The sequence below is a fragment of the Pseudomonas sp. AK-TSAG1-1 genome, assembly GCF_056821665.1.
The window spans coordinates 3710131-3767606 of the sequence record NZ_CM165965.1; the positions used below are offsets into that span (position 1 = coordinate 3710131).

The 57476-nt window shown below is 61.2% G+C and carries 50 protein-coding genes (2 of these 50 only partly in view); 30 read left to right on the plus strand and 20 right to left on the minus strand.

All coding sequences use genetic code 11. From position 1 onward, the window contains the following. The 7 genes from tssF to AC1UK9_RS16360 all read left to right on the plus strand — a co-directional run. Window positions 1–664: the end of a type VI secretion system baseplate subunit TssF gene (gene tssF, locus AC1UK9_RS16330; RefSeq protein WP_482577990.1), read on the plus strand. It extends 1130 nt beyond the left edge of the window; the window shows 664 of its 1794 coding nt (coding positions 1131–1794); its start codon lies beyond the left edge, outside the window; it ends in the stop codon at window positions 662–664. Further along, the gene (gene tssG, locus AC1UK9_RS16335; RefSeq protein WP_473012817.1) at window positions 628–1653 is read left to right on the plus strand and encodes a type VI secretion system baseplate subunit TssG; all 1026 of its coding nucleotides are present in this window, start codon (window positions 628–630) and stop codon (window positions 1651–1653) included. Before tssF ends, tssG begins: the two co-directional genes overlap by 37 nt. Window position 1654: 1 nt before the next feature. Next, a complete protein-coding gene (gene tssH, locus AC1UK9_RS16340) occupies window positions 1655–4195 on the plus strand; it encodes a type VI secretion system ATPase TssH (protein WP_482577991.1) in 2541 nt (846 codons plus the stop codon). Window positions 4196–4225: 30 nt separating this feature from the next. Beyond that, the gene (locus tag AC1UK9_RS16345; RefSeq protein WP_482577992.1) at window positions 4226–5188 is read left to right on the plus strand and encodes a hypothetical protein; all 963 of its coding nucleotides are present in this window, start codon (window positions 4226–4228) and stop codon (window positions 5186–5188) included. A gap of 57 nt (window positions 5189–5245) precedes the next feature. Then, window positions 5246–6127, plus strand: coding sequence for an F-box protein (locus tag AC1UK9_RS16350; RefSeq protein WP_473012820.1), 882 nt, complete (start codon window positions 5246–5248; stop codon window positions 6125–6127). 83 nt (window positions 6128–6210) lie between these two features. After that, window positions 6211–8220 carry a type VI secretion system Vgr family protein gene (locus AC1UK9_RS16355; RefSeq protein WP_482577994.1) on the plus strand — a complete coding sequence of 670 codons (2010 nt, stop codon included), beginning with the start codon at window positions 6211–6213 and terminating at the stop codon, window positions 8218–8220. Window positions 8221–8232: 12 nt separating this feature from the next. Beyond that, complete coding sequence (locus AC1UK9_RS16360) at window positions 8233–8775, plus strand: toxin-antitoxin system YwqK family antitoxin (RefSeq protein ID WP_473012822.1); 543 nt, start codon at window positions 8233–8235, stop codon at window positions 8773–8775. A 114-nt stretch (window positions 8776–8889) separates the two neighbouring features. On the opposite strand, the gene AC1UK9_RS16365 is transcribed toward AC1UK9_RS16360, so the two are convergent. Continuing rightward, window positions 8890–9285 carry a DUF4280 domain-containing protein gene (locus AC1UK9_RS16365; RefSeq protein WP_025111444.1) on the minus strand — a complete coding sequence of 132 codons (396 nt, stop codon included), beginning with the start codon at window positions 9283–9285 and terminating at the stop codon, window positions 8890–8892. Window positions 9286–9475: 190 nt separating this feature from the next. Here AC1UK9_RS16365 and AC1UK9_RS16370 point away from each other — a divergent pair, with 190 nt between their 5' ends. Then, window positions 9476–10543, plus strand: coding sequence for a phosphotransferase family protein (locus AC1UK9_RS16370; RefSeq protein WP_473012823.1), 1068 nt, complete (start codon window positions 9476–9478; stop codon window positions 10541–10543). Between the two features lie 22 nt (window positions 10544–10565). Then, window positions 10566–11333 carry an SDR family oxidoreductase gene (locus AC1UK9_RS16375; RefSeq protein ID WP_025111442.1) on the plus strand — a complete coding sequence of 256 codons (768 nt, stop codon included), beginning with the start codon at window positions 10566–10568 and terminating at the stop codon, window positions 11331–11333. 977 nt (window positions 11334–12310) lie between these two features. Here the strand turns inward: AC1UK9_RS16375 and AC1UK9_RS16380 are convergent. The 5 genes from AC1UK9_RS16380 to AC1UK9_RS16400 form a co-directional block, all read right to left on the minus strand. Beyond that, window positions 12311–12568, minus strand: coding sequence for a DUF1652 domain-containing protein (locus AC1UK9_RS16380; protein WP_482577996.1), 258 nt, complete (start codon window positions 12566–12568; stop codon window positions 12311–12313). Between the two features lie 135 nt (window positions 12569–12703). Continuing rightward, window positions 12704–14200, minus strand: coding sequence for a helix-turn-helix transcriptional regulator (locus tag AC1UK9_RS16385; protein WP_482577997.1), 1497 nt, complete (start codon window positions 14198–14200; stop codon window positions 12704–12706). A gap of 180 nt (window positions 14201–14380) precedes the next feature. Continuing rightward, window positions 14381–15274 carry a LysR substrate-binding domain-containing protein gene (locus tag AC1UK9_RS16390; RefSeq protein ID WP_025111439.1) on the minus strand — a complete coding sequence of 298 codons (894 nt, stop codon included), beginning with the start codon at window positions 15272–15274 and terminating at the stop codon, window positions 14381–14383. A 6-nt stretch (window positions 15275–15280) separates the two neighbouring features. Then, a complete protein-coding gene (locus tag AC1UK9_RS16395; protein WP_482577998.1) occupies window positions 15281–17494 on the minus strand; it encodes a xanthine dehydrogenase family protein molybdopterin-binding subunit in 2214 nt (737 codons plus the stop codon). After that, window positions 17494–17958, minus strand: coding sequence for a (2Fe-2S)-binding protein (locus tag AC1UK9_RS16400; protein WP_473012826.1), 465 nt, complete (start codon window positions 17956–17958; stop codon window positions 17494–17496). The genes AC1UK9_RS16395 and AC1UK9_RS16400 overlap by 1 nt, the downstream gene beginning before the upstream one ends. Window positions 17959–18076: 118 nt before the next feature. On the opposite strand from AC1UK9_RS16400, the gene AC1UK9_RS16405 reads away from it, so the two are divergent. The 9 genes from AC1UK9_RS16405 (at window position 18077) to AC1UK9_RS16445 (ending at window position 28472) form a co-directional block, all read left to right on the plus strand. After that, entirely contained in the window at window positions 18077–18967 is an 891-nt protein-coding gene (locus AC1UK9_RS16405) for a LysR substrate-binding domain-containing protein (protein WP_482577999.1), read from the plus strand. An 829-nt stretch (window positions 18968–19796) separates the two neighbouring features. Continuing rightward, window positions 19797–20726, plus strand: a complete 930-nt coding sequence (locus tag AC1UK9_RS16410; RefSeq protein WP_064587109.1) for an amidohydrolase family protein — start codon at window positions 19797–19799, stop codon at window positions 20724–20726. Window positions 20727–20730: 4 nt separating this feature from the next. Next, a complete protein-coding gene (locus AC1UK9_RS16415; RefSeq protein ID WP_007952854.1) occupies window positions 20731–21636 on the plus strand; it encodes an amidohydrolase family protein in 906 nt (301 codons plus the stop codon). Between the two features lie 260 nt (window positions 21637–21896). Beyond that, on the plus strand, window positions 21897–23282 hold the full coding sequence (locus AC1UK9_RS16420) for a UbiD family decarboxylase (protein WP_025111434.1): 1386 nt from the start codon (window positions 21897–21899) through the stop codon (window positions 23280–23282). Between the two features lie 11 nt (window positions 23283–23293). Further along, complete coding sequence (locus AC1UK9_RS16425) at window positions 23294–23932, plus strand: UbiX family flavin prenyltransferase (protein WP_029977696.1); 639 nt, start codon at window positions 23294–23296, stop codon at window positions 23930–23932. Window positions 23933–23978: 46 nt separating this feature from the next. Next, window positions 23979–25019, plus strand: a complete 1041-nt coding sequence (locus AC1UK9_RS16430) for a CobW family GTP-binding protein (protein ID WP_025111432.1) — start codon at window positions 23979–23981, stop codon at window positions 25017–25019. Between the two features lie 255 nt (window positions 25020–25274). Continuing rightward, window positions 25275–26630 (plus strand): nucleobase:cation symporter-2 family protein, encoded by a 1356-nt coding sequence (locus AC1UK9_RS16435; RefSeq protein WP_482578000.1) that lies wholly within the window; start codon window positions 25275–25277, stop codon window positions 26628–26630. Window positions 26631–26643: 13 nt separating this feature from the next. Continuing rightward, window positions 26644–28032 (plus strand): amidohydrolase family protein, encoded by a 1389-nt coding sequence (locus AC1UK9_RS16440; RefSeq protein ID WP_482578001.1) that lies wholly within the window; start codon window positions 26644–26646, stop codon window positions 28030–28032. A gap of 230 nt (window positions 28033–28262) precedes the next feature. Continuing rightward, window positions 28263–28472: a hypothetical protein gene (locus AC1UK9_RS16445; protein WP_473012832.1), complete on the plus strand. Its 210-nt coding sequence runs from the start codon at window positions 28263–28265 to the stop codon at window positions 28470–28472. 8 nt (window positions 28473–28480) lie between these two features. Here AC1UK9_RS16445 and AC1UK9_RS16450 read toward each other — a convergent pair whose 3' ends face one another. The 3 genes from AC1UK9_RS16450 to AC1UK9_RS16460 form a co-directional block, all read right to left on the minus strand. Further along, window positions 28481–29398, minus strand: coding sequence for a DHH family phosphoesterase (locus tag AC1UK9_RS16450; RefSeq protein ID WP_482580482.1), 918 nt, complete (start codon window positions 29396–29398; stop codon window positions 28481–28483). A gap of 71 nt (window positions 29399–29469) precedes the next feature. Next, a complete protein-coding gene (locus AC1UK9_RS16455) occupies window positions 29470–30753 on the minus strand; it encodes a Zn-dependent hydrolase (protein ID WP_482578002.1) in 1284 nt (427 codons plus the stop codon). Between the two features lie 132 nt (window positions 30754–30885). After that, window positions 30886–32370, minus strand: coding sequence for an NCS1 family nucleobase:cation symporter-1 (locus AC1UK9_RS16460; RefSeq protein ID WP_482578003.1), 1485 nt, complete (start codon window positions 32368–32370; stop codon window positions 30886–30888). Between the two features lie 624 nt (window positions 32371–32994). On the opposite strand from AC1UK9_RS16460, the gene hydA reads away from it, so the two are divergent. The 3 genes from hydA to preA all read left to right on the plus strand — a co-directional run bounded on the left by hydA (window position 32995) and on the right by preA (window position 37234). Further along, the gene (hydA, locus tag AC1UK9_RS16465; protein ID WP_473012835.1) at window positions 32995–34434 is read left to right on the plus strand and encodes a dihydropyrimidinase; all 1440 of its coding nucleotides are present in this window, start codon (window positions 32995–32997) and stop codon (window positions 34432–34434) included. A gap of 157 nt (window positions 34435–34591) precedes the next feature. Beyond that, window positions 34592–35959, plus strand: a complete 1368-nt coding sequence (locus tag AC1UK9_RS16470; protein ID WP_025111424.1) for an NAD(P)-dependent oxidoreductase — start codon at window positions 34592–34594, stop codon at window positions 35957–35959. Next, window positions 35960–37234: an NAD-dependent dihydropyrimidine dehydrogenase subunit PreA gene (gene preA / locus AC1UK9_RS16475; protein WP_482578004.1), complete on the plus strand. Its 1275-nt coding sequence runs from the start codon at window positions 35960–35962 to the stop codon at window positions 37232–37234. A gap of 116 nt (window positions 37235–37350) precedes the next feature. Here the strand turns inward: preA and AC1UK9_RS16480 are convergent, their stop codons facing one another. Further along, window positions 37351–37971 (minus strand): TetR/AcrR family transcriptional regulator, encoded by a 621-nt coding sequence (locus AC1UK9_RS16480; RefSeq protein WP_025111422.1) that lies wholly within the window; start codon window positions 37969–37971, stop codon window positions 37351–37353. Window positions 37972–38111: 140 nt separating this feature from the next. On the opposite strand from AC1UK9_RS16480, the gene copC reads away from it, so the two are divergent. Together copC and copD are read left to right on the plus strand one after the other, a co-directional pair. Then, window positions 38112–38474: a copper homeostasis periplasmic binding protein CopC gene (copC, locus tag AC1UK9_RS16485; protein WP_473012838.1), complete on the plus strand. Its 363-nt coding sequence runs from the start codon at window positions 38112–38114 to the stop codon at window positions 38472–38474. Between the two features lie 3 nt (window positions 38475–38477). After that, the gene (copD, locus tag AC1UK9_RS16490; RefSeq protein ID WP_482578005.1) at window positions 38478–39335 is read left to right on the plus strand and encodes a copper homeostasis membrane protein CopD; all 858 of its coding nucleotides are present in this window, start codon (window positions 38478–38480) and stop codon (window positions 39333–39335) included. A gap of 116 nt (window positions 39336–39451) precedes the next feature. On the opposite strand, the gene AC1UK9_RS16495 is transcribed toward copD, so the two are convergent. From AC1UK9_RS16495 to AC1UK9_RS16515, 5 genes are all read right to left on the minus strand, one after another. Continuing rightward, window positions 39452–40594: an HlyD family secretion protein gene (locus tag AC1UK9_RS16495; RefSeq protein ID WP_473012840.1), complete on the minus strand. Its 1143-nt coding sequence runs from the start codon at window positions 40592–40594 to the stop codon at window positions 39452–39454. Beyond that, a complete protein-coding gene (locus AC1UK9_RS16500) occupies window positions 40591–42246 on the minus strand; it encodes an MFS transporter (RefSeq protein ID WP_025111418.1) in 1656 nt (551 codons plus the stop codon). Before AC1UK9_RS16500 ends, AC1UK9_RS16495 begins: the two co-directional genes overlap by 4 nt. Before the next feature lie 324 nt (window positions 42247–42570). After that, complete coding sequence (locus tag AC1UK9_RS16505; protein ID WP_025111417.1) at window positions 42571–43371, minus strand: sulfite exporter TauE/SafE family protein; 801 nt, start codon at window positions 43369–43371, stop codon at window positions 42571–42573. 9 nt (window positions 43372–43380) lie between these two features. Continuing rightward, window positions 43381–44625: an NAD(P)/FAD-dependent oxidoreductase gene (locus AC1UK9_RS16510; protein ID WP_482578006.1), complete on the minus strand. Its 1245-nt coding sequence runs from the start codon at window positions 44623–44625 to the stop codon at window positions 43381–43383. A 168-nt stretch (window positions 44626–44793) separates the two neighbouring features. Next, window positions 44794–45135 (minus strand): ArsR/SmtB family transcription factor, encoded by a 342-nt coding sequence (locus AC1UK9_RS16515; RefSeq protein ID WP_003224002.1) that lies wholly within the window; start codon window positions 45133–45135, stop codon window positions 44794–44796. Between the two features lie 91 nt (window positions 45136–45226). Here AC1UK9_RS16515 and AC1UK9_RS16520 point away from each other — a divergent pair, with 91 nt between their 5' ends. Continuing rightward, complete coding sequence (locus AC1UK9_RS16520; protein WP_482578008.1) at window positions 45227–46090, plus strand: MBL fold metallo-hydrolase; 864 nt, start codon at window positions 45227–45229, stop codon at window positions 46088–46090. A gap of 13 nt (window positions 46091–46103) precedes the next feature. Here AC1UK9_RS16520 and bkdR read toward each other — a convergent pair whose 3' ends face one another. Beyond that, entirely contained in the window at window positions 46104–46592 is a 489-nt protein-coding gene (gene bkdR, locus AC1UK9_RS16525) for a Bkd operon transcriptional regulator BkdR (protein WP_025111414.1), read from the minus strand. 185 nt (window positions 46593–46777) lie between these two features. On the opposite strand from bkdR, the gene AC1UK9_RS16530 reads away from it, so the two are divergent. The 5 genes from AC1UK9_RS16530 to AC1UK9_RS16550 all read left to right on the plus strand — a co-directional run bounded on the left by AC1UK9_RS16530 (window position 46778) and on the right by AC1UK9_RS16550 (window position 52982). Continuing rightward, window positions 46778–48013: a 3-methyl-2-oxobutanoate dehydrogenase (2-methylpropanoyl-transferring) subunit alpha gene (locus AC1UK9_RS16530; protein WP_003224001.1), complete on the plus strand. Its 1236-nt coding sequence runs from the start codon at window positions 46778–46780 to the stop codon at window positions 48011–48013. A gap of 1 nt (window position 48014) precedes the next feature. Next, window positions 48015–49073 carry an alpha-ketoacid dehydrogenase subunit beta gene (locus AC1UK9_RS16535; RefSeq protein ID WP_003224000.1) on the plus strand — a complete coding sequence of 353 codons (1059 nt, stop codon included), beginning with the start codon at window positions 48015–48017 and terminating at the stop codon, window positions 49071–49073. Then, a complete protein-coding gene (locus AC1UK9_RS16540) occupies window positions 49074–50348 on the plus strand; it encodes a dihydrolipoamide acetyltransferase family protein (protein ID WP_473012843.1) in 1275 nt (424 codons plus the stop codon). Window positions 50349–50355: 7 nt separating this feature from the next. Beyond that, entirely contained in the window at window positions 50356–51729 is a 1374-nt protein-coding gene (lpdA, locus tag AC1UK9_RS16545) for a dihydrolipoyl dehydrogenase (protein WP_473012844.1), read from the plus strand. 233 nt (window positions 51730–51962) lie between these two features. Then, complete coding sequence (locus AC1UK9_RS16550) at window positions 51963–52982, plus strand: branched-chain amino acid aminotransferase (RefSeq protein WP_473012845.1); 1020 nt, start codon at window positions 51963–51965, stop codon at window positions 52980–52982. Between the two features lie 54 nt (window positions 52983–53036). Here AC1UK9_RS16550 and AC1UK9_RS16555 read toward each other — a convergent pair whose 3' ends face one another. Continuing rightward, a complete protein-coding gene (locus AC1UK9_RS16555; protein WP_482578010.1) occupies window positions 53037–53915 on the minus strand; it encodes a LysR substrate-binding domain-containing protein in 879 nt (292 codons plus the stop codon). A 105-nt stretch (window positions 53916–54020) separates the two neighbouring features. Between AC1UK9_RS16555 and AC1UK9_RS16560 the strand changes: the two genes are divergently transcribed. Further along, a complete protein-coding gene (locus AC1UK9_RS16560) occupies window positions 54021–54629 on the plus strand; it encodes a LysE family translocator (protein ID WP_025111409.1) in 609 nt (202 codons plus the stop codon). Window positions 54630–54649: 20 nt separating this feature from the next. Here AC1UK9_RS16560 and AC1UK9_RS16565 read toward each other — a convergent pair whose 3' ends face one another. From AC1UK9_RS16565 to AC1UK9_RS16575, 3 genes are all read right to left on the minus strand, one after another. Then, on the minus strand, window positions 54650–55471 hold the full coding sequence (locus AC1UK9_RS16565) for a TIGR03915 family putative DNA repair protein (RefSeq protein ID WP_482578011.1): 822 nt from the start codon (window positions 55469–55471) through the stop codon (window positions 54650–54652). Next, complete coding sequence (locus AC1UK9_RS16570) at window positions 55468–56688, minus strand: putative DNA modification/repair radical SAM protein (RefSeq protein ID WP_025111407.1); 1221 nt, start codon at window positions 56686–56688, stop codon at window positions 55468–55470. The genes AC1UK9_RS16565 and AC1UK9_RS16570 overlap by 4 nt, the downstream gene beginning before the upstream one ends. 73 nt (window positions 56689–56761) lie before the next feature. Next, window positions 56762–57476 carry the 3' portion of an ArsR/SmtB family transcription factor gene (locus AC1UK9_RS16575; protein WP_482578012.1) on the minus strand. 44 nt of this gene lie beyond the right edge of the window, so only the last 715 of its 759 coding nucleotides appear in the window; its start codon lies beyond the right edge, outside the window — the gene reads right to left on this strand; it ends in the stop codon at window positions 56762–56764.

Below are 57476 nucleotides of genomic sequence, written 5' to 3' on the forward strand. Positions count from 1 at the left end.
CTGGCACGCACGCAGGGTCAGCGGCATGACCCCGAACCGGCTCGGCAGTGACCTGTTGGTGAGTGTGGTCGACACCCGTTTCGAACCGCAGACCGACCTGCCCGACTACAGCCTCACCGCCGAGCTGCTGTGCACCAATCGACATTTGGCGCAAAGCCTGTTGGCCGGCACGCCGCTGGGTTTTGAACGGCCCGGGCCGGTGGCCTGGGCGCGGCTGCGCAATCCTCCGAGCCCGCAAAGTCTGCCGCGCCTGGACGGTGACTCACGCTGGCGGCTGGTATCGCAACTGACCCTCAATCACTTGTCGCTGGTCGAAGGCCCGCAGGCACTCGATGCTTTGAAAGAGATTCTGCACCTGCACAATCTGCGCGACGAGGCCAGCGCCCTGCGGCAGATCGAAGGACTGTTGAGCCTGAACTGCGAACGGGTAATCGGCCATGTCGGCGCCGACGCCTGGCGCGGATGGCGCAATGGCCTGCAAGTGCAGTTGCAGCTTGATCCGCAGCACTTTGTCGGCAGCAGCGCGGTGTTGTTTTCTGCAGTGCTGGCGCAATTCTTTTCGGTGTACGCCACGGCTAATCGCTTTGTGCGCACGGTGCTCATGCAGGCCGACAAGGAGATCAAGGCATGGCAACCCCAAGCCGGCATGCCCCTGTCGCTCTGACGCTGGGCGAGCGACTGCGCCGCGATCCGCAGGCGTTCGAGTGGTTGCAGGCGTTGCTGTTGCTGGAGCGCGAACAGCCGCAGGCCGATTCCCTGGGTTCAGGCACATCCCCGCAGGCCGAAGCCTTAAAGCTGCGCGGACCATTGACGCCGGTGTTCGCCGCCAGCCAGATCGAAAGCCTTGAGGAAAAACCGGGGGAACCGCTGACCCTGAATACACCGATGTTCGGCCTCGGCGGACCCGACGGCCCGCTGCCCTACGCCTATCAGGAATGGCTGCAACAACGCGCGCGGGCCAAGGATCACGCGCCCGCCGAGTTCCTCGATCTGTTCCAGCATCGGCTGCTCAGCCTGCTCTACAAAGTGATGCGCAAGCACCGCATCGCCCTTGGCTTTGTCACACCGGGCGCCTCGCCGGTACAAGCGCAATTGCGTGCCCTTACCGGCCTGTTACCCAAGGCCTTGCAGGAGCGCCAGGCGATTCCCGATTGCGCGGTGCTGGCCTGCACCGCCTTGTTCGCCGATGGCCGGCGCTCACTGGCCGGGTTCGCGGCAATTGTCCGTGAGCAGTTCGCCGTGCCGGTGGAGCTGAGCGCCTATGAAGGCGCATGGCGTGAGATTCCGGCTGCCAGCCGCAGCGTCATGAAGGCTGGCGGGCGCAATCTGCAACTCGGTCGCACTGCGGTCGCCGGCACTCGGGTCTGGGATGAGCACGCCGGAATTCGCCTGACACTAGGGCCATTGTCCTCGGCGCAGGCCGGGCGCTTTTTGCCGGACGGCGAAGCGCACCCGGCACTGGCGAGCCTGGCCGCGCTGTATTTCGGCCCGGATCTGGACGTGAAACTGGTGATGTTGGTGCGTGGTGCCGGGCCGATGAAACTCGGTCGCCAGGCCCCGGCCCTGCTGAGCTGGAACGGCGGATTGCAACGGCAGGCCAGCCTCACCGTGCAGCGCATTGAAACCCGCCTTCGTCAGCTGGAGATCACCTGACATGGAACTGGCCAGCCTGATCGGACGCCTCAACCCGGACAACCGTCGCGCCCTCGAACGCGCCGCGCAACGCTGTTTGCAGCGCGGGCATCACTTTGTCGAGATCGAGCATTTGTTGCTGGAACTGCTCGATATCGAGGGCGGTGATTTTGCTTTTCTGCTGCCGCGTTTTGGATTGGAACGGGATGCACTGACGGCTGAAATCAACAAGGCGCTGGACTTGTTCAAGGCTGGCAGCACGCGTACGCCTGCACTGTCTTCGCACACGTTGGGATTGCTTGAAGATGCGGTGGTGCAAGCGAGTGTGCTGGGGATCGACAGCATTCGCTCCGGGCTTCTGCTGTTGGCATTGATCGACCGTGACGAGCGCCGCAGTCTGTTGCTCAACAGTGCTTCGTCCCTGCTGCGAATTCCCAAGGAGGCCCTGCGGGCGAATCTGCTGGAGTGGACGGAGAACTCCCGCGAACACGTTGGTGCCCGAACCGCCACGTCTAAAGGTCCGGCACCGAGACAGGATTCAGTACTCGACCAATACACCCTGGATCTGACCGCCGACGCCCACGCCGGGCGCATCGACCCGATCGTTGGTCGCGACGGCGAGATTCGCCAGTGCATCGATATTCTTTTGCGGCGCCGGCAGAACAACCCGATTCTGGTTGGCGCACCCGGCGTCGGCAAAACCGCTGTGGTCGAAGGCTTGGCTTTGCGCATCGCCGCCGGGGACGTGCCGCCGTCGTTGCAAGAGGTCAGTCTGCGCGTGCTCGACCTCGGTCTGTTGCAGGCTGGCGCCGGGGTCAAAGGTGAGTTCGAACAGCGTTTGAAAGGCGTGATCGACGCGGTACGCAGCGCTGACAAACCGATCATCTTGTTCATCGACGAGGCCCACACGCTGATCGGGGCCGGCGGGGCCGAGGGCGGCAGCGATGCGGCGAATCTTTTGAAACCAGCGCTGGCCCGGGGCGAACTGCGTACTCTCGCCGCCACGACTTGGCTGGAATATAAAAAATACTTCGAGAAAGACCCGGCCCTCGCCCGCCGCTTCCAACTGGTGCAGGTCGAAGAGCCGGACGAAATCACCGCCGTGGAAATGCTCCGTGGCGTCGCCGCCAAACTCGAACAGCACCATGGCGTGCAGGTGCTCGACGCGGCGATCCATGAAGCGGTGAAACTCTCGCACCGTTATATTTCCGGCCGTCAGCTACCGGACAAAGCCATCAGCGTCCTCGATACCGCGTGCGCCCGGGTCGCCCTCGGCCAGCACGACGTGCCACCGCCGCTGGAAAGCCTGCGCCACCGGCAGAACAGCCTCAAGGATGAAGTCGAACGTTTGCGGCGTGAACAGGCTACCGGCCTGGATCACAGGGAACGCATCACCCTGCTGGAAGATGAATCGAAAACCAATGTGCAGGCCATCCGCGAACTGGAAACCCGCTGGAGCGAAGAACGCGTCGCCGTGCGCGAGCTACTTGAAACACGACGCGAATTACTGGCGTTGAGCGAAAGTGCCGACAGCGACAAACCGGATGAAGCCACTGACAGCCGCATCGACCATTTGGCTGCAGAATTGCTGCGTCTTGAGGCCGGGCTGGATGCGATTCGCCAGGACGACCCGCTGGTGCCGGAACAGGTCGACAGCAAAACCGTCGCTGCCGTCATTGCCGGATGGACCGGCATCCCCGTCGGCAAAATGCTCGCCGACGAAGCCCATGCCGTGCGCACCCTCGGCACCCGCATGGGCCAGCGTGTGATGGGCCAGAGCACCGCGCTCAACACCATCGCACAACGCTTGCAGGCCTACCGCGCCGGGCTCACTGATCCACAGAAACCGGTCGGCGTGTTCCTGCTGGTCGGCCCCACGGGGGTCGGCAAAACCGAAACCGCTTACGCCTTGGCCGATGCGTTGTACGGCGGCGAGCGCAACCTGATCAGCATCAACCTCTCCGAATACCAGGAAGCCCATACCGTCAGCCAGCTCAAAGGTGCGCCGCCCGGTTATGTCGGCTACGGCAGCGGTGGCGTGCTCACCGAAGCCGTCCGCCGCAAGCCCTACTCGGTGGTGCTACTGGACGAAATCGAGAAGGCGCACCCGGATGTGCTGGAAGCGTTCTACAACGTCTTCGACAAAGGCTTGATGGAGGACGGCACCGGGTTGGTGGTGGACTTCAAAAACACCGTGATGCTGGCCACCAGCAACGTCGGCGCGGAGCTTTTACTGGATACGCCCGTGGCGCAACTCGGCTCGGAAGCCTTCAACGAGGCCCTGCACAAAGTCCTCCTGCAAACCTTCCGCCCGGCGTTTCTGGCGCGCATGACCGTGGTCGCCTATCGGCCGCTGGATGAAGCGACGCTGGAAGGAATTGTGCTGGCGAAGCTGGAGAAATTGCGCGGGCGCTATAAGGCTGCAACCGGCAAGCAGTTCGAGTTTGATTCGGGCATCGTCAAGGCGGTGCTCGCCAAGTGCAGCGCGGCGGGTGCGCGGGATGTCGAGAATGTGTTGATGACGCAGGTGACGGGGAAGTTGGCGGAGTGGGTATTGGAATAACGCATCAACTTTAATACAAGGAGTTTTCAAATGGCAGACGTAAACCTTATTTGGAAAAATGAAACCTACAAAGTCTATCCACCGCCAGCAGCCACTTGTTTCACCTACATTGCAAAAACGACTATTGACGGAAAAATAGAATGTGAAACGTGCAAAGTAAACCATACCGTAGCGGCACCTTCAGCGCTTGCTGAAGGCAGTTACCTGAGAGCGCCCGAAATAATAAAAACCGCCGAACTCGCAACCGCAGGCAGCGCCTGTAAAGAAATCGTGTTTGCCGCCTGGAATAAAAAAGCGCTATTAAATACGAAGCACGCAACTACCACTGGCATCGCCGCACCACAATCGATAATTAACGAATACGCACTCGCTCTAGCAAACGAAAAGCAGACCAGAACAAACATTCTCAGCCTGTTTGACAAAGAAACATTTGATGACGTGTGCAACAAAGGCCTAAGCGACTCAACCATCCCACTGACTACTTTTTGCCCTGCTCCAAATGACCAAACACTTTACTTCGCCCGCGCATTCTTTCACCTCATCAAAGACATAGAGTTGCCATCAGGCTGCTTCGCAGTAGGAAAGCTAAAAGGCGAGAACACCATAAAAATCGCTTTCTCCGGAAAAAAAGAAAACGCCGAGAGCTCGATTGACCAAACTACAGCCGCGAAAAATACCCTGCAACTATTTAGCGGTGGCGAGATATCACTATTACCGGCCGAAAATGACTTATGGTCAACTTTCGTCAACGAATTCAAAACACCCTCAGGCAAACCAGCGAAGCTGACCGTTAAAAACTGCGCCGAATCAAAACTGTTCGCGGACCGGGCATTTCAATATGACAGCGTTGTTGTCGTATGGTTGGGTTCTGATCTCATGCCGGAACACTACGCACTCAATAACAAAAGAAGCAAAGGCGATTTAATGCTCCCTTGCGACTCATGCAGAGGCTTTCTTGCACATCACCTCACTGATCGGGGACTCCATCACTGAGCCATATACATTTGTCTGACGGACCATAAGCACAGTTGTTTTTAGCAGGAAAGGACCATGGACATAACGGATCTTCATCAAAGTTTGATCATCGCAATCCTTGATTACCTGTCTGACATGGATCTGGCCAGAATAGCCCAGACAAGCAAGCGTTTCTACGCACTACGTTCAATAACGCTACTGTCCAACATCCAGTATATTTCCGACGCCACGCCGGTCACTCCTCGCGGAAAAACAGTAACCCCCATTACCGCATTACAGCACTCTGTGGCAGCCCACCTTACGCTTGAGCAATGTTTCGGAATCAGAGTGTCACCCAGAACTTTCCAGCAAATTTTCTTATACCGAAACTCGGACAAAGACAATCTAACTACAAAAGAGAAAAAATCCACCGTACCCTCAACAGCACAGGGCCGATCAAGATTCAATCTTGAACACAACCAGATCACCCCATTTTGGACCGTGGAAAAAACAGCTGCCTGGATACTGGGCGGCATTTACTCCCGACTGCCATTCTTTCTAGTATCGCTCCCTACGAAGCAATCAAATTTTATCGAAGGCAATGTAAACCATCGAGCCTTGATTACCAGACCCGCCATTTACGCAAGAGAAATACTGCAAATCCTTTCCGCTGGATATACCGTAGACTTAGCAGCCCCCGAAGAAACACCGCACAAATTAAGAAACGCTGAAAACCATCAACTGATTATATTAAGACCTCCAAGACCCCCCTATACAAACATTAGAAGCCGACTCATCCCAGACCTGTGGAACAGAAACAACAACACACTCGACAGCTTACTAATCACGTACAACGGCCAAGCATTAACTGCCGAAAACCTGAATCTTGTAATGCAGGAGCAGATTGACATGATCCTGGACACCATTGATGAAGCAGCCATGCTGCTTGGCTCATTGAAGTATGGGCGCTGGGAGTGAATACGGTAGTCTTTAAGCATTCAATACCCCCCCTATTATTCAAAAGATGAATTAACGCAGTATCTCCACTCAAGGATCGATCCATGCCCCGTGCCACCGACAGCAGCACCACGCTTGCCCTCACCGCCACCTCGCTGTCGGCGCTGTTCCCTGAGTCGCTCTGCGGCGACGAAGCCCTTAACGTGCTCGCTTCGCAAACCCTCAACGGCCTCAACGACGGTACCTCGCTCACCCTCACCAGCGCCGTCGCCAGCCACGTCACGACAACTTTTCACAACGACTCTGTGATGCGTCCGCTCGATGCCTTGGTCGCCGAGATCCGCCAACTCCCCGCCGACGCCACCGCCGAGCGCTATCAGTTGTTGCTAAGACCCTGGCTCTGGTGGCTGACGCTGGCCAGCAACAACCGCGTATTCCAGAACTTCGCCACGTCGGACATCGTCACGACGATCTTCAAGGCCCACGGTTTTACCGATTTCAAACTCTCGCTGACCGGCAGCTACACCCCGCGTGAATACTGCGTGCAGTATGGCGAAACCGATTTTGCTTTTGTCTCGCGGCTGCTGGAAGAGGAAGGCATCTTCTGGTTTTTCACCCACGAGGACGGCAAGCACACGCTGGTGCTGGGTGACAGCAACGACGCTTTCGTACCGATCCCCAACGGGCCGAAGGTCAAATATCTGGGCCAGCAAATGGGCGAGCGTGAGTTGCATGGCATCCGCTCAGGCCAGGTGTGTGTGCAAGCCGTGGCCGGCGTGTACAAGGCGACGGATTACGAATTCACCACGCCGACCACCTCGCTCTATGGCCAGGCCGAAGCCGTGGCCGGGCCGCGTTCGATCTATGAGCATCCCGGCGGTTACAACGCCAAGGCTCGCGGCGATACGTTGACCAAGCAACGCGTCGACGGTTTGCGCAGTGAGGAAAAACGATTTGTCGGCGAGAGCGACTGCCGCTGGCTGATTCCCGGACACTGGTTCACCCTCGCCGGCCATGACGATGCGAGCCTGAATATCGATTGGGTGGTGACGCGGGTCACCCATGACGCCAGCCATGAGAGCTATCGCAACCGCTTCGAGGCGATCCCCAAAGCCACACCGTTTCGCCCGCAACGCAGTACACCAAAACCGCGCATGCACCCGCAAACCGCGATTGTGGTGGGCAAGTCCGGCGAGGAAATCTGGACTGACGAATACGGGCGGATCAAGTTGCAATTTCCCTGGGATCGCGACGGCAAGAATGACGAAACCAGTTCCTGCTGGGTGCGCGTGGTGCTGCCGTGGAGTGGCAAGGGTTTCGGCATGCAGTTCATTCCGCGCATCGGTCAGGAAGTCATCGTGACCTTTATCGACGGTGATCCGGATCGGCCGCTGGTGACCGGTTGCGTCTATAACGGCGACAACGCCCTGCCCTATGCGCTGCCGGCCAACCAGACGCAATCGGGGATCAAGACCCAGTCGTCCAAGGGGGGTGGCGGATTCAATGAATTGCGCTTTGAGGACAAGAAAGACGCGGAAGAGGTGTTCTTGCAGGCGCAGAAAGACCTGAAAATCAACGTGCTCAACGACACCACCGCCACCGTCGGCCACGACGAAACACTCACCGTACAAAACGCCCGCACCCGCACGGTCAAGGACGGCGACGAGACCGTGACCCTGAAAAAAGGCAAACGCAGCGTGACGATTCAGACCGGCAGCGACAGCCTCGATGTGAAGGACAGCCGCACGGTAAAAGTCGGCGCCGACCAGAACCACAGCACCGGCGGCAACTACACCGACAAGGTCACCGGCGATTACAGCCTGACGGTGGATGGCAACCTGACAATCAAAGTCAGCGGCACCCTCACCCTGCAAAGCGGCGGCAGTTTCACGATCAAGAGCGGTGCGGATCTGGCGACGTCGGCCAGCACCTCGATCACCCACAAGGCTGGAACTGCCTTGACCAATCAGGCCGGCACCTCGCTGGACAACAAGGCCGGAACTACGCTGACCAACGACGCTGGCATCAGCCTGACCAACAAGGGCGCGGCCTCGCAGACTGTGGACGGCGGCGGCATGCTGACCATCAAGGGCGGGCTGGTGCAGGTCAACTGACAGGGAGCAGGCATGGCAATCACACCGCTGGATTTGCAGCAGGATGACAAACAACTCAAGGGTCGTTTGCAGGACGGTCAGCTCGACGGCGCGTTGCAGATCAAGGATGACGGGCGCAAACAGGCGGATCTGAATTACAGCCAAGGTGAATTGCAGGGCATGTCGCTGCTCTATCACCCTAACGGCAAGGTCTCGGCGCAGATGCCGTTTGTGCGCGACAAACTGCAAGGCGTGGCGGGTTTTTATTCGGCCGAGGGTTGGTTGCAGCGCAAGGCCACGTATCGGCGTGGCTTGTTGCATGGCGAGGCGTTCAATTACTTTCCGGATGGGCAAGTGGCGGAAGCGGAGCTTTACCGCGATGGTGTGCGTGAGGGGCGTTATCAACGCTTTCACCCCAACGGCAAGCCAGCGGCGGAGGCACGGTATCTGAACGGCCAGTTGATGGAGCCAGAGCAAGGGTTTGCCGAGGACGGGCGGCCGCTGGGGGCGGACGGCAAGCCGATTTCCCGGGTGCGCTGGTGGTATCAGCGGTGGGCGGATCCGCAGCAGGCCTGAGGTTCTCTATGGCAGCACTGGCCTCTTCGCGAGCAGGCTCGCTCCCACATTTGATCGCATTCCAGGGTGGGAGCGGGCTTGCTCGCGAAGAGGCCAGACTCGGCAACACAAGCCTCAGGGAATAAGCATCTGCATCTGCCCCGGCATGACGATCTTGATCACCCCCGCCCAGTTGCACATCAACGTGCTGTTGGCATCAATCGCCGGCATACCGCCCAACAACAACGTCGGCGCGCCGCCGGGAATCCACGGCGTGGCGGTCGCCGGTATGCACGGCATCGGCGTCAATACGCCGAGTGCCGCAGCCGTCGCCGCTGCCACCATCGGATTGGCCATGCTCATGCACACCCCGAACGGCAGGATATTGACCAGTGGTATGTGATCCATGATGTTCGCCGCCGGCATCCCGCCGGTCAGCGTGCGGTTGACCGGCAACACGTTGAGCACCGCCGGGGCGGCGCCGAAACTGCATTGCAGGGTGGCGCTGGCACAGACTTGCGGGCAGCCCATTTCATAGCTCCTTGCTGGACACGGCATACCCGCTAAACCTTAGTCTGCCGCGGCCCGTCGCGCACATTCCCAAAGGTGATTATCCGGCAACACGCTAACCTATAAGACCGACCCGCGCTTGTGACCATCCGAGCGCACCATTAGATTAGCCAATGATGTCTGGCCTCCAAAATAAGCAGAAGGGATAAGCATGGCGCTTACTGACCAGTCCACCCGGATCCGCTCTGGCGAAGAACTCGATGCCAGCCTGATCGATCCGTACCTCAAGGCGCACATTCCGGGCCTGACCGGCTTGCCGGCGATCAGCCAGTTTCCCGGCGGTGCGTCTAACCTGACCTACCTTCTGGAATACCCGCAGCAGGAGTTTGTCCTGCGCCGGCCGCCGTTCGGTCACAAGGCCAAATCCGCCCACGACATGGGCCGCGAATTTCGCATCCTCAATCAACTGCGCGACGGTTTCCCGTACTGCCCCAAGGCCTACGTGCACTGCACCGACGAATCGGTGATCGGCGCCGAGTTCTACGTGATGGAACGGGTCAAGGGCATCATTCTGCGCTCCGACCTGCCGCCGGAACTGGGCCTCGATGCGGTGAAAACCGAAGCGCTGTGCAAGAGTTTCATCGACCGTTTCGTCGAGCTGCACCGTGTCGATTACAACGCCTGCGGTCTTGGTGATCTGGGCAAGCCGGAGGGCTACGTCGCCCGCCAGATCAAGGGCTGGAGTGAACGCTACGAAAAAGCCCTGACCCCGGATGCGCCACATTGGGAACAGGTCAAAGCCTGGCTCAACGACAAGATGCCGGCCGACCACCCGACTTCGAGTATCGTCCACAACGACTACCGTTTCGACAACGTGATCCTCGACCCGGACAACCCGATGCAGATCATCGGCGTGCTCGACTGGGAACTGACCACCCTCGGCGACCCGCTGATGGATCTGGGCAACACCCTCGCCTACTGGATCGAAGCCGGCGACCCGGCACCGGTGCAACTGATGCGCCGCCAGCCGAGCCACGCCCCGGGCATGCTGACCCGCCGCGAGTTCGTCGATTATTACGCCGAGCGCTCGGGCATCCAGATCGACAACTTCGACTTCTACTACACCTACGGCCTGTTCCGCCTGGCCGGCATCGTGCAGCAGATCTACTACCGCTTCTACCACGGCCAGACCCAGGACAAACGCTTCGCGCAGTTCATTCACATGAACAAACTGCTGGAGCACATGAGCCTGCAGGTCATTGCGAAATCGAGCCTCTGACGGCCCACACCAAGGAACCCCTATGTCCAAGACTCAGTTGTTCGACCTCGACGGCAAAATCGCTTTCGTCTCCGGCGCCAGCCGCGGCATCGGTGAAGCCATCGCCAAACTGCTGGCCCAGCAAGGCGCCCACGTGATCGTTTCGAGCCGCAAGCTCGAAGGCTGCCAGCACGTCGCCGACGCAATCGTCGCCGCCGGCGGCAAAGCCACCGCCGTGGCCTGCCACATCGGTGAAATGGAGCAGATCAGCCAGGTCTTCGCCGGCATCAAGGAACAATTCGGGCGTCTGGATATCCTGGTCAACAACGCCGCGACCAACCCGCAGTTCTGCAATGTGCTGGACACCGATCTGGGTGCGTTCCAGAAGACGGTCGACGTGAACATCCGGGGCTACTTCTTCATGTCGGTGGAAGCCGGCAAGCTGATGCGCGAAAACGGTGGTGGCAGCATCATCAACGTCGCGTCGATCAACGGTATTTCACCGGGCGTGTTCCAGGGCATCTATTCGGTGACCAAGGCCGCCGTGATCAACATGACCAAGGTCTTCGCCAAGGAATGCGCGCAGTTCGGCATCCGTTGCAACGCCCTGTTGCCCGGCCTGACCGACACCAAATTTGCTTCGGCACTGGTGAAGAATGACGCAATCCTCAAGCAGGCGCTGACGCAGATCCCGCTCAAGCGCGTGGCCGACCCGAGTGAAATGGCCGGGGCGGTGTTGTACTTGGCAAGCGATGCGTCGAGCTACACCACCGGGGTTTCGCTGAATGTGGACGGTGGGTTCCTGTCCTGATTCGGCTGACAATCAATAACCCTGTGGGAGCGCGAAGGCGTCGAGTCAGTCAACGTTGATGCTGGATGGGCCGGCCCCTTCGTGAGCAAGCCCACTCCCACCCTTGATCGCGGCCGGGCCCTGAACCGCCATCTATCGCCTATCCTCTGTGGGAGCGGGCTTGCTCGCGAATGCGGTGTGTCAGCCGACCGGTTTATTGACTGACACACCGCTTTCGCGAGCAAGCCCGCTCCCACATGGGTTGTATTTCAGGCATCGATGATCTTGGGCAACTGCCACCCAAAGTCCACCCGCCGCAATCGCGCCGTCAACGGCAAACACTGCGTGTCGACCCGAGCCCTCAACGCAAACGCCGCCCCACGCTACTGCGTGACACAGCGAGTGGTGGTGATGTGCCGAGTGACCTGCTCGTCAACGTACATATCGCCAGACACCTGGGTATTTTCCAGGGTTTGACACGTACGAACCGGCGGCGGCGGAGGTGCAGCAGGCGGCGGTGGCGGAGGACTGGCGCAACCGCCGAGCAGCGCGACGCAAAGGGCCAGCGACAAGAGTGGATACACGCGTTTCCCAGGATTATTCATAGGATGACCCGCGATAAATGGAAGAGCCACTTCCGCAATCACGCCCGACTGCAGCGGATGACAGAAGACCTGACTACTCATTCTTTATAGCCGACCACCTTGTAAGCGCCAGTTAAAGGGAGGGGGATGGGGAAATGGGCTGTCGATTTTGCGGGGAAGGATCGGGGGAGTGAATTCAGGGGGGAACGGGGGATCGTGAGGCCGCCTTCGCGAGCAGGCTCGCTCCCACAGTGGGAATGGGGGCGTCCTGATGGAGATTGATCGGCTGTCGGGCCGCCTTCGCCAGCGGGCGAAGGCCTGCAGTGAAGCAAAGCGGCGCGCCCGCTGTGCTCCTGACCATTCAAACCCAGGCAGTCGTTGCCGCAGCAACGGATCTACCCCCAAAACCCCGGCCTAAGCCGAATCCGGATCCCGCGAGGATCGCAACGAATTGCTCTCCAACTCATACCGCAACTCATCCACCAACGCCGCCACTGACTCTGGCGTACGCAACGCATCGAGCTTCAACCCGCTGATCACCAGATCCACCTGCCCCGTCTCCGGGTGATACAACTTCACCGTCAGCGAATGATCACCATCCACCAGACACTCACACGCCAACGGCGAAAAACTCTGCTCCAGGCGCGCGCGCAACTGCGCAAGATTCATCATGGAGGCTGTTCCTTTAGCTGCTTCGAAGGGAGCACGATCCCAAGCCAACAGGCTCGTATCGCACTTCACCAGACTAAGAACACCCCGCGCACACCAACACCTCCATTTGCACCGGATCAACTAGTGCATTTGCACCTACCGTTGACCCTTGCCACCCCACTCACCGGAAAACAAACCCCGCTCGCGCGCCCAGACAATCGCCTCGCTACGGCTGTGCACATCGAGCTTGGAATACACCGTCGCCACATGATTACGCACCGTGTTCGGCGCCAGCTTCAGCCGCGCCGCAATCTCCTTGTCGGCCAGCCCTTCACAGATCAGCCCCAGAACATCACGCTCGCGCGCCGTCAGGTCAGTGAACGACACGCTGGGCAGTTGCGGCGAGTTGACCTTCTTCACATTGGCCAGTTTTTCAATCAGCGTACGGCTGAACCACGAGGCGTCTTTCATCACCTCTTCAATCGCCGCCACCAGCTCAAGCTCAGTGCGTTTGCGCTCGGTGATGTCCATCAGCACCAGCAGATAACACGGCGTGTCCTGAATATTCACGGTGTCGGCGGACACCGCGCACTCCAGCAGATCCGCGTCCTTCTTGCGCACCCGCACATCGACCCGATCCACCCGTCCGTTTTTCGCCAGTGCGGCCAGCAGCCGGGCGCGGGCGCCATCGTCGTCGATGAAGTTCAGCTGCGTCACGGTTTTGCCCAGTACCTCGTCGCTGTCGTACGCCAGGGTGTCGAGGAACGCCTGATTGACGTCGATCACCTGCTGCTCGTCAGCGCTGCAGATCAGAATCGGCACCGGGGTCAGGCGGAACGCCTTGGCAAACCGCTCTTCACTCTGGCGCAGCGCCACTTCAGCCTTGTGCCGCAGCTCCATGTCGACGAAGGAAAACAGCATGCAGTCCTCGTCGTTGAGCTGCAGCGGCTGACCGGCGACGATCACCTGCTTGCTGCCGCCATCGGGCAGACGCAGTTCGGCCTGCATTTGCGGAATGGTCGCCACATCGCGCAGGCGCTGAATCGCCAGGTCCTTTTTTTCAGCCTGTTCAAAGATGTCGATTTCGTAAGCTGAAGTACCGATCACTTGCTCGCGGGTGTAGCCGGTCATCTCGAGAAAACCGGGATTGACCTTGATGTAACGCAAATCGCTGAGGCGGCAGATCACCGCCGGTGCCGGGTTGGCGTTGAAGGTCTTTTCGAAGCGCTGTTCGGCGTTGGCCCAATCGGTGACGTCGCTCATGATCAACACCAGCGACTCCGGCTGCCCTTCGCGGTCAGTCAGGATCATGCTGCGCACGCTATGCACCCAGACGTGTTCGGGGTCGTCCACGGCAGACACCTCGATCAGCACGTCGCTGAAGGCCTCGCAACGTGCCGCACGGCTGATGGGGTAGTTGTCCGCTGGCACCGGATGATTGTTGCGATAGCGCAGGCTGAAACGCTTGGCGTACTCGTCAGCGTTGCTGCCCAGCTCACCGATCCGGCTGACCCCGTGCATGGCCAGCGCTGCCTCGTTGGCCCAGAGGATGCTCTGATCGAGTTCCAGCAGAATCACCCCGTCGGACAGCCCGGCGATAATCTGCTGCAACTGGCGACGATTGGTTTCACGGGTCAGGACTTCCTGGCTCATTGGATCTCCACAGGGAATGCGCGTGTGAAGATTACGACCGCAGACGCCCGTGATCGTGCCGACGAGTTCAGCACACCGCGAAACCTGTGGGAGCGGGCTTGCTCGCGAAGGCGTCGTGTCAGTTGAAAATTCAGTTGAAGGACACACCGCATTCGCAAGCAAACTCACTCCCACAAGGGGTCAGCGGTGATTTGCAGATTCCACCAGTTCGCGCAGGGTGTCGAGAAACAGCTTCAATACCGGCGAAGCATCGTCCGCGCGATAAGTGGCATACAACGGCACTTCCGGCAGCGCCGGAGTCAGCTTGCGAAATACCAGCCCCGCCGGCGCCAACTGCGCGATCGAGGCCGGCAACAGCGCCACGCCAAAACCCGCGCGCACCAGGCTGAGCAAGGTCTGCACCTCGATCACCTGCTGGCGGATCTGCGGAGTGAACCCGGCCTGGATGCAACACTGATAGAGAAAATTGGCGAACCGCGACTGCTTCAATTCCAGCGCGACAAACGGCTCCAGAGCCAGATCCGCCGGCGCCAGCGGTTCGCGACCGGCCAGCGGATGATCGGCCGGCATCACCACGTGAATCGGCTCGTGGATCAGCAGTTCATTGCGCAGCAGCGGATCGTCATAACCGACGCGAAACACGCAGGCGTCGATACGCTTTTCCTTCAGCGCCTTGACCTGCGCCGCCGGGGTCATTTCGTGCAGCCGCCAGCTCACTTGCGGATAGCGCTCGCGAAACAGGTGCAAGGCCTTGGGCAGCACGCCAACCATCACCGAGCTGATCATGCCGATTTCCAGCTCGCCGAGCTGCCCGCGCCCGGTCTGGCGGGTCAGGTCCAGCGCCCGTTCAAGCTGCTCGAACACCAGCGGCGCTTGCTCCTTGAGCATCTGCCCCGCTGCCGTCAGCTCGACCCGATGGTGACTGCGCTCGAACAGTGGCGTGCCCAGCTCCTCCTCCAGCAGCCGAATCTGCTGGCTCAGCGGCGGCTGGCAGATGTGCAGACGCTCGGCGGCCCGGCCGAAGTGCAGCTCATCGGCCAGGGCCATGAAATAGCGCAACAGGCGCAGGTCCATGGCGGCTTACCCCAGGCTCAGCGGTGTTGAGCGCTGGCGCACGCCGGTCAGCGCGAACAAGGCGTTGGCTATCGCCGGAGCCACCGACGGACTGCCCAACTCGCCGACGCCACCGGGTTTGCCCGGTTCGCCGTCCAGCACCAGAACGTCCGTGACCGGCATGTCCGACATCCGGGTCACGCGGTAGTCGTGGAAGTTGCTCTGCACCACCCTGCCCTGTTGGATGTCGAGCCGGTCGAACAGCGCATGGCCGAGGCCCCACATCAGGCCGCCGTAGATCTGCTCCTCGACGCCACCGGGCGACACGGCCAGGCCGCAATCGACCACGCACGTCAGCTTCTGGATTTTGGCCTTGCCATCGACCGTCGCAACCTGCGCCACCACCGCGATAAAACTGGTGTAGCCCTGATTCGTCGCAATCCCCAATGCGGTGCCCGGCGGCAACGACTGGCCCCACCCGGCGCGCTCGGCAGCCTGTTTGAGCACCGCCACATGCCGTGGCCGCTCCTGCATGTTGGCCAGCCTGAACGCCAGTGGATCGGCGCCCGCCGCATGGGCCAGTTCATCCATGAAGCTTTCCACGGCGAACACGTTGGGGATGAAGCTCACCGAGCGATACCAGCCGCTGGGCACCTGGCTTTCGTGCTTGACCCAGTTCAGTTCCAGATGTGGCGGACGATAAGCGAAGTCCCACGCGGTGATCGCTTCGGTGGTGCTGTAATCCATGTGATCCGGGCGCTCGAAGTAACCCGGCTCCCACTGCTCCGGCGACGCCGGTGACACCGCGTGCAACTGCAGCGCGCTGAGTTTGCCCTGGGCGTCGAGCGCGCCTTTGACCCGGTGCAGCGTCGCCGGGTGATTGAACAGCGCGTGCATTTCATCTTCGCGGCTGTTGAGCAGTTTTACCGGTACACCGCTCTGCTGCGCCAGATACGCCACTTCGAACAACCAGTATTTGGCCTCCCGCGCACCGAAGCTGCCACCGGACACCAGCTCGTTGATGGTGACTTTGTCCTTGTCGATGCCGCACACGGTTTGCGCCGCTTCCAGGGCCGAGGACGGCACCTGCACACCGCCCCAATAGGTGATCGCCTGGTCCTTGACCTGCGCAGTGATACAGATCGGCTCCAGCGGGTTCTGCACCTTGTAGGGCATGGTGTAATCGGCTTCGATCAACTTCGCCGCAAGCGGCCATTGCGCGCCGACGTCACCATGAGTCATGGCCTTGATGGTTTGGCTTTTGGGATCGGAAATAGCGGCCGCTTGCGCCTCGGCCAGTCCTGCGCTGTCGAACCCGGCCAACGGCGAATCACTCCACTTGATCTCCAGCACCTTGCGCCCCTGCTGCGCCGCCCAGAATGTATCGGCCAGCACTGCCACGCCTTCCAGGTTGCCGCCAAGCACATCGGGCCGCCCCGGAATCGCGATCACCCTGCGCACCCCCGGTATCTGCAACGCTGCCACCGAATCGACGCCGAGCACCTTCGCACCGACCACCGGCGTCCGCTGAATCACCGCCACCAGCATCCCCGGCACCTGCACGTCGATGCTGTACTTGAAGCCCCCACAAACCTTGGCCGCCGCGTCACGCTTGTGCCGCAGTTTGCCGATGTATTTGAACTGCGCCGGATCCTTCAACGTGACCTTGGCCGGTGCCGGGAGATGTGCTGCCACGTCGACCAGTTCGCCGTATCCGAGGCTGCGCTTGCTGGACAGGTGAACCACCCGGCCTTCCTCGGTGCTGCAACTGTCGGGGCTGACTTTCCATTGTTTCGCCGCCGCCGTGATCAGCAGCGCCCGCGCGGTCGCCCCGGCCATGCGCAAGCGTTCGTATTCCAGCGACACACTGGTGCTGCCGCCGGTGGAGAAAACTTTCCAGATCGGGTGAATGTAGGTGTCGAAGAACGGGTCTTCCGGGGTGATGACCTGCACGGTCATCGGGTTCACATCCAGCTCCTCGGCCACACACGCAGCCAGCGCCGTTTGCGTACCGGTGCCGGAATCGTGCTTGTGCACCACCAGTTTCACGGTACCGTCAGGGAAGATCCGCACCCAGGCGTTGGGTTCAAACTCAGTGGCCGGGGCCGGGGCTTTCGGGTCGCTGGCGGCCACGCCGCTCGGCAGATACAGGGCAATCGCCAGACCCGAAGCCACCGTCGCCGCTTGCTTGAGAAACACCCGGCGTGAAGGTTCGATCAAGGTGTCGTCGAGCGGGCTCATCACGCCTCCTTCGGCGCATTCGCCGCGCGCTTGATCGCTTTGTTGATCCGACCGTACGTGCCGCAGCGACAGATGTTGCCGGTCATCGCATTGCGGATCGAATCGTCGTTCACCACCGCGCCCGTGTTGAGCAACGCAGCCGCTGACATGATCTGCCCGGATTGACAGTAGCCGCATTGCGGCACATCTTCGGCGACCCAGGCCAGTTGCAGCGGATGGCTTTGCGTCGGCGACAAGCCTTCAATGGTGGTGATGCTGTGGCCCGCGACGGCGGCCAGCGGCAACTGGCAGGAACGCACCGCGACCCCGTCCAGATGCACGGTGCAGGCACCGCACAGGCCCATGCCGCAGCCGAACTTGGTGCCGGTGAGTTTCAGTAGATCACGCAGGACCCATAACAAGGGCATGGAGGGGGACGCTTCATCCAGCTCGCGTCGTACGCCGTTTACCGTGAATGCAATCATTGTCAGGCTCCAAAAGAGCGGCCCGTCTTTGTGCGGGCCTGGTCATCGATTATTGGGACCCCGGGCAAAACGCGGCCAGCGACGATTTCTGCCAACCGCTGTAAGCAGGACTAACAACATGTACAAGCGATACCCGTCGGTGCAGTCCATGAGCGCGTTCATCCACGCGGCGCGCAGCGGCAGTTTCTCCAGCGCCGCGCGCAAACTCGACCTGACCCACAGCGCCATCAGCCAACAGATCCGCGCGCTGGAGGATTTCATCGGCCAGCCGCTGTTCGTGCGTGAAGGTGGCGGCAGCAATCTGACCGATGCCGGGCAGTTGTTTGCCAGTGTGCTATCGGACGGTCTGGCGCAGATTGATCGGGCGATTTCCTCGGTGAAAAACCGCAGCATGACGCAACGTTTGACGCTGGACGTCGACAGTGAATTGGCGCAGAGCTGGCTCAACCCGCGCCTGCTGCAGTTGCTCGATGGGCTGCCGGATTACGAGGTGACGCTGTTGTCGATGCCGCGCAGTGATCGCAGCGCGTTCGAGCGGGTGGATCTGGCGTTGCGTTACGGTTATGGCGACTGGGATGACTGCGAGATGACGCAGATCTGTGGTGATCGGGTGTTGGCGGTGGCTTCGCCTGAGTTGCTTGAGCGCCATGGCTTGCAACTGCCGTTAAGCCCCGCGCAGATTCTCGAACTGCCGCTGTTGGGCTATACGCGACGCTCGTGGATTCCGTGGCTGGACGCGGCGGGGATGACGCCGACCGAGCCGCCGGCGCGGGTGATTTTCGATAACGCGGCGAACCTGATTGCGGCCGCCGAGGCCGGTGTCGGAGCAGGACTGGTGCGTGGTTTATTGGCGGCTGACGCGTTGCGCAGCGGGCGGCTGGTGGCGTTGAACGAGGCGCAGATTGCAGCGCATTACAACCTCTATGCAGTGTGGCCGCACGGCCAGGCCGAGCGTGTGGCGCCGGTGGTTGAGGTGATCAGGCAGCTAGCCTTGCAAACACCCCACTGACGCCTTCGCGAGCAAGCCCGCTCCCACATTTCGAACGCATCCGCCAACTGCAATGCATCCCCCCTGTGGGAGCGGGCTTGCTCGCGAAGAGGCCCTGTCAATCACATCACCGCTGAATGACACTCCGCCTTCGCGAGCAGGCTCACTCCTACATTTCGAGCGCATCCGCCAGCTACAATGCATCCCCCCTGTGGGAGCGGGCTTGCTCGCGAAGAGGCCCTGTCAATCACATCACCGCGGAATGACACTCCGCCTTCGCGAGCAGGCTCACTCCTACATTTCGAGCGCATCCGCCAGCTGCAATGCATCCCCCCTGTGGGAGCGGGCTTGCTCGCGAAGGGGCCCATCAGCCACATCACCGCTGAATGGCACTCAGCCTTCGCGAGCAGGCTCACTCCTACATTTCGAGCGCATGCCGCCAGCTGCAATGCATCCCCCCTGTGGGAGCGGGCTTGCTCGCGAAGAGGCCCTGTCAATCACATCACCACTGAATGACACTCCGCCTTAGCGAGCAGGCTCACTCCTACATTTCGAGCGCATCCGCCAGCTGCAATGCCCCCCCCTGTGGGAGCGAGCCTGCTCGCGAAAGGGCCGGTACAGTCAGCGCAAATCCAAAACCATATCGCCCAAGTATCACCACCGCGCCCAATTAATATTGTACGAACCCCTCCCCCCTTTCCAATACTCGCCCTCAGCAACCACCCACCCGGGCCGGATGCGAACAGGCGAGGGAATGCGCGTGTCTTGCGCATAGAAACGGCCGATTGCCCGGGACGTGGATGCCGAGAGCCGCAAGGCTCCCTTCCCCGCTATCAGGAGATCGACTTCAATGATCATCGATATCAGCTGCTATCCCACGGATCTCGTGGACCTCGCCTGGAGGCATGACGGTGACCCGTTCACCGGCGAGCGTCTGCTGGAGATGATGGATGGCCCGTACATGGTCAACGGCAAACCTCGCCGTATCGACAAAGCCTTCATCCAGCCCCCGCAGGGCAACACCATTTACACCTGGACCGACGGCGAACTCTCGGGCCGCGAATCCATCGACGCCTACATGGCCTACACCCTGAAAATGGTCCAGACCTACCCGGATCGCTTCATCGGCTGCTTCGTCTACAACCCGCGCTGCGGCGTGGAAAACGGCGTCGAGGCAATCGAGCGCTACGTCAAGGAACACGGCTTCAAGATGGTCCAGATGCAGGCCAACATGCACGCCTACCGGCCTGACCGTGCACTCGACTGGGTGCGCCCGTGCTTCGAGAAATGCGCCGAACTGGGCATTCCGGTGAAGCTGCACACCGGCGACGGTCCGTACAGCATTCCGTCGGAATGGGTGCCGATGATCAAGGAATTCCCCAACGTCGATTTCATCATGGCCCACTTCGGCGTGCAGACCGGCGGCGTCTACGTGTTCGAACCGATGCAATGGGCGATGGAGCTGCCCAACGTCTACTGCGAATCGGGCTGGTGCCTGCAATCACGAATCGTCGAGTTCGCCAAGGTATTGCCGACGCACAAGATCCTGTTCGGCACCGACACGCCACCGAACGAACCGGGCATGTGGCTGCGCCTGCTCGAAGTGCTCTGCCACGAACCGCCACAGGGCTTGAACCTCGACGAGGACACCCTCGAAGACTACCTGGGCAACAACACCGCGCGGATGATCGGCCTTGAGCCTACCCCGCCACCGCGTTCCGTTTCCGAAGCAGAGGCGCAACTCAAGCGCCCCGTCACCACTCAACTGGCCAGGAGCTGAACCGATGATCATCGACACCCATCTGCACCCCACCAACCTGGTCGACGAGGCCTGGCGCCACACCGGCGAACCGTTCACCGGCGAGCGCATGCTCAAGCTGATGGACGGCCCTTACATGATCAACGGCAAACCACGCCGCATCGACATGGGTTTCATCCAGCCGCCACCGGGCAACACCGGATATCGCGACGGCAACCGCCGGGGCCGCGAGGGCGTGCGCGACTACATGTCGTACGTCGCCGAGCTGTGCGTAAAGTACCCGGATCGCTTCATCGGCAACTTCAACTTCAACCCGCGCTGGGGGCCGGAAAACGGTGCGGCAGAGCTGGAATTCCACATCAAGGAATACGGCTTCAAGATGCTCAAGCTGCACGCCAACATGCACGGCTATCGCCCGGACCGCGCACTCGACTGGCTGCGCCCGGCAATGAAAGTCTGCGCCAAATACAACATCGTCGTGCTGATCCACACCGGCGACGGTCCGTACACGATCCCGACAATGTTCTACCCGATCATCCGCGAGTTCCCGATGGTCAATTTCATCATCGGCCACTTCGGCATCCAGACCGGCGGCAACTACTCGTTCGAAGCGTTCTGGATGGCGATGGACACGCCGAACGTGTACTGCGAATCGGGCTGGTGCTTCCAGTCGCGGATCGTCGAGTTTGCCAAGGAACTGCCGCGCAACAAGATCGTGTTTGGCACCGACTCGCCGCCGAACGAGCCGGGCATGTGGCTGCGCGAGCTGGAGGTGTTGTGCTCACCGGCGCCACAAGGGTTGGGCATCGATGAGGATCATCTCGAGGATTACCTGGGCAACAACATCGCCCGGTTGTGCGGGATCGAACCGACGCCGCCGCCCAAGGACCTGGCCGAGGCGGACATACGCCTGACCACCACGTATCTCTAGGTACACGCACATTCCAATGTGCGAGCGGGCTTGGTCCGGGCGGCGATCCAACGAATGTGGTGGATCAGTCACCTTCACCGCTGAATGACACACTGCATTCGCGAGCAAGCCCGCTCCCACAGGGGAGCAGTATCACCACAGGCAACACAGCGACTTTACAGGCACGAAGATGACCCGGCGTTCCTTCGACCGGCAGGCCAACGGCTGCTCGATCGAACACCAACTCACCCCTGCGTGCCTGCTTTTTAAGAGGTGAAACCATGACCCGTTCGACGCTCGGCGACTCCCAGGACTTTCACGTGTTCATCGATGCCTATCGCCGTGAGTACCCGGACGATGTGCTGACCATCACCCAACCTGTTTCTGCCGATCAGGACGTCACCGCCCTGGTCGATGCCCTCGCCGCCCAAGGTCGCGATCCGCTGCTGATCTGTGAAAACGTCGGCAATCTCAAGGGGCCGGTGGCGACCAACCTGTTCGCCTCGCGTACCCGCATTGCACGGTTGTTCGGCGTCACCCCGGCGCAATTGCACGAAACTTTCCAGCGCCGCGCCAACCAGCCCATCGCCCCGCGCTATGTGGAAAGCGGCCCGATCCTCGATGAAGTGTTCGAAGGCGAAGCACTGGATCTGGCGCTGCTGCCGATGCTCAAGCATTTCGACAGTGATCGCGGCCCTTACATCACCAACGCGATCATCATCGCCGAGGACCCGCTGACCGGCATCGCCAACATGAGCTACCACCGCTCGATGCGCCACGCCCGGCAGGCCCTCGCCACCAGCCTGCACTCACGCGGGCACTTGTGGCGGATGCTGCAGACCGCCCGTGAACGCGGCGAAGAGTTGCGCGTGGCGATGGTGGTCGGCGCGCACCCGTTGTTCATGCTCGCCGCCGCGGCACGCTTGCCCTACGGTAGCGATGAACGCGCAGTGGCTGGCGGCTTGTTCGGCGCACCGCTGGAACTGGTTAAAACCCCACGCTACGGCATCGGCGTACCGGCTTGCGCCGAGTTTGTTCTGGAAGGCGCCATTGACCCGGCGGCCTACGCCGAGGAAGGCCCGTTCGGCGAGTTCAGCGGCTATTCCTCGGATCGTTCGACTAACAACGTATTGCGAGTCGACACCCTGTTGAAGCGCAAAGACGCCTGGCTGGTCGATGTGATGGGTGGCCGCTACGCCGAGCACCTGACCCTCGCCCGGCTACCCCGCGAGGCGGAAATGAGCGAGAAGCTCAAGGCGCGTTTCCCTGCCGTCACCGCCGTGCATTACCCGAACTCCGGCACGCATTTTCATTGCTACGTGGCGCTGGACCAAAGCCGCGATGGCGAGGCGCGGCAGATCATGCTCGCCCTGCTCGGCTGGGACCCGTACCTGAAAAACGTGATCGCGGTGGACAGCGACATCGACATCACTGACGACAGCCAGGTGCTGTGGGCGCTGGCCACGCATTTCCAGCCGCATCTGGACCTGTTCATGATCGACGGTTTGCCCGGCAGTCCGCTGGATCCGTCCTCATCCGTCAATGGCACCACCTCTCGCATGGGCCTGGATGCCACACGCGGCTCAGGCTTCGACGGGATCAGGGCGCAGCTTGATCAGGATGTGCTCGAGCGGGCGCGGGTTTTGCTCAAAGGGCTGCCAGTGTGAACCGCCAGCGGATGGTGGTCGGGATCAGTGGCGCGTCGGGTTTCATCTACGGCGTGCGCCTCCTGCAATTGCTCGCCGAACTGGACATCGAAAGCCACCTGATCATCAGCCGCGCCGCGCTGCTGACCATGGCCCACGAAACCGACTACAAACTGGCCGACGTCGCTGCACTCGCCAGCCACTACCACCGCGCCGATGACGTCGCCGCCGGGATCGCCAGCGGTTCGTTTCGCTGCCTGGGCATGGTAGTCGCGCCGTGTTCGATGCGCACGCTGGCGGAAATCGCCACTGGCACCTCGTCGGGGCTGATCGGCCGCGCCGCCGACGTCACCCTCAAGGAGCGCCGCACCCTGGTGCTGATGGCCCGCGAAACGCCGCTGACCCTCGCCCACCTGCGCAACATGACGGCGGTCACCGAGATGGGCGGGATCATCGCGCCGCCGGTGCCGGCGTTCTATGCCCGCCCGGAAAACCTCGGGCAAATGGTCGATCACAGCCTGGGCCGAGTGCTCGACCTGTTCGGCCTGGATGCCGGCGTTGCCCGCCGCTGGCGTGAACACCCAAATCCCTGTGGGAGCGAGCCTGCTCGCGAAAGCGGTGGATCAGTCGCCTCCGCGCTGAATGACACACCGCATTCGCTAGCAGGCTAGCTCCCACAGTTGATCGCACTCCGACAAAAAAGCTAAGGAGATCCAGATGAACACCCCCTTCAACGCCCCAACACCCAACACCAAAATCCCCGTGACCATCCTCACCGGTTTTCTCGGTGCCGGCAAAACCACCCTGCTCAACTACATCCTCAAGGAAAACCACGGCCGTAAAATCGCCGTGATCGAAAACGAGTTCGGCGAGGTCGGCATCGACGGCGATCTGGTGCTCAGTTCGGAGACCGAAGAAATCTACGAAATGGTCAACGGCTGCGTGTGCTGCACCGCCGAGGTTCGCGAGGACCTGGTGCGCATCGTCCGTGAACTGGTGGCGCGTCCGGTACGCCTCGATCACATTCTGATCGAGACCAGCGGCCTGGCCGATCCGTACCCGGTGGCGCAAAGCTTTTTCATCAATGACCCGATCGCCGAAGAAGTCGAACTCGATGCAATCGTGACCATGGTCGACGCCAAGCACATCGCCCAGCACCTGGAGGATCTGCAACTGGATGGCGTCGATAATCAGGCGGTGGACCAGATCGTCTGTGCCGACCGCATCGTCATCAACAAGGTCGATCTGGTCAGCAGCGACGAGGTGGAAACCCTGCGCGGCAAGATCCGTGGTTTGAACGCCACGGCGGATCTGGTGACTTCGACCCACGCGCAAATCGACCTGACGAAAATCCTCGGCATCGGCGCGTTCGAGTGCACGCAAAAGCTCATGGAAATCGGCGCGCACCAGCACGATCACGATGACCACCACGATCATGAAGAGCCCGACCACGAGCACGATCCAAGCGTGTCCTCGGTGGGCATCGCCGTGGACGGCGCGGTCAACCTGATGGCCTTCCACCGCTGGATCAGCGAGCTGCGCTCATCGCAGGCCGACAATCTGTACCGCATGAAAGGCGTGCTGGCGGTGGCCAACGAAGACCAGCGCTACGTGCTGCAGGGCGTGCACAGCCTGGTGGAGTTCCGCGCCTCGACCGCATGGGGCACGGAGCCCCGTTCGAGCAAGATTGTGTTCATCGGCCGCGACCTGGACCGCGCGGCCCTGAACCAAGGCTTTGCCGCCTGCCTGGCAGGCTGAACAAGGTGTTGGAGCCGGTGGATGGCGGCTTCGCAGCACGAATGACTGATGCCGTTTTTTTACAACACAAACCCGGTGGGAGCGGGCTTGCTCGCGAATGCGGTGGGTCATTGAACATTGATATCGACTGACACACCGCATTAGTCGGATCGCCGCCCGGACCAAGCCCGCTCCCACAAGGATTGCGGTGTCTCTAAGACAGCATCAGACGAATACCCCTCTTTACCGAATAACAACAGCTAGAGGTGATTCCCCATGTCGTCAGCCACTCCCTCCTCCACCGTCCACCCCGTCGACCGCGTCCTGCCGGTACGACAGATGCTCACCCTCGGCCTGCAACACATGGCTGTCTCGTACATCGGCGCCATCGCCGTGCCGTTGATTGTCGCCAGTGCCCTGAAGATGTCCCATGCCGACACGGTGGTGTTGATCAGCACCACGCTGTTTTGCTCCGGCATCGCCACCCTGCTGCAGACCGTCGGTTTCTGGAAGTTCGGCGTGCGTCTGCCGATTCTGCAAGGCGTGGCGTTCAGCAGCGTCGGGCCGGTGATCGCCATTGGCAGCGACCCTCAGGTAGGGTTCGCCGGGGTCTGTGGCGCGGTGATCGGTGCCGGGATCTTTACCATGTTGATGGCGCCGTTCGTGGGCCGATTGCGGCGGTTCTTCCCCCCGGTGGTCACCGGGTGCATCGTCACCGTGATTGGTTTGCAGCTGTTCCCGATTGCCTACGAGTGGGTCGGTGGCGGACGCAACGCGAGCAACTTCGGCGCCCCGGCGTTTCTCGGCGTGGCGGTGGTGGTGTTGCTGACTATTCTGCTGGTCAACCGTTATGGCAGCCCGTTGCTGCGCAACATGGCGGTGCTGATCGGCATGCTGATCGGCGCCGGTCTGGCGTACGCGCTGGGCATGGGCAATTTTCACAGCGTCGAAGACGCGCCATGGCTGACCGTGCCCTACCCGTTCTACTTCGGCCTGCCGACCTTCAGCCTGATCCCCATCGCGACGATGGTAGTGGTGATGATCGTGCAGATGGTCGAGTCGATGGGGCTGTTCGTGGCCATCGGTGACATCGTCGACAAACCAGTGGAAGACAAGCAGGTGATCAACGGCCTGCGCGCCAATGGCCTGGCCAGCACCATCGCCGGGATGTTCGCCGCATTTCCGTTCATTGCCTTCATGGAAAACGTCGGCCTGGTGATCCTGACCGGCGTGCGCAGCCGTTGGGTGGTGGCGGTCAGCGGCCTGCTGATGTGCTCGATTGCACTGGTGCCCAAGGCTGGCGCAATCATCGCCTCGATGCCGACCGCCGCGCTTGGTGGTGCGGGCATCGCGATGTTCGGCGTGGTTGCGGCGGCCGGCATCCAGACCCTCGCCAAGGTCGACTACGAGCGCAATCGCTACAACGTGCTAATCGTCGGTTTCACCATCGCCGCCGCCCTGGTGCCGGTGCTCGCCCCGACCCTGTTCAAACAGTTGCCCGAGTGGTCACAGCCGTTCCTGCACAGCAGCGTGGTCATCGCCTGCCTAGTGTCGGTGCTGCTCAACGCGGCGCTCAACGGCGTCAGCGTGCCCGACACCACACCCGGCAAATCCGCCTCGCACATCCTTTGACTGGAGCCTGCCCATGACTCAACTTCAAAACATCCTGATCAAAAACCCGCTCGCGGTGATGACTGGCCTGCGCGGCCCGCGTGCCCGGGCGGGTGCGGTGGACATCCGCGTGGTCAACGGACGCATTGCCGAAATGGCCGCCAACCTTGAGCCTCAACCCGGTGAACGGGTCATCGATGCCCGTAACAGCGTGGTATATCCGGGCTGGATCAACACTCACCACCACCTGTTCCAGAACCTGCTCAAAGCCGTGCCCGAAGGCTTGAATCAGGATCTGCAGGGCTGGCTGGCGAGCGTGCCCTACCCGCGCCTGAACCGCTTCACCCCGCAACTGGCGCGGATCGCCGCACGTTTGGGCATGGTTGAATTGCTGTTGTCCGGCGTGACGACCTGCGCTGATCACCACTACCTCTACCACGCACACGGCACGACCGAGACCGGGGATTTACTGTTCGATCTGGCCGATGAATTCGGTCTGCGCTTTGTGCTGTGTCGCGGTGGCGCGCTGGAGTCGGCGAGCGCCCACCCGGGCTTCTCGAAAACCGCGCTGCAACCGGAAAGCCTCGAGCAAATGGTCGGCGACCTCGAACGGTTGAAATCGCTGTATCACCAGGACACCCCGGACGCCCTGCGCCGGGTCGTGGTGGCGCCCACCACGCCGACCTTTTCGCTGCCGCCGACCCTGCTGCGCGAACTGGCGCACAGCGCGCGCGGCCTCGGTTTGCGTTTGCACACACACCTGTCGGAAACACGGAACTACGTGAATTTCTGCCGCGAGAAATACAACTGCCTGCCGGTGGAATTCGTCGCCGAGCACGAATGGCTCGGCCCCGACGTATGGTTCGCCCACGCCGTGCACCTGCAACCGGGAGAAATCCGCATGCTCGCCCAGACCGGCACCGGCATCTCGCACTGCCCGGTGAGCAATGCGCGTCTCGGTAGCGGTGTCGCGCCAGTGCCGCAAATGTACGAGGCTGGCGTGCCGATCTCCCTCGGCGTCGATGGTGTCGCGTCCAATGAGTCCGGCAGCATGGTCGGCGAAGCCAACACCGCGTGGCTGATCCACCGTGCGGAGCAAGGCGCCTCGGCGACCACGGCTGAAGATGTCATTCACTGGGGCACGGCGGGTGGCGCGCAAGTACTCGGCCTCGGAGCGGTCGGCACGCTCGAAGTCGGTCAGGCAGCGGACCTGGTGATCTACAGCCTCGATCATCCACGCTTCTTCGGCTTCCACGACAGCGCAGTTGCACCGGTCGTCGCGGGTGAACCGATTGCCGTGAAATACAGCCTGGTGGGCGGGCGGATCGTCGTCGATGACGGGGTGATTCCGGGGCTGGATATCGAGCGGATGCGGGCCGAGGCGTGGGAAGGTGTGCAGGCGATGATGAAGGTCGAGGATTGACTCAAGTTCCGCCCGGATCCCTGGTGTGAGCGGACTTGGTCCGGGCGGCGATCCGACGAAAGCGGTGGGTCATTCAGCAATTGTGCCGACTGAACCAGCGCCTTCGCGAGCAAGCCCGCTCCCACAGAAAAGCCAGGTATTCGCGGACTCGGGTTTTGTCGACTAACGTTATCCCCTCATCGGATTGAGCCCCTGCCAGTGACACCGGGCTCTTGATCAAGGAGAGACTGATGACGTCGCGTCGCAACATCGAACAGACCTACCGCACCTGGTCCAGCCCGATTCTGCTGGAGCTGAAAAAGCGCGAACACCAAATGGCGCCGGTCGAGCGTCAGGCACTGGAGAATGTCTTGGTCGAACGCCGATTGCTGGATGTGGGCAACCCGAACGGCCCTGACCGTCGCCAAGGCACTGCGCGCAAAAATGAGCGGCCAGGTTGATCACACCATCAGACCGGGTTGAGGTTCAGTGCCAGCTTCAACAGCTCTTTGCGCAGCATCGAAGGTTTCACTACAGCCATTGCCGCCTGCCATTGCAGCGGTAACAACCGAGTCAACTTCTGCTGGCTGACCACGGGTTCGGCCAGCAAACAACTCTTGCCGTCACGGATGCCGATGACGTTAAGCAACCAGTCATCGCCCTGCCCGGCCATCCATCCACAAATCTTGTTGTAATGTTTGTGAAGCAACCCGTCGGCATCCCACACCGTCATCTGCGCGAAAACCTGCGGCAGGTTGCTGTCCGGTTTGAAGCGTTTCAGGTCCGCCGCCAACGCGTCCTGTAGATCGACTTCGATGGCGGCCTGACATTCGAGGAAATACTGCTCGGGCCAGTTCGCTGCCAGATTCGCCCGCTGCGCCAACCATTCATAAGCCAGAACATCCAGCTCGGTGGTCATCTGCCCGGTGAAGTTGAGCGTGTTGTCTAGGATCGCCGTGGCCAGCAGTGCCGCGCTTGGCTCACTGATTCGCGAGAGCATGCCGGCGGCTTGCCAGCGCTGAAAAACCAGAGTCGCTGCCGCGCCAATCGGGCGGATGTCGGCGGCGGAACCCAGTCGCTCAGCCCAGTACCGTTCAAAACCCGGGTGATGGTCGAGGACCTCCACCACTTGGTCGAGCATCACCAGCGGGTCGAAGTGGTGATAGTCAGAAACATCCACCAGTACAAACGTGTCGTTTGCTTGCGGCGTGTAACGCTGAAAAGCAGCCCCCCAACTCAGAACGGTTGGCGACACGCTGCTGTTGGGTGCTGCACTACTGACGGCGCGGGCGGGAACGCCTTGCAGGCTGAGCAATTCTGCGTAGGCGATGCAGCAGGCGTAGGCGTCGATATCCAGATAGGCCGAGCCTGAGGTGATCACGGTGATGGGCGACATTGCGCGTCCCTGGCCAATATTTCAGGGCCGGCAACGTCGCACATCTGCGTGACGATGTGAAGTCAGGCCGCGCGCTGCCCCGCGGCCACCGCTGCCGAAGCCGCGAGCATCGCCCGCAACAACACCGCACATCCGGCGGCCAGATCGTCTGGCGCCGCGTTCTCGATTTCGTTGTGGCTGATGCCGCCCTCGCACGGCACGAAAATCATCCCGGCCGGGCCGAGTTCGGCCAGGAAGATCGCGTCATGGCCGGCGCCGCTGACGATGTCCATGTGCGACAGACCGAGACCTTTGGCAGCGCCGCGTACCGCTTCGACACAGCCTTTTTCGAAGTACAGCGGCGGGAAGTCGGCGGTCGGGGTCAGCTCATAGGTCAGGCCGTGTTCTTCGCAGGTGGCGTCGATGACCTGCTTCACCTCGGCAATCATCGAGTCCAGGCGCGCCGGTTGCAGATGACGGAAGTCGAGGGTCATGCGCACTTCACCGGGGATGACGTTGCGCGAGCCGGGATAGGCTTGCAGGCATCCGACCGTGCCGCAGGCGTGGGGTTGATGGCCGAGGGCGGCGCGATTGACGGCGCCGACAATGACCGAGGCGCCGACCAGCGCATCTTTGCGCAGGTGCATCGGCGTCGGACCGGCGTGGGCTTCGACGCCGCGCAACTTCAGGTCGAACCACTTTTGCCCGAGCGCGCCGAGTACCACGCCGATGGTTTTCTGCTCGTCCTCCAGAATCGGGCCTTGCTCGATGTGCGCCTCGAAATAAGCGCCGACCTTGTGCCCGCTGACTTTGCGCGGGCCGGCGTAGCCGATGGCATTCAGCGCTTCGCCGACGGTAACGCCCTCGGCATCGACCTTGGCCAGGGTTTCTTCGAGGGTGAATTTCTCGGCGAACACCCCCGAGCCCATCATGCACGGGGCGAAGCGTGAACCTTCTTCGTTGGTCCAGACCACCACTTCCAGCGGCGCTTCGGTTTCCACGCCGAGGTCATTGAGGGTGCGCAGCACTTCGACGCCGGCCAGCACGCCGAAGCAGCCGTCGAACTTGCCGCCGGTGGGCTGGGTGTCGATGTGACTGCCGGTCATCACCGGCGGCAGGTCGGGATTGCGCCCCGGACGACGGGCAAAGATGTTGCCGACCTCATCCACCGTGACGCTGCACCCGGCGTCCTTGCACCATTGCACGAACAGGTCGCGGGCCTGGCGGTCGAGGTCGGTCAGGGCCAGGCGACAGACCCCGCCCTTGACCGTGGCGCCGAGCTTGGCCAGTTCCATGAGCGAGGCCCAGAGGCGATCGCGGTTGATGTGCTGATGGGTGGATTGCAGAACGTCTACGGCTGCGTTCATGGTGATCTCCTCAGGCAGTTTCTTATGGGGGTTGCTGTGGTATCTGGTAGACCTCTATCGCGAGCAGGCTCACTCCTACAGGGAAACGCATTTCACTTGTAGGAGTGAGCCTGCTCGCGATGAGGCCCTCCCTTACACTGGAGATTTCACGACCGAAGGCTGCGCCCGCATCACGCACAACCCGTAATAAATCACCCCGCCCAGCGCCGAGCCGGTGAACCAGCCGTAGCTGTAGAACCAGCTGAACGCGTCGCTGCCGAGCGACAGCAGGGTCAGCAGCACCGGCACGCCAAACGCGGTAAACCCGGCCCAGTTCCATGCCGGATAGACGTCATCGCGATACAACCCGGCCAGGTCCAGTTGCTGTTTCTTGATCAGAAAGTAGTCCACCACCATGATCCCGGCGATCGGCCCGAGCAGGCTCGAATAACCCAGCAGCCAGTTGGAATACACGGTCTCCAGGCTAACGTCGGAGACGATCAGCCCGAGTTTCTTCAGCAGCTCGTGGGCCATCAGCGCCAGGCCAACGAAGCCGGTGAGCAACACCGCTTTGGTGCGATTGATCACCTTGGGCGCGATGTTCTGGAAGTCGTTGGTCGGCGAGACAATATTCGCCGCCGTATTGGTCGACAGCGTGGCGATGATGATCAGCGCCATGGCCACTGCGACCCACACCGGGCTTTGAATGTGTCCGATCAGGCTCACCGGATCGGACACGGTTACCCCGACCAGTTTCACCGAGGCGGCAGTCATCACCACGCCCAGCGAAGCGAACAAAAACATGGTCAGTGGCAGGCCGAAAATCTGCCCGAGGATCTGGTCCTTCTGGCTCTTGGCGTAGCGGCTGAAGTCAGGAATGTTCAGCGACAGCGTGGCCCAGAAGCCGACCATCGCCGTCAGTCCGGCGGCGAAGTAGCTGACCACACTGGCGCCTTCCGGGCGTTTCGGTGGAATCGCCAACAGCTCGGTCATCGACACATTGGGCATCGCCCACATCAGCAGGCCGATGCCGACGGCTACCAGCAACGGCGCAGACAGGGTTTCCAGCCACTTGATCGACTCGGCGCCACGGATCACCACCCACAGGTTCAGCGACCAGAAGATCATGAAACCGATCACTTCGCCGGTTCCGCCAAGGGATTTCCAGCCCTCGAAGATCGAGCCGAGAAACAGGTGAATCGCCAATCCGCCGAACATCGTTTGAATACCGAACCAGCCACACGCCACCAACGCGCGAATCAGGCACGGCACGTTGGAGCCGAGCACGCCGAACGACGAACGCAGCAGCACCGGAAATGGAATGCCGTACTTGGTGCCGGGAAAGGCGTTGAGCGTGAGCGGGATCAGTACGATGACGTTGGCCAGCAGAATCGCCATCAGTGCTTCGCCAACGCTCAGCCCGAAATACGCAGTGAGCACACCGCCCAGGGTGTAGGTCGGCACGCACACCGACATGCCGACCCACAGCGCGGTGATGTGCCATTTGTTCCAGGTTCGTTCGCGCACCTTGGTCGGTGCCATGTCGTGGTTGTATCGGGGACTGTCGAGCACGTCGCTGCCGGCTTCGAGTTCGAACAAGCCGTCGCGCCCGGTCACTTGCGATCTGTTCTGTTGCATGGCCGCTCCACTGTTTTTCTGATTATTTTTTTGCTCATCAGGCGGCTGCACACCAGGGTGCGAGCCGGACGATGGCCGGAGGAACTGACAACTTTCGTGTACCGGCCACGGTGTCAGCGGCGGCATCAATAAACGTGCCGGGTGCCCCGCTTGCGCATCGGGCCATGCTTCAACCGTTTTGCAACTTGATGATATTTTTCAGTTTTAATTATTCACCTGATGAGTTCTCGAAAACTTGTCTGGGTGCTCAGGCTAAACACCTGGCAAGTTGTCCGAACAGACAGGACTCAAACTGGTGCACTGCATTTATTTTCATTGTGAACGTGCAACCGCAGCTCAACTTCAAGCGGCTGATTTCACATAGGAAATCTTGCTCATATTTCCATCCTGTCAAGTGCGTCAAAATGGTGAACTGCCTCACCATTTTGGTGATTTATAGTTTTTATTGTTATTTTTCATACACTTAAAATAGCAATAAGCTTATAAAAAATAATCTTGAACAATTGCAGAACTGCGACTAGCTTCTATTCCTGACAGCGCTGACAGGAATACGTCGATCATCGCTGTACATCAATAAAACATTTAGAACCGGCACAAGTCGGTCATGCCTGCGAGGAACTCGGAATGTCTCTGTTGATCCGTGGCGCCACCGTTGTTACCCATGATGAAAGTTATCGCGCCGACGTTTATTGCGCCGACGGTGTGATCAAAGCCATCGGTGAAAACCTTGATATTCCCGCCGGCGCCGAGGTGCTCGACGGCAGCGGTCAATACCTGATGCCCGGCGGCATTGATCCACACACTCACATGCAACTGCCCTTCATGGGCACCGTGGCCAGTGAAGACTTCTACAGCGGTACGGCGGCCGGTCTGGCTGGCGGGACCACCTCGATCATCGACTTCGTGATTCCCAACCCACAGCAGTCGCTGATGGAAGCGTTTCACCAGTGGCGCGGCTGGGCGGAAAAGTCCGCATCCGACTATGGCTTCCACGTCGCGATCACCTGGTGGAGCGAGCAGGTGCGTGAGGAAATGGCCGAGCTGGTCAGTCATCACGGGATCAACAGCTTCAAGCATTTCATGGCCTACAAGAACGCGATCATGGCCGCCGACGACACGTTGGTAGCGAGCTTCGAGCGCTGCCTGGAACTCGGCGCAGTGCCGACCGTGCACGCGGAAAACGGCGAGCTGGTCTATCACCTGCAACGCAAGTTGATGGCTCAGGGCATCACCGGACCGGAAGCGCATCCGCTGTCACGGCCGTCACAGGTCGAGGGTGAAGCCGCGAGTCGGGCGATTCGTATCGCCGAGACCATCGGTACGCCGCTGTACCTGGTGCACGTTTCGACCAAGGAAGCCCTCGACGAAATTACCTATGCGCGCAGTAAGGGCCAACCGGTGTACGGCGAAGTGCTGGCCGGGCATCTGCTGCTCGACGACAGCGTTTACCAGCACCCGGACTGGCAGACCGCCGCCGGTTACGTGATGAGCCCGCCGTTCCGTCCGCGCGGCCATCAAGAGGCACTTTGGCATGGATTGCAAAGCGGCAATCTGCACACCACCGCCACCGACCATTGCTGCTTCTGCGCCGAACAGAAAGCCGCCGGCCGCGACGACTTCAGCAAGATCCCCAACGGCACCGCTGGCATCGAAGACCGCATGGCGGTGTTGTGGGATGAAGGGGTCAACAGCGGGCGTTTGTCGATGCAGGACTTCGTCGCATTGACCTCCACCAACACGGCAAAAATCTTCAACCTCTACCCGCGCAAGGGCGCGATCCGCGTCGGTGCCGATGCCGACCTGGTGCTGTGGGACCCGCAAGGCACCCGCACCATCTCCGCCAAGACCCACCATCAGCAGGTGGACTTCAACATCTTCGAAGGCAAGACCGTGCGCGGCGTGCCGAGCCATACCGTCAGCCAGGGCAAAGTGGTCTGGGCCGACGGTGATCTGCGCGCCGAGCGCGGGGCCGGACGCTATATCGAACGGCCGGCGTATCCGGCGGTGTTTGATTTGCTGAGCAAGCGGGCTGAGATGCACAAGCCGACTGCCGTTAAACGCTGACACCGAGGCCTTCGGCCTTCGCGAGCAGGCTCGCTCCCACATTTGAAATGCATTCCCCTGTGGGAGCGAGCCTGCTCGCGAAAGGGCCCGTTCGGACACCACAAAAACCACTGCCCGACAGAGGCAGAGAACCTCAATAACCGTGAGGCACAAAACCGTGATCGAGACCCTGAACCATCTCCCGCACCCGCACGAAAGCGCGGCCGCCCTCGCCGGCCACTTCACCGATCTGGCGCCGCCGCTCAATGCCCGGCAGGCGCATCTGGAAGCATCGCGCTGCCTGTATTGCTACGACGCACCGTGCGTGAATGCGTGCCCGAGCGAGATCGACATTCCGTCGTTCATCCGCAACATCCATCAGGACAACGTGCCCGGTGCAGCGCAGAAGATTCTTTCGGCGAACATCCTCGGCGGTAGTTGCGCTCGGGTCTGTCCGACCGAAATCCTCTGCCAGCAAGCCTGCGTGCGTAACAACGCCCACGAATGCGCGCCGGTGCTGATCGGCCTGCTGCAACGCTACGCCGTGGACAACGCGCACTTCACCGAGCATCCGTTCCAGCGTGCGGCCAGCACAGGCAAGCGCATCGCCGTGGTCGGTGCCGGGCCGGCAGGCTTGTCCTGCGCCCATCGCAGCGCCATGCACGGTCATGACGTGGTGATTTTCGAAGCGCGGGAGAAGGCTGGCGGCCTTAATGAATACGGGATCGCCAAGTACAAACTGGTCGACGACTATGCGCAGAAAGAATTGGATTTCCTGCTGCAGATCGGCGGCATCGAAATCCGTCACGGACAGAAACTCGGCGACAACCTGACCCTCAGCGAATTGCATCAGCAGTTCGACGCGGTGTTCCTCGGCCTCGGCCTCAACGCCAGTAAACAACTCGGTCTGGCCCACGAGGACGCCCCCGGCCTGCTCGCCGCCACCGACTACATCCGCGAACTGCGCCAGGCCGATGACCTGTCGCAACTGCCGCTGGCCGAGCACTGCATCGTCCTCGGCGCCGGCAACACCGCGATCGACATGGCCGTGCAAATGGCCCGCCTCGGTGCCCGCGATGTCAATCTGGTGTATCGCCGTGGCGCGGCGGACATGGGTGCAACCGGCCATGAACAGGACATCGCCAAGGCCAATCAGGTGCGGCTGCTGACCTGGGCGCAACCGGAGGAAGTGCTGCTCGACGCACAAGGCCAGGTGCGCGGCATGCGTTTCGCCCGTACGCAACTGAACGACGGTCGCCTGCAAACCACCGGCGAAACCTTCGAACTGGCCGCTGACGCGATCTTCAAAGCCATCGGTCAGGCCTTCGACGGCAGCGCCCTCGCCGACCCGCTGGCCCGCGAACTCAAGCGTCAGGGCGAACGGATTCAGGTCGATGAAAATCTGCGCACCAGCATCCCCGGCGTGTATGCCGGCGGCGATTGCACCAGCCTCGATCAGGACCTCACTGTGCAGGCCGTACAGCACGGCAAACGCGCCGCCGAGGCGATCAACGCACAACTGATGCTCAACGTGGAGGCTGCATAAATGGCCGATCTCTCGATTGTCTTCGCCGGTATCAAAGCCCCCAACCCGTTCTGGCTGGCCTCCGCGCCGCCGACCGACAAGGCCTACAACGTGGTCCGCGCCTTCGAGGCCGGTTGGGGCGGCGTGGTCTGGAAAACCCTCGGCGAGGACCCGGCGGCGGTCAACGTCTCATCGCGCTACTCGGCGCACTACGGCAACAACCGCGAAGTGCTGGGCATCAACAACATCGAACTGATCACCGACCGCTCGCTGGAGATCAACCTGCGCGAGATCACCCAAGTGAAGAAAGACTGGCCGGACCGCGCGCTGATCGTCTCGCTGATGGTGCCGTGCGTGGAGGAGTCGTGGAAACACATCCTGCCGCTGGTGGAGGCCACCGGTGCCGATGGCATCGAGCTGAATTTCGGCTGCCCCCACGGCATGCCGGAGCGCGGCATGGGCGCGGCGGTGGGTCAGGTGCCGGAGTACGTCGAGCAAGTGACGCGCTGGTGCAAGACCTATTGCTCGCTGCCGGTGATCGTCAAACTGACGCCGAACATCACCGACATCCGCGTCGCCGCTCGCGCTGCGCATCGCGGTGGCGCCGATGCGGTGTCGCTGATCAACACCATCAACTCGATCACCAGCGTCGATCTGGAACACATGGTCGCCCTGCCCACCGTCGGCAGCAAAAGCACCCACGGCGGTTATTGCGGTTCGGCGGTCAAACCGATTGCGCTGAACATGGTCGCCGAGATTGCCCGTGATCCGCAGACCCAAGGCCTGCCGATCTGTGGCATTGGCGGCATCGGGAGCTGGCGCGATGCGGCGGAATTCATCGCACTGGGCAGCGGCGCGGTGCAGGTTTGCACGGCGGCGATGCTGCATGGGTTCCGGATTGTCGAGGAGATGAAGGACGGCCTGTCACGCTGGATGGACAGTCAGGGCTATGCGGACATTGCCGCGTTTTCCGGGCGTGCGGTGGGCAACACCACCGACTGGAAGTACCTCGACATCAACTATCAGGTGATCGCCAAGATCGACCAAGAGGCGTGCATTGGTTGCGGGCGTTGCCACATTGCCTGCGAAGACACTTCACACCAGGCGATCAGCAGCCTGAAGCAGGCCGATGGCACGCATATATATGAAGTGATCGATGATGAGTGCGTGGGCTGCAATCTGTGCCAGATCACCTGCCCGGTGGCCGACTGCATCGAGATGGTGCCGATGGAGACGGGCAAGCCGTTTCTGGACTGGAATCATGATCCGCGCAATCCGTACCATGTCTCACCTTAAGGCCGGTAGCGTCTGAACTGACGCCTTCGCGAGCAAGCCCGCTCCCACATTTGGAATGCGTTCCTCCTGTGGGAGCGGGCTTGCTCGCGAAGAGGCCAGCGGCTTCAACACATCAATCAGGGTTCCAATCCGATTCCGCGCAAAATCACACTGGTCACCGTCTGCACCGCCCGCTCGAACTGCATGTCCGACAGCGGCTGGTGCTCATTCAGAATATTCACCTGATGATCGAAGTCGGCGTAATGCTGGGTCGAGGCCCAGATCATGTACAGCAGGCTCGACGGTTCCACCGGCAGAATCCGCTGGTCTTCGACCCACTGACGGATCTTCGCTTCCTTCATTTTCGCCCAGTCGTACAGGCTGATGTCCAGCGCCTCGCCCAAGGTCGGCGCGCCGTGGATGATCTCATTGGCCCAGACTTTCGACCCGTATGGCCGGCTGCGCGAGTGGTTCATCTTGGCGCGGATGTAGCTGCTGAGCACCACTCGCGGATCGTCGAACATCTCGAAGCACAGCGCATCCTGCTTCCACACTTCCAGCAGATCAAACAGCACCGCGCTGTACAGTTCGCTCTTGGTCGAAAAGTAGTAATGCAGATTGGAACGCGGCAATTGCACTTCAGCAGCGATGTCAGCCATGGCGGTGCCGCCGAAGCCTTTTTCGGCGAAGACTTTTTCCGCCGCCAGAAGGATTTTCTCGACGTTGCTGCGACGAATCTCGATCTTGTGATTGCCCATGTGGGCTCCCTGACAACAGCGTTGCCCAAGACTAGCACCCGCTCTGGTGCCGGGGCGACCGCTGAAAACGAAACTTCGTACAGACGCACGCGGATGAGTAAACTGGGCACCTCTCAGTTCCTGCCTCAGAGGTATCCGCGATGCTGCTCAAGAACGTCCTGACCACCACTGCCCTGCTCACCTCCCTGTTCACCGCGTCTTGCGTCTTCGCCCACGCCCATCTGAAAAGCCAGACCCCGGCTGCCGACAGCACCGTCGCCGCACCTGCGGACCTGCGCCTGACCTTCTCCGAAGGCGTCGAAGCCAGTTTCACCAAAGTCACCTTGACCCACGATGGCGCTCCGGTCGCGATCAAGCCACTGAGCACCGAAGGCGACAAGAAAACCCTGATCGTCACCCCGGCAGCGCCACTCAGCGCCGGTGAGTACAAGGTCGAATGGCACGCAGTGTCGGTCGACACGCACAAGAGCGAAGGCGCCTATCAGTTCAAGGTTGGCCAGTAATTCATGAATGAAGCGCTGGTGCTGTGCCGCTTTGTGCATTTCAGCGTGGTGTTGATGCTGTTCGGGGCCTGGCTGTTCCGGCCGCTGTTGCTCAAGGCGCCAGTGCCGGCGCTGGATCGGCAAGTGGCGCGACTGGCGCGCTGGCTGGCGACGATTGCGCTGGTCAGCGGCGTTACCTGGGCGCTGTTGATCACCGCGAGCATGGCCGGGTCGGCAGCGGCAGCGTTCGATCCGGACACCGTTGGCGTGGTGCTGGGCAACACGTTTTTCGGTCAGGTCTGGCGTTGGCATCTGCTGATCAATGCGCTGTTGCTGGCGTTGCTGTTCACGCCGTGGCGTTCGAGCGCACCGTTGCGTCTGGGCTTGAGTGCGTTATTGTTGGCGACGCTGGCGCCGGTCGGTCACGGCGCAATGCTCGATGGCCTCAGCGGGCAATTGCTGATCCTCAACCAGATCATTCACCTGACGTGCGTAGCCTCGTGGCTCGGCGGTTTGTTGCTGCTGGTGCTGATTTTGCGCCAGCCAGGCGAACCGATCAGCCGGATCCTGCAGCGCTTCAGCGGTGTCGGTTACGCGGTGGTGGCGGGCCTGCTGCTCACCGGGCTGATCAACGTCCGCGTGCTCACCGGCCAGTGGTGGCCGACGCCGCTGTTCGCAGGCTTTGCCCTGATTCTGCTGATCAAGGCTGCGCTGGTGCTGGGCATGCTCGCCCTGGCGCTGTTCAATCGTCTGCGGATTGATGATTGCCAACAGCGCATGGGCGCGCTCAAACGCAGTGTGGTGCTGGAATGGATGCTGGGGATGGGTGCTGTGGCAGCCGTTTCACTACTCGGCACCCTGCCGCCGATGATTTCCGCCTGAACCCAGCTCAAACGGTGGGAGCGGGTTTGCTCGCGAAGGCGGCATGTCAGATACGCAACGATCAACTGACACACCGCGTTCGCGAGCAAGCCCGCTCCCCCAGGGTTATGAGCTGATCAGTGAGGTTGGGTATCGCCCTTGGCGGTATCGATGCTGACCACCACCGACATCCCCGGGCGCAAGCGCTCCTCTTCCTGCTGATCCGGATCGATGGTGATCCGTACCGGAACCCGCTGGGCGATTTTCACGAAATTGCCGGTGGCGTTGTCGGCCTGCAACAGGGCGAACTCCGAGCCGGTGCCGGGTGAGATGTGCTGTACATGCCCGGTGAATCTGCGGTGGTTCAAGGCATCGACAGTGAAGCGCACCGGTTGCCCGACGCGCACGTTGTCCATCTGGGTTTCCTTCATGTTGGCGATCACCCATTTCTGGTTCGGCACCAGCGCCATCAACTGCGCGCCGGAGTTGACATAGGCCCCAAGGCGCACACCGATCTGCCCCAGCTGGCCGTCACGCGGCGCCACGATGCGGGTGTTCGACAAATCGATCCGTGCCAGTTGCACCGCCGCTTCGGCACTGGTCACTGCAGCTTCCAGCGAGCCGCGATTGACGATCACCGTTTGCAGGTCCTGACGGGCGATTTCCAGATTGGCCTTGGCCTGTGCCACGGCGGCGATGCCTTGCGCGTTAGCCGCCAGGGCGACGTCCATCTCACGCTTGGACACTGAGCCGTCACTCACCAGTTCCTTGTTGCGCCGCAAGTCCGCCTCGCTTTTGCGCAACTGGGCCTCACTGTCGGCGACCACCGCCTGGCGCAATTTGATCGTCGCTTCGGCGCTGTTGCGCTGCTGCACCACATTCGCCAGCGAAGCCTTCTGCACCGCCAGTTGCGCCAGTGCCTGATCGAGGTGCTGCTGATAAATCCGGTCGTCCAGGCGCACCAGCAAATCGCCGGCCTTGACGAACTGGAAGTCCTGCACCGGCACTTCATACACGTAGCCGCTGAGCTGTGGCCCGATGATCGTCACCTGCCCGCGCACCAGCGCGTTTTCGGTGGTCTCGACCGCGCTGCTGAACGGTGGCAGTTGCCAGGCGTACAGCACGATCAGCACGCCGACGATGGCAATCGCGGCAAAGCCCAGCGACGAGATGATCCGCACCCGCAACGAGCGCGGCTCGGTGTTCGGCGAGGACGGCGGCGCGACGCCTTCCGGGGTGGCGGCAATGGCGTTGGTGGTTGTGGTGGTCGGTTCGGTCATGAATTGGAGGCACCGCTAGAAGGTACGGAAGGCGCAGGGTCGACGGCTTTGGTGGTGCTCATCAGCCACAGCGCACGAATGGAAAGCCAGATCATGGTTAGCACCGCAATCACGGCGATCAACATGAACACATCGTTATAGGCCAGCACGTTGGCTTCGCGGGTCGCGGCATTCGACAGGCTGCGAATCCCGGCCAGGTTGCGCAGGCTCGGGTCGGCCAGCAAGGAGCCATAGGCCGACCCGCCGCTCTGCACCCGGGCGGCCACCAGCGGATCGGACAGCGTCAGGTGCTCGACAAGGTGGCTGGAATGGAATTTCTCGCGCGCGATCTGAAACGTACCCAGCAGCGCCGCGCCGAGCAGCCCGCCGAGGTTGTTGCAGATCCCGAACAACACCGAAAAGCTCACCAGATTGCGCGGATTGGTCAGCACGTTGCGGGTGCCGAAGACCATGGTCGGACCGAGGAAAAACGTGCTGCCGAAGGCCAGCAGGAACTGGCTGAAATACAGGTTCGCCGGGCGGGTCAGGTTGTTGGAAAAGCTGTCCATCACCGAGCCGGTGGCCATCAACGCCAGCGAGATGATCAATGGCATCAGCAAGTGCTTGGGGTCGATGGTCAGTGCACTGGTCGCCAACCCGGCGATACTGCCAATGAGCATGACCACGTACAGACTGTGTAACTGCTCATAACCCATGTTCAGGTTTTGCATGAAACCGACGGCGCCGGTGGATTGCTCCGAAGTGACCATGCGAATCAGGGTCACCGCCAGCGCCAGGCGGATCATCGTGCCGCTGCCGAGCCAGCGGGTCATCAGCATCGGGTTGCTGCGGTTGTGCTCGATGGCCAGGCCCGCGAGGATCAAGGCAATCGAGGCGGCGAGCGCATAGCCGATCCAGTTCGCCTCCAGCCACCAGTCGATGCGCCCCAGCGACAGTACCGCGCAGAGCAGTGCCACGCCGCTGGCGAGGATGGCGAAGGTAAGGAAATCCAGCGGTTCGAAGGTTTTGAAGCGGTCACCGGGCGGCAACTTGAGCATCAGTACGCAACCCAGCGACAACAAAGCCATGCCCAGCTCGAACAGGTACAAGCCGCGCCATTCAGCGATCTGCAACAGGTCTTCGGAAAACAGTCGCGCCAGCGGCAGCGCCAGTTGCGAGGCACCCAGTCCCAGCACCAGCGCCTTCAGTCGCCACTTGGCCGGAAACGCCTGAACCATGTAATACAGGCCCAGCGAACTCAGTGCTGCACCGACCATGCCGTGGGCCGCGCGCACCGCGATGGCCGAGCTCAGGTCATTGACGAACAGATGACCGAACGTCACCAGCGCATACAGCACCAGAAACACCTCGGTGAATGCGCGCAGGCCGAACTGCTGGCGAAACTTCACCAGCAGCAGGTTCATCGAGACGTTGGTCATCACGTACGCGGCCGGCAGCCAGGCCATCTCCGCCGTGGTCGCGCCCAGCGCGCCTTGCAGGTAAGGCAGGTTGGCGACCACCAGCGAGTTGCCCAAGCCACCGGTCACCGCCACCAACAGCCCGACCAGCGCATAGGCCAGACGTTTGCGGCTGGAATGCAGCGGCGTCGAGGGGGAACCGGGCAGACTGGGCTTCTCGTGAGGCTGCCAGTTGCGCGGGGCGTATCGATCCATTGAATGGCCTTGTGCTGGAGATGACTGAAGTTTGCCGCAAAATCATCGGTTTCACACTCATCCAGAGTGGGAGCGGGCTTGCTCGCGAAGGCGGTGTATCCGTCGACATATTTATGGACTGGCACTGCGCCTTCGCGAGCAAGCCCGCTCCCACCGGGATTTGCACATAGTTTAATTCGTAAGAATTGTTTCAAGGAACGCTTCATTCGGAACGCACAGGCGCATCCGAAAGTCAGCTTCATGCGCAAGGATCAGATCACGCAGATCGTGCTGACCGAGAAAAATCCGCTGATCGACTGAAGAACGAAAGACCGTCCGATCTTTTCAGGCGCGGAGCAGCATATAGGCGGCGACCACCAGACACACACTGGCAAATCCGACCTGCAGCGCCCGCGCCGGCACCCGCGCGCAGAGTTTGCGGCCGATAATCATGCCGACGATACTCGCCACAATGAATGCCATACCTTGCCCGTCGATGCGCACCCCGGCATGGAACGCGCCAATCACGCCAATGGCGGAAATCAGGCTGATGACCATCAGCGAAGTGGCGACGATGCCGCGCATCTGCACATCGGTCAGTTGCTTGAACGCCGGCACGATCAGGAAGCCGCCGCCAACGCCGAGCAAACCCGAAACCACACCGGTCACCGCGCCCAATGCCGCAAGGGTCGCGGTGCATTTGGCGGTCCAGTCGAAACGCCCGGTCTGTTCATTGAGCATGCAGTTCTTCTGCCCCCAGCTCGCGTGACCGTGATCGCTCGGCCCCTCCTGCTGACGCTCACGGCGCAACATGCGCCAGGCCACCATGACCATCAGCAGACTGAAAAGGATCATCAGGATCTTCTCCGACAACTGGTGCGCGAAGTAGATGCCCAGCGGCGAAAACACTGCACCGAGCGCAGCAATCAGCAGCGCCGCGCGATAGCGCACCAGTCCATGGCGCAAACCGTCGATCGCCCCGACCGCCGCCGCACTGCCCACCGCAAACAACGCAACAGGCGCCGCTTGCGTCATGCTCCAGCCCAGACCGAGCACCAGCGCGGGCACCGCGAGAATTCCGCCGCCCGCGCCGGTCAGCCCGAGAATCAACCCCATCACCACGCCAAACAGACTCGCCAGCAACATAGCGTTTTCTCAGTCAACCTTGGACAAGGACGTCAGCCACTCGCGGCCCTTGAGCATGCCGTTCCAGTAGAACCACGGCAGCAGCGTTGCCTTGAGGAACCACGCCGAGCGTCGCGGCACGGTCGCATCAAGGGCGAAGGTCGGCAGCAGTTTGCCGCCGTAGCCGAACTCGGCGAGGATCACCTTGCCCTTCTCCACCGTCAGCGGGCAGGAACCGTAGCCGTCGTACTTCAGTGGAAGCGGTTGCTGCTTGCGCAGGGCCAGCAGGTTTTCTGCGACTACGACGACCTGCTTGCGCACGGCAGCAGCAGTTTTCGCATTGCTCGTGCCGCAGATGTCACCGAGGCCGAATACCTCGGGATAGCGCGTGTGTTGAAGAGTGTGCGGATTGACCTCGCACCAGCCAGCGGCGTCGGCCAGCGGGCTCTGGGCGATGAATTGCGGCGCGACTTGCGGCGGCACCACGTGCAGCAGATCGAAGGTTTTCGCTTCACGGGTGACGTTGCCGTCGGCGTCCTTGACCTCGAACCAGGCGGTTTTCGCCGGGCCGTCAACCTTGACCAGATTGCTGTTGAAGGCCAGTTGCGCGTTGTACTTTTCGATGTACTTCATCAGCGGCGGAACGAAGGTGGCGACGCCGAACAACGCCGCGCCAGCCAGGTTGAATTCAACCTCGACCTGGTTCAACACACCGGCTTTGCGCCAGTGGTCGCACGACAGGTACAAGGCCTTCTGCGGTGCGCCGGCGCATTTGATCGGCATCGCCGGCTGGGTGAACAGCGCCTTGCCGCCGCGCAGTTTCTGCACCTGATCCCAGGTGTATTGCGAATGCTGATAGCTGTAATTGGAGGTCACGCCGTGCTGGCCGAGGCTTTCCTGCAAACCCTCGATCTTCTCCCAGGCCAGACGCAGGCCGGGGCAAACAATCAGGTTCTGGTAAGTGACGGTGCGTTGATCGTCGAGGGTCAACTGGCGCTGGTCGGGATCGATGCCGGTTACCGCCGCCTGAATCCAGGTGGCCTGACGCGGCATCACCTTGCTCATCGGTCGAGCGGTGTCCTTGACGTCGTAGGCGCCACCGCCGACCAGGGTCCACGCCGGTTGGTAGTAGTGCTGGGTGCTCGGCTCGATGACCGTGACTTTCAGATGGGGATCACGCTTGAGCAGACTGGCGACGAAGCCGATGCCGGCGGTACCGCCGCCGATGACCACGATATCTGCACTGATGGATGAGCCCCAGTGTTGATCGTTCATTGCTTGTTCCTTATTGCTGCACGCAAGGTTGTCTTAGCCTTCACATAAAACCAATGTGGGAGCGGGCTTGCTCGCGAAGGCGTCGTATCATTCAGCAGTAATGTCGACTGATTCGACGCCTTCGCGAGCAAGCCCGCTCCCACAGAGGATAAAAGTGTTGGCCAGCATTTATGGGTGACCCCAGCTCTTGAGCACCGCCCCGCAATACAACCCGGAGAGGGTTTTCATCACCTGGATGACTTCAGGGCTGGCCAGGCCGTAAAAAATGTATTTGCCTTCGCGACGGGTCGCCACCAGCCCTTCATCACGCAGGATGCCCAGTTGCTGGGACAGGGTTGGCTGACGCACGCCGGTCATTTTTTCCAGTTCGCCAACGTTGCGCTCGCCCTGGGTCAACTGGCACAGGATCAACAGGCGATCCTCGTTGGCCAGTGCCTTGAGCAGCGCGCAGGCCTTGGAGGCGGAAGCCCGTAGTTGGGCGACTTCACATTCGGTCAGACTGGATTGCATTTGCACGATGCCTTGAACGTCACTTAAGCTGTGAACATTATGTTTTTACATAAAGTGTTGCAACCCATTTCCCTTGTTCAGGTTCGTGTCCATGCCCGCGCAGATTGAAGCTTTCCTCGACCCCGCCTCCTCGACCTACAGCTACGTGGTCTATGAAGCCAGCGGCGGGCAGTGTGCAATCGTCGATCCGGTACTCGATTACGACGGCGCTGCCGGTCGCACCTGCACCGCGCAGGCCGACAGGATCATCACCTTCGTGCGTGAACACCGCTTGCAGGTGCAATGGTTGCTGGAAACCCACGCCCACGCTGATCACCTGTCCGCCGCGCCGTACTTGCGCCGCGAACTCGGCGGCCAGATCGCGATTGGCGAGTCGATCAGCACAGTGCAGAACGTGTTCAAGGCACTGTTCAATCTGGAACCGGAATTCTGCGTCGACGGCTCGCAGTTCGATCACCTGTTCGCGCCCAACGAGTCGTTCATGATCGGCAACCTCAAGGCCACCGCCCTGCACGTCCCCGGCCACACCCCGGCGGACATGGCTTACCTGATCGACGGCGAACAGATTCTGGTCGGCGACACGCTGTTCATGCCCGACGTCGGCACCGCCCGCTGCGACTTCCCCGGCGGCAACGCGCATCAACTGTTCAATTCAATTCACAAACTGCTGGCCTTCCCCGCCAGCGTCAAACTCTACGTCTGCCACGACTACCCGCCCGAAGGCCGCACCGCGCAGTGCCAGACCACCGTCGGCGAACAACGCCAAAGCAATATTCATGTGCACGACGGGATCGATGAAGCGGCGTTCGTCGAGATGCGCACCAAACGCGATGCCGGGCTGGGTATGCCGACACTGTTGCTGCCGGCGATTCAGGTGAATGTGCGGGCGGGGAATTTTCCGCAGGCCGAGGACAACGGCGTCGTGTATCTGAAAGTGCCGATCAACAAGCTCTGACAAAAAAAGATCTTCAGGCGCCCAGCGTCAACCCATTCGCCGGCAACGGCAACGCGGTTTTGTACCGCACCTGCTTCAAGGCAAAGCTCGACCGGATGTTCGCCACCCCCGGCACCTTGGTCAGAAAGTCCATCATGAAGCGCTCCAGCGACTGAATGGTCGGCACCAGCACCCGGATCAGATAGTCCGGGTCACCGGCCATCAGGTAGCACTCCATCACCTCGGGGCGGTCGGAAATCGCCTCTTCGAAATGCTGTAACGCCTCCTCGACCTGCTTCTCCAGGCTGACGTGAATGAACACGTTGACATGCAAGCCCAGCAGATCGGCGTCCAGCAGCGTCACCTGCTCGCGAATCAGCCCTAACTCCTCCATTGCCTTGACCCGGTTGAAACACGGCGTCGGCGACAGATTCACCGAGCGTGCGAGGTCGGCGTTGGTGATGCGCGCGTTCTCCTGAAGGCTGTTGAGAATGCCGATGTCGGTACGGTCCAGTTTGCGCATGAGACAAAACCACCTGTTTTTTATGTTTATGCAGAATTTCTATCTGCAAATCGTCTCCAGCGCAACGAAACAGAGAGAAATATTCTTCTGGCCCGGGCCTATGATTGTTGTAGGACAAGATTTCCTCTACCGAGGAATGACTGCCAGCTCACTACAAGAAATTCACAAGATCGAGCGTAGAAGCCATGACCCAAGCGTATGAACCGCTGCGTCTGCACGTCCCTGAACCTTCGGGCCGTCCAGGCTGCAAAACCGACTTCTCCTACCTGCATCTGACCGATGCCGGTACGGTGCGCAAACCTTCCATCGACGTCGAACCCGCCGACACCGCCGACCTGGCCCGTGGCCTGATCCGCGTGCTCGACGATCAGGGCAACGCCCTCGGCCCATGGGCTGAAAACGTGCCGGTCGAGATCCTTCGCAAGGGCATGCGCGCCATGCTCAAGACGCGGATCTACGACAATCGCATGGTGGTTGCCCAGCGTCAGAAAAAAATGTCGTTCTACATGCAAAGCCTTGGCGAAGAAGCCATCGGCAGCGCCCAGGCCTTGGCCTTGAACATCGACGACATGTGCTTTCCGACTTACCGCCAGCAAAGCATCCTGATGGCCCGCGAAGTGCCGTTGGTCGACCTGATCTGCCAACTGCTGTCCAACGAGCGCGATCCGCTCAAAGGCCGGCAACTGCCGATCATGTACTCGGTCAAGGACGCCGGTTTCTTTACCATTTCCGGCAACCTCGCGACCCAGTTCATTCAGGCTGTCGGCTGGGGCATGGCTTCGGCGATCAAGGGCGACACCAAAATCGCCTCGGCGTGGATCGGTGACGGCGCCACCGCCGAATCGGACTTCCACACCGCCCTCACCTTCGCTCACGTATACCGCGCGCCGGTGATCCTCAACGTGGTCAATAACCAATGGGCGATCTCGACCTTCCAGGCCATCGCCGGTGGTGAAGCCACCACCTTCGCCGGACGCGGCGTCGGTTGCGGCATCGCCTCGCTGCGCGTGGACGGCAACGACTTCTACGCGGTGTACGCCGCTTCCGCCTGGGCTGCCGAACGCGCCCGCCGCAACCTCGGCCCGACCATGATCGAATGGGTCACCTACCGCGCCGGCCCGCACTCGACCTCCGACGACCCGTCGAAATACCGCCCTGCCGATGACTGGAGCCATTTCCCGCTCGGCGACCCGATTGCCCGCCTGAAGCAGCACCTGATCAAGGTCGGCCACTGGTCGGAAGAAGAGCACGCCGCTGTCAGCGCCGAGCTTGAAGCCGAAGTGATTGCCGCGCAGAAACAGGCCGAACAGTACGGCACCCTCGCCGGCGGCCAGATTCCAAGCGCCGCGACCATGTTCGAAGACGTCTACAAAGAGATGCCGGAGCACTTGAAGCGCCAGCGTCAGCAGTTGGGGATCTGACATGAACGATCACAACAACAATATTCAGTTGGAAACCGCGATGACCACAACCACCATGACCATGATCCAGGCCCTGCGCTCGGCCATGGATGTGATGCTTGAGCGTGACGACAATGTGGTGGTGTTCGGTCAGGACGTCGGCTACTTCGGCGGCGTGTTCCGTTGCACCGAAGGCCTGCAGACCAAGTACGGCACCTCGCGGGTGTTCGACGCTCCGATCTCCGAAAGTGGCATCGTCGGCGTTGCCGTGGGCATGGGTGCCTACGGCCTGCGTCCGGTCGCCGAGATCCAGTTCGCAGACTACGTCTACCCCGCCTCCGACCAGATCATTTCCGAAGCGGCGCGCCTGCGTTATCGCTCGGCCGGCGAGTTCACTGCGCCGATGACCCTGCGCATGCCGTGCGGCGGCGGCATCTATGGCGGTCAGACGCACAGCCAGAGCATCGAGGCGATGTTCACTCAGGTGTGCGGCCTGCGCACCGTGATGCCCTCCAACCCGTACGACGCCAAGGGCCTGCTGATCGCCTCCATCGAAAACGATGACCCGGTGATCTTCCTCGAACCGAAACGCCTGTACAACGGCCCGTTCGACGGCCACCACGACCGCCCGGTAACCCCGTGGTCGAAACACCCGCAAGCCCAGGTGCCGGACGGTTACTACACCGTGCCGCTGGACGTCGCAGCGATCACGCGTCCGGGCAAGGACGTGACCGTGCTGACCTACGGCACCACCGTCTACGTCTCGCAAGTCGCGGCCGAAGAATCCGGTGTTGATGCCGAAGTCATCGACCTGCGCAGCCTGTGGCCGCTGGACCTGGAAACCATCGTCAAGTCGGTGAAGAAAACCGGTCGCTGTGTGGTGGTGCACGAAGCCACTCGTACCTGCGGTTTCGGCGCCGAGCTGGTGTCGCTGGTACAAGAGCACTGCTTCCATCACCTGGAAGCGCCGATCGAACGCGTCACCGGTTGGGACACCCCCTACCCGCACGCGCAAGAGTGGGCGTATTTCCCAGGGCCGTCCCGAGTGGGCGCGGCGTTGAAACGGGTCATGGAGGTCTGAATGGGCACGCACGTTATCAAGATGCCGGACATCGGCGAAGGCATCGCAGAAGTAGAACTGTCGCAGTGGCACGTCAAGGTTGGCGATCTGGTGGTTGAAGACCAGGTGCTGGCGGACGTGATGACCGACAAGGCGATGGTCGATATTCCGTCGCCAGTGCACGGCAAGGTGATTGCGCTCGGCGGTCAGCCGGGTGAAGTGATGGCGGTCGGCAGTGTGCTGATCAGCATCGAGGTGGAAGGTGCCGGCAACTTGAAAGAGTCCGCCGCGCCAGCTCCGGTTAAAGAGGCGCCGGTTGCGCCGAAAGCTCAAGCGCTGGTCGAGAGCAAACCTGCCGCCGCTGCTGCACCGCGTCAGGCTCCGGTTTGCCAAGGCCCGATGGTTGCCCGCGAGGCCGATGAGCGTCCTCTGGCTTCGCCGGCCGTGCGCAAACACGCGCTGGATCTGGGCATTCAGTTGCGTCTGGTACGCGGCACCGGCCCGGCCGGTCGCGTACTGCACGAAGACCTCGATACCTATCTGGCGCAAGGTCAGTCGAACGCTTCGGCGCCGGTTGCCGCCGCTTATGCCCAGCGTAACGACGAAGAACAGATTCAAGTGATCGGCATGCGCCGCAAGATCGCCCAGCGCATGCAGGACGCCACCCAGCGTGCCGCCCACTTCAGCTACGTCGAGGAAATCGATGTCACCGCGATTGAAGAACTGCGCGCGCACCTGAACGAAAAACACGGTGCCAGCCGTGGCAAGTTGACCTTGCTGCCATTCCTCGTCCGCGCGCTGGTCGTGGCCCTGCGCGACTTCCCGCAGATGAACGCCCGCTACGACGACGAAGCGCAGGTCATCACCCGCCTCGGCGCGGTGCATGTCGGCGTCGCCACGCAAAGCGATGTCGGCCTGATGGTGCCGGTGGTGCGTCACGCCGAAGCGCGTAGCTTGTGGGACAGCGCCGCGGAAATCTCGCGTCTGGCCAACGCCGCACGCAATGGCAAGGCCAGCCGCGACGAACTGTCCGGCTCGACCATCACCCTGACCAGCCTCGGTGCGCTGGGTGGCATCGTCAGCACCCCGGTGCTGAACCTGCCGGAAGTGGCGATCGTCGGCGTCAACAAAATCGTCGAACGCCCAATGGTCGTCAAAGGCCAGGTGGTCATCCGCAAGATGATGAACCTCTCCAGCTCCTTCGATCACCGCGTGGTCGACGGCATGGACGCGGCGCTCTTCATCCAGGCCATCCGTGGCTTGCTCGAACAACCCGCCACTTTGTTTGTGGAGTAAGGCACGCATGCAATCTCTGAACACTACGCTGCTGATCATTGGCGGCGGCCCCGGCGGTTACGTCACGGCAATTCGCGCCGGGCAACTGGGCATTTCCACCATTTTGGTCGAAGGCCAATCGCTGGGCGGTACTTGCCTGAACATCGGCTGCATTCCGTCGAAAGCGCTGATTCACGTGGCGGAACAGTTCCATCAGACCCGGCACCACAGTCAGCATTCGGCGCTGGGCATCAGCGTTGCGGCGCCGACCCTGGACATCAGTAAAAGCGTCGAGTGGAAGGATGGCATTGTTGATCGCCTGACCACTGGCGTCGCGGCGCTGCTGAAAAAGAACAAGGTTCAGGTCATCAATGGCTGGGCCAAGGTCATCGACGGCAAAACCGTGGAAGTCGGCGACACGCGGATCCAGTGTGAACACCTGGTGCTGGCCACCGGTTCGACCAGTGTCAACTTGCCGATCCTGCCGATCGGCGGGCCGATCATCTCCTCCACCGAAGCGCTGGCCCCCAAATCCGTGCCAAAACGTCTGGTGGTGGTCGGCGGTGGTTACATCGGTCTGGAACTGGGCATTGCTTACCGCAAGCTCGGCGCCGAGGTCAGCGTGGTCGAAGCGCAGGATCGCATCCTGCCGGCGTACGACGCCGAACTGACGCAACCGGTGCACGAAGCGCTGAAGCAACTGGGCGTGAAGCTATATCTGAAGCACAGCGTGCTGGGTTTCGACGGCACCTTGCAGGTGCGTGACCCGAACGGCGACACCCTCAATCTGGAAACCGATCAGGTGCTGGTGGCGGTCGGTCGCAAGCCGAACACGCAGGGCTGGAATCTCGAAGCACTGAACCTGGACATGAACGGTTCGGCGATCAAGATCGACAGCCGCTGTCAGACCAGCATGCGCAACGTCTACGCCATCGGCGACCTGAGCGGCGAACCGATGCTCGCGCACCGCGCCATGGCTCAGGGCGAAATGGTCGCCGAGCTGATCAGCGGCAAATCCCGCGAATTCAACCCGACCGCCATCGCCGCCGTGTGCTTCACCGACCCGGAACTGGTGGTGGTCGGCCAGACCCCGGACGAGGCCAAGGCTGCGGGGCTGGACTGCATCGTCTCGAGCTTCCCGTTCGCGGCCAACGGCCGAGCGATGACCCTGGAGTCGAAAAGCGGCTTCGTGCGGGTGGTCGCGCGTCGTGACAATCATGTGATTGTCGGTTGGCAAGCGGTCGGGGTGGGTGTTTCGGAATTGTCGACCGCGTTCGCGCAAAGCCTGGAAATGGGTGCGCGACTGGAAGACATCGGCGGCACCATCCACGCGCATCCGACTCTGGGTGAAGCGGTGCAGGAAGCGGCGTTGCGTGCCTTGGGGCATGCGTTGCACCTGTAATAGAGGGTGGCTGTGATGGCCCCTTCGCGAGTAAGCCCGCTCCCACATTTGGAATGCATTGCCCTGTGAGAGCGGGCTTGCTCGCGAATTCTTGAGTTCAACACCAACTATCTGTCTGTCATCCGATAGTCCGGGCTGCGAAACCGCTCAAGAATGAAGTATTGTTGTGCCCATCCAAAAAAACGTCAGAAGCCTTGAACCGTTTCGACGGTTGTTCAGTGATAGAGGGTGTCATGGGTAACGAAAGCATCAATTGGGACAAGCTGGGTTTTGATTACATCAAGACCGACAAACGCTATCTGTCGTACTTTCGCAATGGCGAGTGGGACAAAGGCACCCTGACCGAAGACAACGTGCTGCACATCAGCGAAGGCTCGACTGCCCTTCACTATGGCCAGCAGTGCTTCGAAGGCCTGAAGGCCTATCGTTGCAAAGACGGTTCGATCAACCTGTTCCGTCCGGACCAGAACGCCGCCCGCATGCAACGCAGTTGCGCCCGCCTGCTGATGCCGCACGTGTCCACCGAGCAGTTCATCGAAGCGTGCAAGGAAGTGGTTCGCGCCAACGAACGCTTCATCCCGCCTTACGGAACTGGCGGCGCGCTGTACCTGCGTCCGTTCGTGATCGGTGTGGGTGACAACATCGGCGTGCGTACCGCCCCGGAGTTCATCTTCTCGGTGTTCGCGATCCCGGTCGGCGCCTACTTCAAGGGCGGCCTGACCCCGCACAACTTCCAGATCTCCAGCTTCGACCGCGCCGCCCCACAAGGCACCGGTGCGGCCAAGGTCGGTGGCAACTACGCCGCCAGCCTTATGCCGGGTTCCCAGGCCAAGAAGGCACACTTCGCTGACGCCATCTACCTGGATCCGCTGACCCACAAGAAAATCGAGGAAGTCGGTTCGGCCAACTTCTTCGGGATCACCCACGACAACAAGTTCATCACGCCGAACTCGCCGTCGGTCCTGCCAGGCATCACCCGTCTGTCGCTGATCGAACTGGCCAAGACCCGTCTGGGCCTGGAAGTGGTTGAAGGCGACGTGCTGATCGACAAACTGTCGGACTTCAAGGAAGCCGGTGCCTGCGGTACCGCTGCGGTGATCACCCCGATCGGCGGCATCAGCTACAACGACCACCTGCACGTGTTCCACAGCGAAACCGAAGTCGGCCCGGTCACCCAGCAGCTCTACAAAGAGCTGACTGGCGTGCAGACCGGTGACATCGAAGCGCCAGCAGGCTGGATCGTCAAGGTTTGACCTGACAGCGGTTGATGCACAAAAGCCCCCATCGAGTGCTCGATGGGGGCTTTTTCATGGACGCTGTTTGTGTAACCACTCAATGAACAGCTGGGTGTGGGCCGACGCTTGCGGCGCAATGCCGTAATAGTAGCGTGGCAGTGGCATGCGCAAGTCCGGCAACGGGCAGACCAGCCGACCGCTCGACAAATGCGTGCCCAGCAATGTGGTCGGACACAGCGCGAGACCCTCGCCGTTCACCGCCGCCTCCAGTACCCGGTGCATGTAGTCGAATTGCCGGATCACCTGCGTAGTGCTCTGGCTTTGCCCGAAGTGCATGGCCCAGTGGTGCCAGTCTTCGCGCCGCGCCCTGACGGTCAGCAAGGTATGAGCGCCGAGGCCTGCAAGGTTTGCCAGCGGCAGTCGCGCAATCAATGCCGGCGCCGCGACCAGCACCAGCTCATCCTCGAACAACGCGCGCGCCTCGAGTGACGGCGCCCAGTCGTCACGGCCACGCCGGATGACAATATCGAAATCGTCGCGGGCCGGATCCGGCGATTGGGTCTGCGTGACAACTTGGGTGTCGATGTGCGGATGCTGCGCCGTGAAGTCTGCCAATCGAGGTGTCAGCCATAACAGCGCGAAGGACGGCCGGATATTGATCTTGACCGTCGGCCGCGCCGCCTGCTGCTTCAACTCGGCCGCGGCGTCGGCAATCTGCGCCAGACCGGCACTGACTTGCAGATAAAAACGCTGACCTGCTGGCGTCAGCAGCGACTGCCGAATACGTCGTTCAAACAGCAAGACGCCCAAGTGTTCTTCAAGCAGTTTGACGTGACGGCTGACCGCACTGTGGCTGACGTGCAGTTCTTCGGCCGCCAGACTGAAGCTCTGATGTCGGGCAGCTACAGCAAAAGCGCGAACCGCATTGAGCGGGGGAAGTTGATTTTTCATGCGTCTAATTTAGTCACATGTGTGCTGCATTTAAAGCGTTTGTCAGCGCTTTGTCGCGACGCCAATCTGCCTGCATGCAGACACGCGAACCGATGGAGCAACACCATGCACAGCTACGGCCTCTTTGTCCTGTTCGCCGCCCTGACCATTCTAAGTCCCGGTCCGGGGGTGATCCTGACCCTGTCCAACGCCGTGCGCCTGGGCTGGACCGGCGCAGTGCCAGGGATTCTGGGGATCGCCTCGGGAGCCTTCGTGGTGGCCGCCCTCAGCGCCACCAGCGTCGGCCTGATTCTCAGCGCCTCGGCGGAGGCTTTCACCGTGCTGAAATACGCCGGGGCTGCTTACTTGTTGTACCTGGGCTTGAAGAGTTGGCGTTCGGATCGTTTCCGTACTCTGCAACAGGTTCGCCCCTCTCGTCCGGCCTACCGTTTTCTCGAAGCCGCCTCGTTGCAGTTTCTCAACCCCAAAGCCATCTTCTTCTTTCTGGCCGTGTTCCCGCAGTTCATCGACACGGAACAGGCTTTTTACCCGCAGTTTTTCAAACTGGTGGCCTCTTACGCGGTACTGGTGATTTTGGTGCACGGCAGCTATGCCCTGCTCGCCAATGCTGCCAAAGGCTGGCTGTCGAGCCCGAAAGGATCGTGGCTGGCAGCGAAAGTTTCGGGCGTGACCTTTGCCGGTTTCGGTCTGTTGATGGCTTCGGCAACCCGCTGAACGGACGGCTTGCGCTCAGACTATTTCAACGCGATCCGCTTGCCTGCACGCCCGGCAATCCCGCTCGCCTGACCATTCTGCTGCTTGCCCATCCGCGCCTGGGTGATCAACCCGGGGATCAATTCGCCTTCCGGCAAGTTCTTCCAGAACCGCGCCGGCAAGTGCCCCTGCATGACCTTCTCGTTCAACCGCGCCGGATTGAAGATGTGGCTGTAATAGGTCAGCCACAGATCGCCATGGGGATCGTCGACGTTCTGCGCCAGTTGCTGCCATTCAATCGGGCATTGGCGCTGATGAATCAATTGTTCGCCGTCGTAATAGACGCCATCGCGCGGGGTGGCGATCAACCAGCGGTGCCGGCCCATGCGTCCGACGAAATGCTCGCTGGCACGCTGCAGGATGTCGTGGGCCGGTTCATGCCACGCCACGTATTGCGGGCCCGGCTGATCCTGCGGGCGTTCGATGAACCGCACGAACGCATGCAGATGATGCGCTTCGCGGTGTACCTGCTTGATCCGCCGCTGTAACTCGCTGCCGAGTTTGTCGCCGGCCATCATCGCCGTGCGGTCGCCATGGCTGACTCGCCAGAGCACTTCGTACAGAAGGCTCCAGCGCTGGTCGCCACGATATTGCGCAGCTTGCTCCAGGGTGTCGAGCAGCGCCCGGGGAATGCGCGCCTGAAACGGCCCCTGCCCTTTGGGCACCTGCACGTCACTGGCAAACAGGTCACTTACCCCTTCCGACGCCCAGCTCACCAGACTCGGGTCGATCTCATGACTGAGCAACCAGCGTGCCTGCTGGCGCCAGGTGTCAAACAGGTCATCGCAATCGAGATTGATCATCCCCACAACCCCATCTGCTGCGGCTGCGGCCGGTCACGCAATTGCTGATAAAGCATGTGGCTGGTGACCTCAGCCTGTTGCGGGTGGTAGTCGCTGGTGATGATGAACGGCTTGGCCTTGGCCAGCACACAGCGCATGCGTGCCACGTCTTCGTAACGGATGCGCCGTTGCTGGCGCAGTTGCACCAGACGTTCGGTGGTGCGCAGGCCAATACCCGGGATACGCGCAATCAGTGCTGGTTCGGCGCGGTTCAGGTCCAGCGGAAACACTTCGCGATTCTGCAGCGCCCAGGCGAGCTTCGGGTCGATGTCCAAGGCCAGATTGCCCGGCCCCTTGAGCAACTCACCGGCGCTGTAGCCATAACTGCGCAAAAGAAAATCCGCCTGATACAAGCGGTGCTCGCGCATCAGCGGCGGCGCGGCCAGTGGCACGCTTTTCGGACTGTCGGGGATCGGGCTGAACGCGGAATAGTAGACGCGGCGCAAACGGTAATTGCCATACAGCGACTGGGCGCTGTGCAAAATGGTGCTGTCGTCGGTGTCATCGGCACCGACGATCATTTGCGTGCTCTGCCCGGCGGGGGCGAACTTCGCCGAACGCGGTTCGTTAAGGACCGTTTGCACACCGGTGTAGATCGTGTTCATCGCCTGCTTGATCGAACCGATCTGCTTCTCCGGCGCCAGGGTTTGCAGGCTGGCGTCGGTGGGCAATTCGATGTTGACGCTGAGGCGATCGGCGTAACGCCCGGCTTCTTCGATCAGTGCCGGGTCTGCCTCGGGAATGGTCTTGAGATGGATATAGCCGCGAAACTCGTGCTCTTCACGCAGCAGCTTCGCCACCCGCACCAGTTGCTCCATGGTGTAGTCGGCCGAGCGAATGATCCCCGAACTGAGAAACAGCCCGCTGACGCAGTTGCGCCGATAGAAATCCAGGGTCAGCGTGACCACTTCCTCAGGCGTGAAACGGGCGCGCGGCACATCGCTGGAGCGGCGATTGACGCAGTATTGGCAGTCGTAGAGGCAGAAATTGGTCAGCAGCACCTTCAGCAACGAAACGCAGCGCCCGTCCGGCGTGTAGCTGTGGCAGATGCCCATGCCATCGGTCGAGCCCAGCCCGCTCTTGCCTTCGGAACTGCGCTTGGGCGCGCCGCTGCTGGCGCAGGAGGCGTCGTACTTGGCGGCGTCGGCGAGAATGCTGAGCTTGTCGATGATTTGCATGGCGAAGACTCGATACTGGTTATGCGTACAGTATCGAGTCTATCGGATTGGCACAAGGTGCAAACACGCGATCCTACAAAGGCACACGGCTACCTGTAGGAACAACCGCAGGCTGTGATCTTTTGACCTGGCCCTCTACCGGCAACTCAATGCCGAACCGCGCCCCGATTTCCTTGCGCCCCAGCGCCGTCAATGCCAGCGCCCGACTGTCCAGATCCTGCGTGAGCCACTTGCGCTTCAGCGCCGTCTGTAACAACGCGGCGCCCAGCGAACCACCCAGATGCGGTCGACGCATGCTCCAGTCAAGGCACGGGCATGCGAACTTGCGGCGCAAAGTACTCAAGTCCTGCACCTCGATCCCCAAGCCCTCGAACAATGCCTCGCCGCTGTCGCTCAGGCGATAGGCCTGTTCGTCGGTTGCCACCAGCCACCCCGCCTCCAGCATGCGGTCGTGCAGCAACACCGCGAACGTGCCGGCCATGTGGTCATAGCAGGTGCGGGCGAATTGCAGACGGTCCGGCGTGTGCGGCTTGAAGGTAGGCGCGGCGTTCTGGCCGATCACCATCAACGCTTCCAGCGCCTGTGCCACACGTGGGTCGGCAAGGCTGTAATAACGATGGCGGCCCTGTACGTGCAGGCGCACCAGGGCCAGATCCTTGAGTTTGCTCAGGTGCGCACTGGCGGTCGAGGCACTGACTTCGGCGATGGCCGCCAGTTCGGTGCTGGTGCGGGCGTGGCCGTCCATCAGTGAGCAGAGGATTTTGGTGCGCGCCGGCTCGGCGATGGCG

Excerpts from the sequence above, each read along its gene's own strand:
- AC1UK9_RS16505 (WP_025111417.1), bottom strand. The coding sequence starts at position 43,371 with ATGTTGCTGGCGAGTCTGTTTGGCGTGGTGATGGGGTTGATTCTCGGG.
- AC1UK9_RS16390 (WP_025111439.1), bottom strand. The coding sequence starts at position 15,274 with ATGGACCTGCGCCTGTTGCGCTATTTCATGGCCCTGGCCGATGAGCTG.
- AC1UK9_RS16510 (WP_482578006.1), bottom strand. The coding sequence starts at position 44,625 with ATGAACGATCAACACTGGGGCTCATCCATCAGTGCAGATATCGTGGTC.
- AC1UK9_RS16435 (WP_482578000.1), top strand. The coding sequence starts at position 25,275 with ATGTCGTCAGCCACTCCCTCCTCCACCGTCCACCCCGTCGACCGCGTC.
- preA (WP_482578004.1), top strand. The coding sequence starts at position 35,960 with ATGGCCGATCTCTCGATTGTCTTCGCCGGTATCAAAGCCCCCAACCCG.
- hydA (WP_473012835.1), top strand. The coding sequence starts at position 32,995 with ATGTCTCTGTTGATCCGTGGCGCCACCGTTGTTACCCATGATGAAAGT.
- copD (WP_482578005.1), top strand. The coding sequence starts at position 38,478 with ATGAATGAAGCGCTGGTGCTGTGCCGCTTTGTGCATTTCAGCGTGGTG.
- AC1UK9_RS16555 (WP_482578010.1), bottom strand. The coding sequence starts at position 53,915 with ATGAAAAATCAACTTCCCCCGCTCAATGCGGTTCGCGCTTTTGCTGTA.
- copC (WP_473012838.1), top strand. The coding sequence starts at position 38,112 with ATGCTGCTCAAGAACGTCCTGACCACCACTGCCCTGCTCACCTCCCTG.
- AC1UK9_RS16535 (WP_003224000.1), top strand. The coding sequence starts at position 48,015 with ATGAACGATCACAACAACAATATTCAGTTGGAAACCGCGATGACCACA.
- AC1UK9_RS16375 (WP_025111442.1), top strand. The coding sequence starts at position 10,566 with ATGTCCAAGACTCAGTTGTTCGACCTCGACGGCAAAATCGCTTTCGTC.
- AC1UK9_RS16355 (WP_482577994.1), top strand. The coding sequence starts at position 6,211 with ATGCCCCGTGCCACCGACAGCAGCACCACGCTTGCCCTCACCGCCACC.
- lpdA (WP_473012844.1), top strand. The coding sequence starts at position 50,356 with ATGCAATCTCTGAACACTACGCTGCTGATCATTGGCGGCGGCCCCGGC.
- bkdR (WP_025111414.1), bottom strand. The coding sequence starts at position 46,592 with ATGCGCAAACTGGACCGTACCGACATCGGCATTCTCAACAGCCTTCAG.
- AC1UK9_RS16495 (WP_473012840.1), bottom strand. The coding sequence starts at position 40,594 with ATGACCGAACCGACCACCACAACCACCAACGCCATTGCCGCCACCCCG.
- AC1UK9_RS16480 (WP_025111422.1), bottom strand. The coding sequence starts at position 37,971 with ATGGGCAATCACAAGATCGAGATTCGTCGCAGCAACGTCGAGAAAATC.
- AC1UK9_RS16460 (WP_482578003.1), bottom strand. The coding sequence starts at position 32,370 with ATGCAACAGAACAGATCGCAAGTGACCGGGCGCGACGGCTTGTTCGAA.
- AC1UK9_RS16550 (WP_473012845.1), top strand. The coding sequence starts at position 51,963 with ATGGGTAACGAAAGCATCAATTGGGACAAGCTGGGTTTTGATTACATC.
- AC1UK9_RS16420 (WP_025111434.1), top strand. The coding sequence starts at position 21,897 with ATGACCCGTTCGACGCTCGGCGACTCCCAGGACTTTCACGTGTTCATC.
- AC1UK9_RS16515 (WP_003224002.1), bottom strand. The coding sequence starts at position 45,135 with ATGCAATCCAGTCTGACCGAATGTGAAGTCGCCCAACTACGGGCTTCC.
- AC1UK9_RS16455 (WP_482578002.1), bottom strand. The coding sequence starts at position 30,753 with ATGAACGCAGCCGTAGACGTTCTGCAATCCACCCATCAGCACATCAAC.
- AC1UK9_RS16410 (WP_064587109.1), top strand. The coding sequence starts at position 19,797 with ATGATCATCGATATCAGCTGCTATCCCACGGATCTCGTGGACCTCGCC.
- AC1UK9_RS16370 (WP_473012823.1), top strand. The coding sequence starts at position 9,476 with ATGGCGCTTACTGACCAGTCCACCCGGATCCGCTCTGGCGAAGAACTC.
- AC1UK9_RS16395 (WP_482577998.1), bottom strand. The coding sequence starts at position 17,494 with ATGAGCCCGCTCGACGACACCTTGATCGAACCTTCACGCCGGGTGTTT.
- AC1UK9_RS16500 (WP_025111418.1), bottom strand. The coding sequence starts at position 42,246 with ATGGATCGATACGCCCCGCGCAACTGGCAGCCTCACGAGAAGCCCAGT.
- AC1UK9_RS16345 (WP_482577992.1), top strand. The coding sequence starts at position 4,226 with ATGGCAGACGTAAACCTTATTTGGAAAAATGAAACCTACAAAGTCTAT.
- AC1UK9_RS16380 (WP_482577996.1), bottom strand. The coding sequence starts at position 12,568 with ATGATGAATCTTGCGCAGTTGCGCGCGCGCCTGGAGCAGAGTTTTTCG.
- AC1UK9_RS16360 (WP_473012822.1), top strand. The coding sequence starts at position 8,233 with ATGGCAATCACACCGCTGGATTTGCAGCAGGATGACAAACAACTCAAG.
- AC1UK9_RS16560 (WP_025111409.1), top strand. The coding sequence starts at position 54,021 with ATGCACAGCTACGGCCTCTTTGTCCTGTTCGCCGCCCTGACCATTCTA.
- AC1UK9_RS16565 (WP_482578011.1), bottom strand. The coding sequence starts at position 55,471 with ATGATCAATCTCGATTGCGATGACCTGTTTGACACCTGGCGCCAGCAG.
- AC1UK9_RS16350 (WP_473012820.1), top strand. The coding sequence starts at position 5,246 with ATGGACATAACGGATCTTCATCAAAGTTTGATCATCGCAATCCTTGAT.
- AC1UK9_RS16540 (WP_473012843.1), top strand. The coding sequence starts at position 49,074 with ATGGGCACGCACGTTATCAAGATGCCGGACATCGGCGAAGGCATCGCA.
- AC1UK9_RS16530 (WP_003224001.1), top strand. The coding sequence starts at position 46,778 with ATGACCCAAGCGTATGAACCGCTGCGTCTGCACGTCCCTGAACCTTCG.
- tssH (WP_482577991.1), top strand. The coding sequence starts at position 1,655 with ATGGAACTGGCCAGCCTGATCGGACGCCTCAACCCGGACAACCGTCGC.
- AC1UK9_RS16425 (WP_029977696.1), top strand. The coding sequence starts at position 23,294 with ATGGTGGTCGGGATCAGTGGCGCGTCGGGTTTCATCTACGGCGTGCGC.
- AC1UK9_RS16400 (WP_473012826.1), bottom strand. The coding sequence starts at position 17,958 with ATGATTGCATTCACGGTAAACGGCGTACGACGCGAGCTGGATGAAGCG.
- AC1UK9_RS16405 (WP_482577999.1), top strand. The coding sequence starts at position 18,077 with ATGTACAAGCGATACCCGTCGGTGCAGTCCATGAGCGCGTTCATCCAC.
- AC1UK9_RS16570 (WP_025111407.1), bottom strand. The coding sequence starts at position 56,688 with ATGCAAATCATCGACAAGCTCAGCATTCTCGCCGACGCCGCCAAGTAC.
- AC1UK9_RS16440 (WP_482578001.1), top strand. The coding sequence starts at position 26,644 with ATGACTCAACTTCAAAACATCCTGATCAAAAACCCGCTCGCGGTGATG.
- AC1UK9_RS16430 (WP_025111432.1), top strand. The coding sequence starts at position 23,979 with ATGAACACCCCCTTCAACGCCCCAACACCCAACACCAAAATCCCCGTG.
- AC1UK9_RS16365 (WP_025111444.1), bottom strand. The coding sequence starts at position 9,285 with ATGGGCTGCCCGCAAGTCTGTGCCAGCGCCACCCTGCAATGCAGTTTC.
- tssG (WP_473012817.1), top strand. The coding sequence starts at position 628 with ATGGCAACCCCAAGCCGGCATGCCCCTGTCGCTCTGACGCTGGGCGAG.
- AC1UK9_RS16445 (WP_473012832.1), top strand. The coding sequence starts at position 28,263 with ATGACGTCGCGTCGCAACATCGAACAGACCTACCGCACCTGGTCCAGC.
- AC1UK9_RS16520 (WP_482578008.1), top strand. The coding sequence starts at position 45,227 with ATGCCCGCGCAGATTGAAGCTTTCCTCGACCCCGCCTCCTCGACCTAC.
- AC1UK9_RS16385 (WP_482577997.1), bottom strand. The coding sequence starts at position 14,200 with ATGAGCCAGGAAGTCCTGACCCGTGAAACCAATCGTCGCCAGTTGCAG.
- AC1UK9_RS16415 (WP_007952854.1), top strand. The coding sequence starts at position 20,731 with ATGATCATCGACACCCATCTGCACCCCACCAACCTGGTCGACGAGGCC.